Source organism: Cellvibrio sp. OA-2007, from assembly GCF_000953825.1.
GTDB lineage: Bacteria > Pseudomonadota > Gammaproteobacteria > Pseudomonadales > Cellvibrionaceae > Cellvibrio.
On record NZ_BBUL01000085.1, the window covers coordinates 57672 to 115342 of the forward strand.

Annotated in this window: 49 protein-coding genes, 1 tRNA gene and 1 pseudogene (2 of these 51 cut by a window edge); 29 read left to right on the plus strand and 22 right to left on the minus strand. The window is 45.2% G+C overall.

Going from position 1 to position 57671, the window contains the following annotated elements; translation table 11 throughout:
* The 4 genes in view from AWU77_RS07780 to AWU77_RS07795 are tightly spaced (at most 20 nt apart) and all read left to right on the plus strand, a layout consistent with a single transcriptional unit that may run on beyond the window.
* Window positions 1-137, plus strand: partial view of a DUF4129 domain-containing protein gene (locus tag AWU77_RS07780; RefSeq protein ID WP_062061275.1) — the final stretch only. 1483 nt of this gene lie to the left of the window's left edge; the window shows 137 of its 1620 coding nt (coding positions 1484-1620); the start codon falls outside the window, past its left edge; it ends in the stop codon at window positions 135-137.
* Window positions 134-1582: a DUF4350 domain-containing protein gene (locus tag AWU77_RS07785; protein WP_062061277.1), complete on the plus strand. Its 1449-nt coding sequence runs from the start codon at window positions 134-136 to the stop codon at window positions 1580-1582. The genes AWU77_RS07780 and AWU77_RS07785 overlap by 4 nt, the downstream gene beginning before the upstream one ends.
* Window positions 1575-2603 carry a MoxR family ATPase gene (locus AWU77_RS07790; RefSeq protein WP_062061281.1) on the plus strand — a complete coding sequence of 343 codons (1029 nt, stop codon included), beginning with the start codon at window positions 1575-1577 and terminating at the stop codon, window positions 2601-2603. Before AWU77_RS07785 ends, AWU77_RS07790 begins: the two co-directional genes overlap by 8 nt.
* Before the next feature lie 20 nt (window positions 2604-2623).
* Entirely contained in the window at window positions 2624-3970 is a 1347-nt protein-coding gene (locus AWU77_RS07795; RefSeq protein ID WP_062061285.1) for a DUF58 domain-containing protein, read from the plus strand.
* Window positions 3971-4040: 70 nt separating this feature from the next.
* On the opposite strand, the gene AWU77_RS07800 is transcribed toward AWU77_RS07795, so the two are convergent.
* The 9 genes from AWU77_RS07800 to AWU77_RS07840 all read right to left on the minus strand — a co-directional run bounded on the left by AWU77_RS07800 (window position 4041) and on the right by AWU77_RS07840 (window position 13386).
* Window positions 4041-5255, minus strand: coding sequence for a D-alanyl-D-alanine carboxypeptidase family protein (locus tag AWU77_RS07800; RefSeq protein WP_062061288.1), 1215 nt, complete (start codon window positions 5253-5255; stop codon window positions 4041-4043).
* Window positions 5256-5366: 111 nt separating this feature from the next.
* Complete coding sequence (locus AWU77_RS20900; protein WP_062061291.1) at window positions 5367-6272, minus strand: septal ring lytic transglycosylase RlpA family protein; 906 nt, start codon at window positions 6270-6272, stop codon at window positions 5367-5369.
* Window positions 6272-7312, minus strand: a complete 1041-nt coding sequence (gene mltB / locus AWU77_RS07810; protein WP_084618190.1) for a lytic murein transglycosylase B — start codon at window positions 7310-7312, stop codon at window positions 6272-6274. Before mltB ends, AWU77_RS20900 begins: the two co-directional genes overlap by 1 nt.
* A gap of 19 nt (window positions 7313-7331) precedes the next feature.
* A complete protein-coding gene (rodA, locus tag AWU77_RS07815) occupies window positions 7332-8486 on the minus strand; it encodes a rod shape-determining protein RodA (protein WP_062061294.1) in 1155 nt (384 codons plus the stop codon).
* On the minus strand, window positions 8479-10509 hold the full coding sequence (mrdA, locus tag AWU77_RS07820; RefSeq protein ID WP_062061297.1) for a penicillin-binding protein 2: 2031 nt from the start codon (window positions 10507-10509) through the stop codon (window positions 8479-8481). The genes rodA and mrdA overlap by 8 nt, the downstream gene beginning before the upstream one ends.
* Window positions 10510-10579: 70 nt before the next feature.
* Entirely contained in the window at window positions 10580-11056 is a 477-nt protein-coding gene (gene rlmH / locus AWU77_RS07825; RefSeq protein WP_062061300.1) for a 23S rRNA (pseudouridine(1915)-N(3))-methyltransferase RlmH, read from the minus strand.
* Window positions 11057-11083: 27 nt separating this feature from the next.
* On the minus strand, window positions 11084-11416 hold the full coding sequence (gene rsfS, locus AWU77_RS07830) for a ribosome silencing factor (protein WP_062061303.1): 333 nt from the start codon (window positions 11414-11416) through the stop codon (window positions 11084-11086).
* A gap of 74 nt (window positions 11417-11490) precedes the next feature.
* Window positions 11491-12126, minus strand: coding sequence for a nicotinate-nucleotide adenylyltransferase (gene nadD, locus AWU77_RS07835; protein ID WP_062061306.1), 636 nt, complete (start codon window positions 12124-12126; stop codon window positions 11491-11493).
* 6 nt (window positions 12127-12132) lie between these two features.
* Window positions 12133-13386: a glutamate-5-semialdehyde dehydrogenase gene (locus tag AWU77_RS07840; RefSeq protein WP_062061476.1), complete on the minus strand. Its 1254-nt coding sequence runs from the start codon at window positions 13384-13386 to the stop codon at window positions 12133-12135.
* 284 nt (window positions 13387-13670) lie between these two features.
* Here AWU77_RS07840 and AWU77_RS07845 point away from each other — a divergent pair, with 284 nt between their 5' ends.
* The 5 genes from AWU77_RS07845 to AWU77_RS07865 all read left to right on the plus strand — a co-directional run bounded on the left by AWU77_RS07845 (window position 13671) and on the right by AWU77_RS07865 (window position 18068).
* Entirely contained in the window at window positions 13671-14231 is a 561-nt protein-coding gene (locus AWU77_RS07845) for a glycine zipper 2TM domain-containing protein (RefSeq protein WP_062061309.1), read from the plus strand.
* 114 nt (window positions 14232-14345) lie between these two features.
* Window positions 14346-14711 (plus strand): PepSY domain-containing protein, encoded by a 366-nt coding sequence (locus AWU77_RS07850; RefSeq protein ID WP_152625310.1) that lies wholly within the window; start codon window positions 14346-14348, stop codon window positions 14709-14711.
* A gap of 72 nt (window positions 14712-14783) precedes the next feature.
* Complete coding sequence (locus AWU77_RS07855; protein ID WP_062061322.1) at window positions 14784-15461, plus strand: response regulator transcription factor; 678 nt, start codon at window positions 14784-14786, stop codon at window positions 15459-15461.
* Entirely contained in the window at window positions 15448-16854 is a 1407-nt protein-coding gene (locus AWU77_RS07860; RefSeq protein ID WP_238582340.1) for an ATP-binding protein, read from the plus strand. The genes AWU77_RS07855 and AWU77_RS07860 overlap by 14 nt, the downstream gene beginning before the upstream one ends.
* A 116-nt stretch (window positions 16855-16970) precedes the next feature.
* A complete protein-coding gene (locus AWU77_RS07865) occupies window positions 16971-18068 on the plus strand; it encodes a DegV family protein (protein ID WP_238582341.1) in 1098 nt (365 codons plus the stop codon).
* 184 nt (window positions 18069-18252) lie between these two features.
* On the opposite strand, the gene galE is transcribed toward AWU77_RS07865, so the two are convergent.
* The 3 genes from galE to AWU77_RS07880 all read right to left on the minus strand — a co-directional run bounded on the left by galE (window position 18253) and on the right by AWU77_RS07880 (window position 21327).
* Window positions 18253-19281 carry a UDP-glucose 4-epimerase GalE gene (gene galE / locus AWU77_RS07870; RefSeq protein WP_062061325.1) on the minus strand — a complete coding sequence of 343 codons (1029 nt, stop codon included), beginning with the start codon at window positions 19279-19281 and terminating at the stop codon, window positions 18253-18255.
* 182 nt (window positions 19282-19463) lie between these two features.
* Window positions 19464-20102, minus strand: a complete 639-nt coding sequence (locus AWU77_RS07875; RefSeq protein ID WP_062061327.1) for a TorF family putative porin — start codon at window positions 20100-20102, stop codon at window positions 19464-19466.
* 226 nt (window positions 20103-20328) lie between these two features.
* The gene (locus AWU77_RS07880) at window positions 20329-21327 is read right to left on the minus strand and encodes a DMT family transporter (RefSeq protein WP_062061330.1); all 999 of its coding nucleotides are present in this window, start codon (window positions 21325-21327) and stop codon (window positions 20329-20331) included.
* Between the two features lie 431 nt (window positions 21328-21758).
* On the opposite strand from AWU77_RS07880, the gene AWU77_RS07885 reads away from it, so the two are divergent.
* The 3 genes from AWU77_RS07885 to AWU77_RS07895 are packed head-to-tail and all read left to right on the plus strand — an operon-like array spanning window position 21759 to window position 24748.
* Window positions 21759-22985 carry a multifunctional CCA addition/repair protein gene (locus tag AWU77_RS07885; protein ID WP_062061333.1) on the plus strand — a complete coding sequence of 409 codons (1227 nt, stop codon included), beginning with the start codon at window positions 21759-21761 and terminating at the stop codon, window positions 22983-22985.
* Window positions 22986-23000: 15 nt separating this feature from the next.
* Window positions 23001-23762, plus strand: coding sequence for a pteridine reductase (locus AWU77_RS07890; RefSeq protein ID WP_062061336.1), 762 nt, complete (start codon window positions 23001-23003; stop codon window positions 23760-23762).
* Window positions 23763-23782: 20 nt separating this feature from the next.
* A complete protein-coding gene (locus AWU77_RS07895; protein WP_062061338.1) occupies window positions 23783-24748 on the plus strand; it encodes a magnesium transporter CorA family protein in 966 nt (321 codons plus the stop codon).
* Between the two features lie 9 nt (window positions 24749-24757).
* Here the strand turns inward: AWU77_RS07895 and folK are convergent, their stop codons facing one another.
* From folK to tsaD, 3 genes are read right to left on the minus strand one after another with little or no spacing between them, the layout of a single operon-like run.
* Window positions 24758-25270: a 2-amino-4-hydroxy-6-hydroxymethyldihydropteridine diphosphokinase gene (folK, locus tag AWU77_RS07900; protein WP_062061341.1), complete on the minus strand. Its 513-nt coding sequence runs from the start codon at window positions 25268-25270 to the stop codon at window positions 24758-24760.
* Window positions 25267-25638, minus strand: a complete 372-nt coding sequence (gene folB / locus AWU77_RS07905; protein WP_062061344.1) for a dihydroneopterin aldolase — start codon at window positions 25636-25638, stop codon at window positions 25267-25269. Before folB ends, folK begins: the two co-directional genes overlap by 4 nt.
* Before the next feature lie 13 nt (window positions 25639-25651).
* Window positions 25652-26680 (minus strand): tRNA (adenosine(37)-N6)-threonylcarbamoyltransferase complex transferase subunit TsaD, encoded by a 1029-nt coding sequence (gene tsaD, locus AWU77_RS07910; protein WP_062061347.1) that lies wholly within the window; start codon window positions 26678-26680, stop codon window positions 25652-25654.
* Between the two features lie 224 nt (window positions 26681-26904).
* Here tsaD and rpsU point away from each other — a divergent pair, with 224 nt between their 5' ends.
* The 12 genes and pseudogenes from rpsU to AWU77_RS07970 all read left to right on the plus strand — a co-directional run bounded on the left by rpsU (window position 26905) and on the right by AWU77_RS07970 (window position 44924).
* Window positions 26905-27120 carry a 30S ribosomal protein S21 gene (gene rpsU / locus AWU77_RS20095; protein ID WP_084618192.1) on the plus strand — a complete coding sequence of 72 codons (216 nt, stop codon included), beginning with the start codon at window positions 26905-26907 and terminating at the stop codon, window positions 27118-27120.
* A gap of 139 nt (window positions 27121-27259) precedes the next feature.
* Window positions 27260-27715: a GatB/YqeY domain-containing protein gene (locus tag AWU77_RS07920; protein ID WP_062061353.1), complete on the plus strand. Its 456-nt coding sequence runs from the start codon at window positions 27260-27262 to the stop codon at window positions 27713-27715.
* Between the two features lie 45 nt (window positions 27716-27760).
* Entirely contained in the window at window positions 27761-29824 is a 2064-nt protein-coding gene (gene dnaG, locus AWU77_RS07925) for a DNA primase (protein WP_062061355.1), read from the plus strand.
* A 149-nt stretch (window positions 29825-29973) separates the two neighbouring features.
* Complete coding sequence (gene rpoD, locus AWU77_RS07930; RefSeq protein ID WP_062061358.1) at window positions 29974-31833, plus strand: RNA polymerase sigma factor RpoD; 1860 nt, start codon at window positions 29974-29976, stop codon at window positions 31831-31833.
* Between the two features lie 162 nt (window positions 31834-31995).
* Window positions 31996-32072, plus strand: a tRNA-Ile gene (locus tag AWU77_RS07935).
* A gap of 730 nt (window positions 32073-32802) precedes the next feature.
* Window positions 32803-33486, plus strand: a pseudogene (locus tag AWU77_RS07940) (phosphorothioated DNA-binding restriction endonuclease); the annotation flags it as partial.
* A gap of 4 nt (window positions 33487-33490) precedes the next feature.
* The gene (gene dptF, locus AWU77_RS07945) at window positions 33491-35086 is read left to right on the plus strand and encodes a DNA phosphorothioation-dependent restriction protein DptF (protein WP_062061364.1); all 1596 of its coding nucleotides are present in this window, start codon (window positions 33491-33493) and stop codon (window positions 35084-35086) included.
* Between the two features lie 5 nt (window positions 35087-35091).
* On the plus strand, window positions 35092-36471 hold the full coding sequence (gene dptG / locus AWU77_RS07950; protein ID WP_062061367.1) for a DNA phosphorothioation-dependent restriction protein DptG: 1380 nt from the start codon (window positions 35092-35094) through the stop codon (window positions 36469-36471).
* The gene (gene dptH, locus AWU77_RS07955; protein ID WP_062061381.1) at window positions 36452-41569 is read left to right on the plus strand and encodes a DNA phosphorothioation-dependent restriction protein DptH; all 5118 of its coding nucleotides are present in this window, start codon (window positions 36452-36454) and stop codon (window positions 41567-41569) included. The genes dptG and dptH overlap by 20 nt, the downstream gene beginning before the upstream one ends.
* Before the next feature lie 3 nt (window positions 41570-41572).
* Window positions 41573-42841, plus strand: coding sequence for an ATP-binding protein (locus tag AWU77_RS07960; protein WP_062061384.1), 1269 nt, complete (start codon window positions 41573-41575; stop codon window positions 42839-42841).
* Window positions 42838-43842, plus strand: coding sequence for an O-methyltransferase (locus tag AWU77_RS07965; RefSeq protein ID WP_062061387.1), 1005 nt, complete (start codon window positions 42838-42840; stop codon window positions 43840-43842). Before AWU77_RS07960 ends, AWU77_RS07965 begins: the two co-directional genes overlap by 4 nt.
* A 110-nt stretch (window positions 43843-43952) precedes the next feature.
* Window positions 43953-44924, plus strand: a complete 972-nt coding sequence (locus AWU77_RS07970; protein ID WP_062061390.1) for a hypothetical protein — start codon at window positions 43953-43955, stop codon at window positions 44922-44924.
* Window positions 44925-44977: 53 nt separating this feature from the next.
* On the opposite strand, the gene dndE is transcribed toward AWU77_RS07970, so the two are convergent.
* The 4 genes from dndE to dndB are packed head-to-tail and all read right to left on the minus strand — an operon-like array spanning window position 44978 to window position 49941.
* Complete coding sequence (gene dndE / locus AWU77_RS07975; RefSeq protein WP_062061394.1) at window positions 44978-45325, minus strand: DNA sulfur modification protein DndE; 348 nt, start codon at window positions 45323-45325, stop codon at window positions 44978-44980.
* Complete coding sequence (gene dndD, locus AWU77_RS07980; RefSeq protein ID WP_062061397.1) at window positions 45325-47307, minus strand: DNA sulfur modification protein DndD; 1983 nt, start codon at window positions 47305-47307, stop codon at window positions 45325-45327. Before dndD ends, dndE begins: the two co-directional genes overlap by 1 nt.
* Entirely contained in the window at window positions 47304-48848 is a 1545-nt protein-coding gene (gene dndC, locus AWU77_RS07985) for a DNA phosphorothioation system sulfurtransferase DndC (RefSeq protein ID WP_062061400.1), read from the minus strand. Before dndC ends, dndD begins: the two co-directional genes overlap by 4 nt.
* On the minus strand, window positions 48841-49941 hold the full coding sequence (gene dndB / locus AWU77_RS07990) for a DNA sulfur modification protein DndB (protein ID WP_062061403.1): 1101 nt from the start codon (window positions 49939-49941) through the stop codon (window positions 48841-48843). The genes dndC and dndB overlap by 8 nt, the downstream gene beginning before the upstream one ends.
* Window positions 49942-50108: 167 nt before the next feature.
* Here dndB and AWU77_RS20480 point away from each other — a divergent pair, with 167 nt between their 5' ends.
* The 5 genes from AWU77_RS20480 (at window position 50109) to AWU77_RS08010 (ending at window position 54323) form a co-directional block, all read left to right on the plus strand.
* Window positions 50109-50285: a hypothetical protein gene (locus AWU77_RS20480; protein WP_193747514.1), complete on the plus strand. Its 177-nt coding sequence runs from the start codon at window positions 50109-50111 to the stop codon at window positions 50283-50285.
* Window positions 50286-50329: 44 nt separating this feature from the next.
* A complete protein-coding gene (locus AWU77_RS07995) occupies window positions 50330-52210 on the plus strand; it encodes a DNA phosphorothioation-associated putative methyltransferase (protein WP_062061406.1) in 1881 nt (626 codons plus the stop codon).
* Between the two features lie 210 nt (window positions 52211-52420).
* On the plus strand, window positions 52421-53026 hold the full coding sequence (locus AWU77_RS08000; RefSeq protein WP_062061409.1) for an AHH domain-containing protein: 606 nt from the start codon (window positions 52421-52423) through the stop codon (window positions 53024-53026).
* Complete coding sequence (locus AWU77_RS08005; protein ID WP_062061412.1) at window positions 53023-53622, plus strand: imm11 family protein; 600 nt, start codon at window positions 53023-53025, stop codon at window positions 53620-53622. Before AWU77_RS08000 ends, AWU77_RS08005 begins: the two co-directional genes overlap by 4 nt.
* A 65-nt stretch (window positions 53623-53687) precedes the next feature.
* A complete protein-coding gene (locus AWU77_RS08010; RefSeq protein ID WP_152625311.1) occupies window positions 53688-54323 on the plus strand; it encodes a hypothetical protein in 636 nt (211 codons plus the stop codon).
* Window position 54324: 1 nt separating this feature from the next.
* Here the strand turns inward: AWU77_RS08010 and AWU77_RS08015 are convergent, their stop codons facing one another.
* The 3 genes in view from AWU77_RS08015 to AWU77_RS08025 are tightly spaced (each overlapping or abutting the next) and all read right to left on the minus strand, a layout consistent with a single transcriptional unit that may run on beyond the window.
* Window positions 54325-55644, minus strand: a complete 1320-nt coding sequence (locus AWU77_RS08015; RefSeq protein WP_062061418.1) for a TniQ family protein — start codon at window positions 55642-55644, stop codon at window positions 54325-54327.
* Window positions 55645-56706 (minus strand): ATP-binding protein, encoded by a 1062-nt coding sequence (locus AWU77_RS08020; protein ID WP_062061421.1) that lies wholly within the window; start codon window positions 56704-56706, stop codon window positions 55645-55647. It abuts the gene before it with no gap.
* Window positions 56690-57671, minus strand: the 3' end of a protein-coding gene (locus tag AWU77_RS08025; RefSeq protein ID WP_062061424.1) for a TnsA endonuclease N-terminal domain-containing protein. 1436 nt of this gene lie beyond the right edge of the window; 982 of the gene's 2418 nt are visible here — the last part of the coding sequence; its start codon lies off the right edge, out of view — the gene reads right to left on this strand; the stop codon is at window positions 56690-56692. The genes AWU77_RS08020 and AWU77_RS08025 overlap by 17 nt, the downstream gene beginning before the upstream one ends.

Sequence of the window (57671 nt, forward strand, 5' to 3'; positions counted from 1 at the left end):
CACTGACCCGCGAGTGGCAGCGCCTGGCCTATGGCCATTTATTACCCAGCGCAGAAAAAGCGCAGCACCTGTGTGCCAATTGGAATGCTTGCTGGCTGCAACAAGGCCACAGCACAGCACAAGGAGTGACGCAGTGAGCAACAATGTGAGCAGCACTAAACCATCATTGACTCGTGTACAGCGGGGATTAATTCTCGGCGCACTGATCGCACTGGTACTCGGGCTGGGCTACTGGTGGTACACCACATTGGTGTGGGAAGAAAAAGAAATCGATTTGGGCTACTCCAAAGAGGCGCGCCAAAATGATTTTCTCGCCGCCGAAATTTTTCTGCGCAAGCAGGGGGTACAAGCCACTACGGTAAAAAATCTGAGCCTGCTCGACAAACATTCCTGGCGCAACCTTAAGCTCGGCGCGCAGGATACGCTGGTCATTATCAACGGTAACAAAACACTCACTCAGGAGCGTTACGACTCACTGTACGAATGGGTCGAAAATGGCGGCACCCTAATCACCTCAACACAAAACCCGTTTATCGGTACCCACACCAGTGAAGAAGATTTACTGCTTGATGATTTTAATATCGAGTTGCCACCAGCAGAAAAGGACAGCGAGGCAATCAGTTTATTGAAAAAAATAGCCGACGGATTTGACGAAGAAGGCGAGGATAAAAATCAAGAACCGACCGAGAAAACAGGCAGCGATCAAGACCAAACCAACGAACAAAAGAAACCGAAAAAAAAGAAACCAAAGAAAATAGAAAAACCAGAAAATTATTATCGTTGCGCATTAAAAGAAACACCTACGCCAATCACCTTTGCCAGCGAGGAAAAACCACTCCAATTTGATTTTAGTCGGAGCCGTCAATTTATCTATTACGATTACGTTACAGATGAGAATGTATCTGATCAAGAGATAGAAAATAATGATGAATACTCTTCAAATGAAGAAGAATCAGAAGAGGATTATCACTACGACAAAAAATACGAGCACTTGCTCTATTTCGATATAGGCAAAGGCTCGGTCACGATTATGAGTGACAATCATATTTGGTCCAACCAACGTATCGACTGTCACGATCATGCGTATGGACTCTGGCGATTAATTAATCCGGAGGGTCGCGTATGGTTTTTAATCAATCAGGATGCACCATCGCTTGCCAGCATTTTATGGCGCAACGCCAGTTACGGGGTAAGTGCGGGCATCATCGCATTGATTTTATGGCTCTGGGCGAACAGTCTGCGCTTTGGCCCTGTATTAGTAGTTGAACAAACTGGGCGCCGCAGTTTGGCGGAACATATTTATGCCAGTGCCATGCTGCTCTGGCGAAAACAACAGCACCCGCAATTATTAAATTTATTGCGCAAAGAAATTCTTGATCGGCTTGATGAACAGCATCCCAACTTGAATCAACCAGCGGGCGATCAGCGCATGGAATTTTTACATCAATTGACGGGCATCGCCCAAGCCGATATTAAACAAGCACTCTTCGCTGACGCACTGCATCATCCCCAGGAATTTGCCGCAGCGATTGCACATTTGCAAACCATTAGAAAGCAGCTTTCAGGAGTCAAGTATGACTGAGCCAACTAGCACCAACGACAGCATTGAAATTAACAAAACAGCGGATGCCGATGAAAGTTTGCAAAACCGGTTGCAGCAAGCGAGCACCGTTGCCAATAACTTATTAAACGAAATTAAAAAAGTGCTGATCGGGCAAGATGCGGTGATCGAGCAAGTATTAATTGCGCTGATCGCACGCGGCCACATATTAATTGAAGGTGTGCCCGGCTTGGGTAAAACGCTGCTGGTGCGCAGCCTCGCCAAATGTTTTGGCGGACAATTTTCCCGTGTGCAGTTCACTCCCGATTTAATGCCGAGTGATGTCACTGGCCACGCCATGTTTAATATGGCCAAACAAGAATTTGAAATTCGCAAAGGCCCAGCGTTCACCAATTTATTACTCGCCGATGAAATTAACCGCGCGCCCGCCAAAACCCAAGCAGCGTTGTTAGAAGTGATGCAAGAAGGTCAAATCACTATTGAAGGAGAATCCTTCAAAACCGGCGAGCCCTTTATGGTATTGGCGACACAAAACCCCATCGAACAGGAAGGTACTTACCCGCTGCCGGAAGCAGAGCTTGACCGTTTTATGCTGAAGGTGATTATTGATTACCCGAGTGAAAGCGATGAGCAATTAATGTTGCGTCAGGTCTGCTCACAAGCTCAGGGTGGTTTTGGTTTGGAACATATCCGCACGCTATTAAAACCCGCTCATGTATTAAGTCTTCAAAAAATTGCCGAGCAAATCACCGTGGATGAACAAATTTTGCAATACGTGGTGAAACTGGTGCGCGCCACACGCAGCTGGTCGGGCATTTCCCGTGGCGCTGGCCCACGCGCTTGCATAGCGCTGCTCTCCGCCGCACGCGCTTATGCACTGCTCAATAACAATTCGTTTGTCACGCCGGACGATGTGAAAAAAATGTTTATCCCGGCACTGCGCCACCGGATTTTGTTATCACCGGAATTGGCGATTGAAGGTATTGCTGCCGAGCGGATCTTGCACAATATTTTGTTGCAGGTTGAAGCACCGAGACATTAATTTTTATATTGAAAAATATTATGCGCAGAACTTGGATTCCCAGCACCCGTTTGATCATTGCCTTTGCGCTGCTCGCCGCGCTGGTGTTTATCAACGCCTTTAGTGCCCATTATTTTAACTGGAGCGCGGCGGTTTATTTGCCGCAGGTGATATTCATTGCCGTAACGGTTATCGCGCTGCTAGATTGGCTTTTGTCGCGCCGGTTACCGCCAGTAGAAATTACCCGCGAATTACCGGGAAATCTCGCTGTCGATAAATGGACCGAGGTAAAACTGCGCATTCGCCATCAATTTACCGAACCATTTAAGATCAGTATTTTTGATGGTGTACCGAGCGATGCCAATTACGATCAACTGCCGCTGCAAATTGAATTGCAACCCAACCAAATCAGCACCAGCCACTATTCGTTGCGCCCACTGGTGCGCGGCAGTTTGCAACTCAATAAAACCCACATTCAATTTTCCAGCCCGCTGAAATTATGGAATATTCGCTACTGGGCAGGCGACCTAACTGAAGCCAAAGTGTTTCCGGATTTTGTGGCGATTGCCAACTACGCCATTTTGGCAACAGAAAACCATACCAGCCAAATTGGCATCAAGAAAAAACAGCGGCGCGGCGCGGGCATGGAGTTTCATCAATTACGCGAATATCGCCAAGGCGATAGTTTGCGTCAGTTAGATTGGAAAGCGACATCGCGTCGCCAAAAATTAATTGCACGGGATTATCAAGACGAGCGCGACCAACAAATTGTATTGATGATCGACAGCGGCCGCCGCATGCGCACCAAAGACGACGAACTCAGTCACTTTGATCACGCGCTCAATTCCATGTTGTTGGTGAGCTACATCGCCTTGCGTCAGGGCGACAATGTCAGCCTGATGAGCTTTGGAGGTGAGGCAAATAATAAACACCGCTGGATTCCGCCGCAAAAAGGGGTGGAACGAGTTAAAGTATTGCTTAATGGTATTTATGATCTGCACGCAAACCAATCCACTGCCGATTATATTTCTGCCACCGAAAAACTTGCGATCTTACAGCCCAAACGCTCGCTGATCATTTTAGTCACCAATTCACGCGATGAAGACAACAGCGAATTACTGCTAGCCGTCAATCTGTTAAAAAAGCGCCACTTGGTAATGGTCGCCAATATCCGCGAACAAATCCTCGATCAACTCAGCGATACCCCGGTGCGCACCTTTGATGATTCACTCAACTACGCTGGTGTCCGCCGCTTCCTGCATGAGCGCCAAGAATCCCATCGCAAATTAATCGCCTCCGGCGTATATGCCATTGACTGTACCGCGAATGAATTGGCCGTGCGCATTTCCAATGCTTATTTGGAAATTAAAAGTGCAGGCGTGTTGTAATTTAAAATGCACCAAAAAGTAAGGCAGCCGAAGCTGCCTTATAGAGAAATTAGCGAATAGCCACTACCAATTAGCTAAACAAATTGCGAAAGAATAGTTTTAAGTTATCGAGCAAGCGGGCAAAAAAACCAGCCTCTTCTACCGCTTGTAACGCAACAATAGGTGTATTCACCAATAATTGGCCATCCAACTCTACAGTGAGATTACCCAACTCTTGGCCTACGGCAATCGGGGCTTTAATGATTTCATTAACATGCATGTTGGCTTGCAGCGACTGCTCGCGACCTTTAGGTAAGGTAAGCACAATATTATTGGGAATACCCAGCGTAACCTCTTGCGTGGTACCCGCCCATACCCGCGCTGTACTCACTTGTTGCCCGGCTTGATACAGCGGAGTGGTTTGGAAATAGCGGAAACCGTAGGCCAATAGTTTTTGTGTTTCTGCCGCGCGCGCGCTTTCACTGGCAGTGCCCATTACCACCGCAATAAAACGGGTATTTTCACGTTTGGATGACGCCACCAAACAATAGCCAGCTTCTTCTGTGTGACCGGTTTTTAAGCCATCGACGGTCTCGTCGCGGTTCAACAATAAATTGCGATTAGGCTGGCGAATATTGTTATAGAAAAAATATTTTTCAGCGTACAGAGGATAGTGTGAAGGATGGTCATTGATAATCGCCCGCGCGAGCACCGCCAAATCTTTTGCCGTGGTTAAATGGCCATCTGCAGGCCAGCCGGTTGAGTTTTCAAAATGGGTATTGGTCATGCCCAACTGCGCGGCTTTTTGATTCATCAAATCGACAAATGCGTCTTCATTGCCGGAGACATATTCTGCGAGAGCAACCGAAGCATCATTACCTGATTGAATGATCACACCGCGCAACAAATCAATAACGGAAACTTGGGTACCCTCTCTGATATACATGCGCGAACCGCCCATCTTCCAGGCTTTTACGCTGATATTCACCATGGCGTCTTCCGTGATACGCCCTTTCTCAATTTCGTCGACCACCAAATAACTGGTCATCATTTTAGTCAAACTGGCCGGAGGCAAACGCTCTTCGGAATTGCTTTCGGCCACAATATTGCCGGTGGTCGCATCAACCAAAATAAAACCGGTAGCAGCTAACTGAGGCGCAGCAGGAATGACCGTAGGCTTTTGTTCGACTACTTGGCCCGGTGTAGGGGTGGGCAACACTGCAGAGGGGATGGGGGCACCAGATTGCTGGGCAAAGGTTAAACCGGAACTGGCCAGCAACATGCAGGCAAATAAATTTTTAATCATGGCGATTAACACTCTGTAAAACGAAATAAGAAAGGAAGGTTGATAGGTGAATTGTAACAATAAAGTAGCGGCGTGAATCAAACCTGAACCTCAACTGCTACCAGTATTAAGTTACTGATACACCACATGCGCTTGAAAAATTTTAATGCGCGTTAATTGATCCCGTGCATTTTGCAAACTCTTTGCATCTTTAAACGGACCAACACGAACCCGATGCACTTGTTTGGGTTGCGCAACCGAATGAATAGTAACCGGATAAGTTAAATTACTACCCAGACTCGCAGCAAATTGTTGCGCAGAAGTTTTTTGACTAAAGGCGCCAACTTGTAAATAGGTACCCTCAGGTAATGCCGGTTCAATATGTGCGGGGGTTTTGTTATCGGCGCGACGCGGAATAGGCGCCGCATCACCAGGCAGTGCAATTTCTACCTCAACTCGCCCTGTTCCGGTTTTGTGAATACCAATACGCTGGGCTGCGGCATAACTCAGATCGATAATGCGCCCTTGATGAAACGGGCCACGATCATTAATGCGCACTACTACACTTTTACCATTATCCAAATTGGTCACTCGCACATAGGATGGAATAGGCAAGGTTTTATGCGCGCCGGTCATAGCATACATATCGTAACGCTCACCATTGGAGGTGTTGTAGCCATTAAATTTATTGCCGTACCAGGATGCATAACCGCGTTCGCGATAAGCACTTTCATCCTCAATCAAGTGATAGGTTTTGCCCAGCACAGTGTAGGGATTTTTATTACCGGCACGTGTGCGCGTTTCATAGCGCGGTACGGCATCGGGCACGTGGGATAAATCTATATCTTCATCGGGCCCAAAATCTTTATCGTGTGAATAGCGACCATCATTGGGATTATAGGGCGCATTGGGTTTAGTTGATGTTGCTGGCTTTTGTTTAGTGCCCGAACAAGCCGCTAAAAAAACACAACAGATAAACACCAACAGGATATTTATTGTTTGCACTCTGGGCGCAGCGGCTCGGGCGATGAATAGCATTAGTGCGAAGCTCCCGCTATTTTTTTAGTGGTTTTTTGCATTGCCTGTTTGATTTCCAGGCTCAGATCGTACACCGCCATGGCGTACATAGGGCTGCGATTGTAACGGGTGATGGTATAAAAATTTTGCAGGCCTAACCAATATTCCAAGCCCTTCGCACCATCAAATTCAATGGCAATAGCCGGAGTGCGGCTAGCAATATTTTGGGTGGGAGCAACACCGGCTTTTTTCCAATCACCCACATTCATAGTGGGTTGCACTACTGTATTGAATGACTCATTAGCCAGTAGTGCTGCGCGCGGTTTGGTTAACTTTGCTGGCACCACAACCGCCTTGCCAGTTTGCCAGCCGTGCTGTTTAAAATAATTGGCCACACTGCCAATCGCATCAGTTGGGTTGTTCCAGATGTCGGTAAAACCATCACCACTAAAATCTACCGCGTAATTGCGATAGCTGGACGGCATAAATTGACCGTAACCCATTGCGCCAGCGTAAGAACCTTTGAATTCCAGCGGGTTGTGTTTTTGCTCGCGGGTGAGAATAAAGTAATTCACCAATTCCGAGCGGAAAAACGGCGCGCGCGGTGGGTAATCAAACGCCAGCGTAGTAAGTGCGTCGATCACATACCAGCTGCCGGTATTTTTACCGTAGTTAGTTTCCACACCGATAATCGCCACAATAATTTCTGCCGGTACACCGTACTGTTTTTCTGCGCGCGCCAGTGCAGCGCGATGCTCACTCCAAAATGCGACACCATTTGTAATGCGCATGGGTACGATAAAAATGGGGCGATACTCTTTCCAGGTTTTGGATTTTTCTGCGGGGCGCGCGATTGCATCCAGAATCGGTTGGCGTTTTTGCGCTTTGCTTAATATCTGATTCACATACCCGGCGCTAAAGCCGTGCTGCTGCACCATTTCATCGACAAATGCACCCGCTAATGGATGCTGGCTGTAATCAGCTGCCGCGACAAAACTGAAACCCAAACCTGCAATAACACCCAAGCAGTGTTTGGAAAAACTGTGACAAAAAGACAGCATAAAACCTCATTGTTAAACGTTAAGCTTGGGGGGTCATTACCCGCTTTTTCTCGGTGGAGATGGCCATCAATAAACCAAATCCCGCAAAAAGCGCAACAATTGCCGTACCGCCCTGACTAATTAATGGCAAGGGTACACCTACCACTGGCAGCATGCCGGATACCATACCCATATTAACGAAGACATAAACAAAAAAAGTGGAACTCACTGCTGCCGCCAGCAATCGCCCAAAACTATTTTGCGAATTCACCGCAATCATCAAGCCGCGAACAATCACCATGGTGTAGATGGTCAGCAGCAAAATGACACCGAGCAAGCCAAACTCTTCCGACATCACCGCAATAATAAAATCTGTATGCCCCTCGGGCAGAAAATCCAAACGCGATTGAGTGCCCTCCATCCACCCCTTACCCGACAGGCCGCCCGAGCCTATTGCCGTCTTGGACTGGATAATGTTCCAACCGGTTCCCAGTGGATCTTGCGTGGGGTCAAGCATGGTCAACACGCGCTGGCGCTGATAATCGTGCAGCATAAAATGCCAAATCGGCCAGAGACTAGCGCTAAACAATACTACTGCGACCATGATGTAACGCCAGAGCAGACCGGAAAAAAACAACACCATAAGACCTGAGGTTGCCACCAAAATAGAAGTACCCAAATCAGGCTGTTCGATGATTAGTGCAGTGGGCAAGCCAATCAACCCCAGCACCACCATCACCTGCATAAAACGCGGCGGCATAAAACCGCGACTGAGATAAGCAGCAATAGTAATCGGCATCGCCAGTTTCATCACTTCCGATGGCTGAAAGCGGAAACTGCCAATCTGCAGCCAACGCTGTGCCCCCATAGATATTTCACCAAAAACGGTTACCGCCACTAACAGTAATACACCACCGGTATAGGCAAACGGAGCCATACGCCGCATAAACTCGACCGGAATTTGCGCAACGATAAACATGGTGATGTAGGCAACCATAAAAAAGCCGGCTTGCTTCTCCACGCTTGGCAAATGGTGGCCGCTAGCGCTGTAGAGCACCGTCAGGCCAATCACGGTGAGTAACATCAACAATAGCAACAAGAAAAAATCGATATGCAATCGCTCGGCGAGACGCGCGCGACGACTAAACGCACTCGCCGCTTCCGGCATCCGCCGCAGAAAGTCCTGCTTACTCATTACCAGCTCCTGACCCAGTGGTGGCAGCTGCCGACGAAGACGCCGCCGCTTTTGCCGCGTCGCCTGCCTCTTTGGCTAAGCGCACGGCTTTGCGTTCGGCGATATAGTTATTGGCACGTTTGATAATTGCGGCGTGATGGAAACCCACCGGTGGGACAAATTCATCAGCAGCGAGGTAATAACCCAGAATATGTGCATCCATCATTGCCCGCGCAACGGGTGCTGCCTGGCTCGACCCCCCCTCGGCATTTTCCAACATAACGGCGACTGCAATTTGCGGCGCCTCAACTGGCGCAAAAGCGACAAACAGGGCGTGATCGCGATGGCGCTCCTTTAGCATCGCCGAGTTGTATTTGGCGTTTTGTGCAATCGCGACTACCTGCGCAGTACCCGATTTGCCCGCCATGCGGTACTCGGCGCGATCCGATGCTTTGCGTGCAGTTCCGCGCGCACCGTGCATTACCTCTTCCATACCGCCGATAACCGCATCCCAATACTCAGGCTTGGTATCAAACACTTCCTCGATGATGGGTTCTTGTACTTTATCGCCGATCCTCTGGATAAATTGTGGCCGAAAGCGGGTGCCGCGGTTGGCAATAGTGCTGGTCATCACCGCCAGCTGCATAGGGGTTGCCAGCATATTGCCCTGACCAATGGAAATATTGACCGTATCGCCCGGGTACCAGGCCTCGCGCCTGGCGGCACGCTTCCATTCGCGCGATGGCCAAATACCTTTGCGCTCATGGGGGATATCAATGCCGGTGAGTATGCCCATGCCAAAGTAATGACCATATTCGCTGATTTTATCGATCCCCATACGATTGCCTAGATCCCAGAAATAGGTATCGCAGGATTGGGAAATAGCCACCTTCAGGTCGACACGGCCATGGCCGCCACCGGTTTTGGCCAGACTCCAGTCGCGCCACAAACGCGAGCTGCCGGGAAGGGTAAACACCCCGCGGTCAGAAATTGCGCGGTGCACATCGGTAAAGCCAGAGTCCAGTCCCGCCATGCCCAGAGCCGGTTTTACCGTCGACCCGGGCGGATATTGCGCCTGCAAAAAACGGTTAAACAGCGGTGTGTCTATATCTTCATTAAGGTTTTTGTAATCGCGATAACTAATGCCCGTCACAAAAAGATTCGGGTCAAACCCGGGGTAGCTCACCGCCGCCAATACCCCACCGGTCTTAACATCAATCGCCACCACCGCACCACGGCGACCGCGCATGGCGGCCACGGCAGTCTCTTGCAGACGTGAATCCAAATGCAGGCGTAAATCGCTGCCCTGACGGGAGTCAATTCGATCTAAAATACGCATCACTCGACCGCGCGCATTGGTTTCCACGTTCTGGCTGCCCACCTCACCCAACAACACATCTTCGTAGCTCGCCTCTATGCCACTTTTACCAATGGCATGGGTTCCGGCATAACGCTGTATTTGCTCGGCAGTAAAGGCATTTACATCCCGCTCACTGATGCGCCCGGTATAACCAATTACATGGGCGAACATATCAGCGTAGGGATAATTGCGCACCAGCTCAGCGTTCACCTCTACGCCTTCAAGCAAATGCTGATTGACCGCCAACTTGGCTATTTCATCTTCGGTGAGACGATAGCGCAAAGGCACAGGGTCGAGTTTATGGCGGCGCTGTTTTTGGGCTTTATAAAACTTGCCCAAGTCCGAAGGGCTAATTTCAATCAGCGTTTTGAGCAGTTCAATCGTATTGTTTAATTCAGTGGTGTCAGCACTGACCACCGAGAGCGTGAAACTCGCTTTGTTGTCAGCCAGCAGCTCGCCATTGCGATCAAAAATAAGCCCGCGGGTTGGTGGCACCGGCTGTACATGTACGCGGTTGCGATCAGATTGAGTGGCGTATTCTTCGTAGTTAACGATTTGTAAATCGTAATAGCGATAAAGCAAGGTGGAGGCAAGCAGGAGCATAAACCCGGCCATCACCAGGATGCGGCTGCGAAATATTTTTGCCTCGCGCTGGTGATCTTTAAACTGATGGGAATCTTGCATGCTCAGGCCAGAAACTCGTGTAGATCAAGGTTGATGTGATTGTCGTCTGTTTTGGTTATTGGCCAAACGCTTATTTGTGGTACGGATGGTTTTGCAAAATTGTACAGGCGCGATAGAGTTGCTCGATGACTAAAATACGCACCAGTGGATGGGGCAAGGTCAAAGGCGATAGCGACCATTTAATCTTTGCCAGCGCCGAACATCCAGGCGCGAGCCCATCGGGGCCGCCAATTAATAGCGAATAATTGGCGCCGCTCATTTTCCAGCCCGCCAGATTTTCAGCCAGCTGCTCGGTACTCCAAGGCTTGCCTTTGACCTCAAGGGCGATGACTTGTTCGTCTTTGCCGCCCTTTTCAATCATGGCCAGCATTGCCTCGCCTTCTTTTTCCATCGCTTTGGCGATATCGCTATTTTTGCTGCGCTGGGCGAGCGGCAATTCCACCATTTCCACAGTGACATCACGCGGCATACGCTTGGCATACTCCGCATAACCCGCTTCCACCCAGTCGGGCATTTTGGTGCCGACAGCAATAATACGAATGCGCATAACCGCTATTTACTCACCGCAAACCAATTAAACGCGGCTAGCCGGTTTCATTGACCAGAGTTTTTCTAACTCGTAATAATCGCGCGCTTCCTGCTGCATCACATGTACTACGGTATCGCCGTAATCCACCAAGACCCAATCGCCGGTTTCCAAACCTTCAACACCCAGCGCGCGGAAGCCGGCTTTTTTGGTTTCTTCCACCAGATTTTCCGCGAGTGAACGCGAGTGACGGCTAGAGGTACCGCTGGCGATAATTAATGTATCCATTACATCGGAGAGTTCATGTACATCGAGCGTCACTATGTCTTTGCCTTTGAGGTTTTCAAGGGCGTTAATGATCGCTTTGTTTAAATCAGACATTCAGTTACCTATTAATAAAAATGCAAACAATAAAAATAATAAAAAATTCAAAAATAACGATAAAAATGTGCCGCCTATTGATAGAGCTTATGGGCACTAATGTAATTCCACACCCCGTCGGGCAGTAAAAACTGCGGCGAACTGCCCGCGTGAATCTGTGCGCGAATATCCGTGGCAGAGATAGGTAGCAACCGCTGCTCCAACAACACAATTGCACCAGCCGCTTGCTGGGCAATGGCATCAATGGGGCGGCGATGCACATTTAACAACTCCGCCACCGCACCGGACTCAGGTAAAAACCAACCCGGCCGCGCCACCACAACGATATGTGCCAACTGCAGCAGTTGCCCCCAGTTGTGCCAAGTGTCGAGCGTGGCAAAACTGTCCATGCCCATACACAAACACAGGCTAACCTCAGCGCCGACTTCCGCGCGCAACTCACGCAGCGTGTCGTAAGTGTAAGAAGGTTTATCGCGCTGCAATTCGCGCTCATCTATTACCAGCTCCGCACAATCCTGCAGCGCCAGTTTGAGCATTGCCACGCGCTCGTTTGCCGTCGCACCCGGTGTAGGGCGATGGGGTGGCAAATAGCAGGGCAACAAACGCATCTCATCTAACTGCAACTGCTGTTTAAGCTCCAGCGCCATGCGCAAGTGGCCGATATGAATCGGGTCAAAGGTGCCGCCGAATATACCTATGCAGTTGCGCATGAGGGATTAGGTGCGAACGTGTCCATCGCCAAACACCACCCATTTTTGCGAAGTCAGCCCTTCAAGGCCAACCGGGCCACGCGCATGGATTTTGTCGGTGGAGATGCCAATCTCGGCGCCCAAGCCGTATTCAAAACCATCGGCAAAACGGGTGGATGCATTGACCATCACAGAGGCGGAATCCACTTCGGTGATAAAGCGGCGCGCGCGAGTGTAATCTTCGGTCACAATCGCATCGGTATGTTGCGAGCTGTATTGGTTGATGTGAGTTATGGCTTCATTCAAACCAGCGACAATTTTGATCGACAAAATCGGCGCGAGATATTCCGTCGCCCAATCTTCATCGGTTGCAACATTCGCCGCAATCAAAGCGCGGGTCTTGTCATCGCCGCGCAGCTCCACCCCTTTTTCCGCGTAGGCGGCAGCGAGGCGCGGCAGAATGTGCGCGGCAACTTGTTCATTCACCAACAGAGTTTCCATCGCGTTACACACACCGTAGCGATGGGTTTTGGCGTTCATGGCAACCGCAAAGGCTTTGTCCAAATCCGCTTTATCGTCGATATACACGTGGCAGATACCATCGAGGTGTTTGATCACGGGTACTTTGGCATCATTGCTAATGCGCTCGATTAAACCTTTGCCGCCGCGCGGTACAATCACATCTACAAATTGCGGCATAGTGATCAGTTCACCCACTGCTGCGCGGTCAGTTGTACCTACGACTTGCACTACATCGGCAGGTAAACCAGCGGCTTTTAAACCTGCTTGCAAACAATTAGCGATGGCGCGGTTGGAGTGAATCGCCTCACTGCCGCCGCGTAAAATCGCCGCATTGCCCGACTTGAGGCACAAGCTGGCCGCATCGATTGTCACATTGGGGCGCGATTCGTAAATAATGCCCACAACGCCGAGCGGTACGCGCATTTTGCCCACTTGAATACCACTGGGGCGATAGCTCATATCGGTAATTTCACCGCAGGGGTCGGCCAATCCGGCCACTTGGCGCAGACCTTCAATCATGCCGTCGATAGTCGCGGGCTTAACTGCCAAACGGTCGAGCATGGCGGCATCCAACCCATTGGCTTTACCGGCAGCCACATCTTTTTGGTTTTCAGACACCAGCGTAATACGGGATTTATCCAGCTCGTCGGCAATCGCGAGCAGCGCTTTATTTTTCAACGCGGTAGGTGCAGCGGCGATTACGCGAGAGGCAAGGCGCGCTTTGCGGCCAAGTTCGGCCATATATTCTTTGACGTTCAATTCAGACATGAAACAACCTGTTGCGGGTAATTCGGAAAAAATGGCCGCGATTATAACCTGAGTTGTGCTCACTTTTGATGCCATTACTGGCTTTATTTCCGCGTTACTCATGCTTTGCATGGGTTATCGGTAGTGCATTTACGCTCAAGACCGGAATTTGAGCGTTGCGATGAAGAGCACAATTTTGCCTTGGCGGATTTCAGTTTTCATTCAGGCTGACAGGCATAGTCTGGTTTCACCCCCCGGAAAACGGGAGCCATTATTTACCAAAGGGGAAGACCATCATGAAAAGCCTGTTACTCATCAGCACTTTGGCCAGCAGCCTGCTGCTGGCTAACAATGCCCTGGCTGATCGCGATTATCGCCACAAACACAAACATCACAAGCATCACCATCACACTTATCAGGTGGTTGAGTACACCGACTATGCGCGTGTTGTCTCCAGCAAACCCATTTATCGCACAGTGGCGGTAGAGGTTCCGGTGGACTCCTGCCGCGTAGAAACCCTGGCTTACAGCGAACGCCAGCGCGGTGGTGACTCCTTTAAGGGCACAGTTGTAGGCGGCTTGATTGGCGCCGCGATTGGCCATGAAGTGGGGCGCAACGGCCATGCGACCGCCGCGGGCGGTTTAATCGGCGCCGCCATTGGCAATGATGTCGCCGGCGGCAGCCGCCGTGTCACCCGCTATGAAGACCGCGAAGTGTGCACCACTCGCTACCGCACCGAATACGAGCGGCAGCTGGTCGGTTACGATGTAGCCTATCGCTATGATGGTCGCATCTATCACACCGAAACCCGCCATCACCCCGGCGACCGCATTGTACATAGCCGCGGCCGCCACTGAGTTAATGCACCCCCACTGCAAACGAATGAGCAAAGGTCAAATTGACCTTTGCCTCAACACGGGCGATAGTGAAGGTGAAACCGCTAACTAAACGCCTTCTTGTTGGGATTTGCCATGCTGTACTCAAGAACCTGCTGCTTGCGCTTCACTCAAGTGCCACTCATGCTTCTGGCGGCGCTGTGCCTAAGCTGCCAACTCTGTCTTGCCGAACCGGATTTACTCGGCGGCGACATGGGATTAGCCTCCAGCGCGGCCAATAACAGCCTGATCGATAGCGATACCATAGCGCCGCCAGCAGCTCCCAGCATTTCACCCGCCGATGCTGCCGATCTGGTGCGCAACAAAGTTGGCGGGCAAGTGATGAGCGTCAAAACCCAACAAGGTGATACAGGGGTGATCTACGCGGTAAAAGTGCTCAATGCTGGCCGCATGCGCGTGATCCGGGTTGATGGCCAAAGCGGGCGCTTATTGAATCGCTGATGTGCTCAAGCCAAAACTGACAAAACCATAAACAATCACCTACTCCAATCTCAGCTACTTCAGGAATGATCCATGCGTATTTTGATCGTTGAAGACGAAAAACCCCTGCGCGAACAAATCCTCAGCCTGATGGCGACCGAAAAGTATGCCTGCGACACCGCCGCCGATGGCCGCGAAGGCCTGTTCCTTGGCAGCGAATACGACTATGACCTTGCTATTATCGATTTAGGTTTACCGCTATTAGACGGCACCCAATTAATTCGTGAATTGCGCAGCAAAGAGCGCAATTTCCCGATTCTGATTTTGACCGCGCGGGGCAATTGGCAAGATAAAGTTAGCGGCCTGGAAGCAGGTGCCGACGACTACCTGACCAAACCTTTTCACCCGGAAGAATTGCGCGCGCGCATTCACGCTCTGCTGCGCCGCGCCAGCGGCCATGCCTCGTCCGTATTGCGCTACGGCCCGATCGCGATAGATACCAGCGCCAAGCGGGTGTTCCGCGATGATGCGGAAGTAGAGCTGACCAGTTTTGAATACAACACCCTCACCTATCTGGCGATGCATGCGGGTAAAAACATCTCCAAGAGCGAACTTACCGAACATCTCTATGCGCAGGATTACGACCGCGATAGCAACGTGATCGAAGTATTTGTTGGACGTTTGCGCAAAAAACTCGATGCAGACGGCAGCCTGAATTTGATTAGCACCCAGCGCGGCCTGGGTTACAGGTTCAATCTTGATAAGCAGTAAATCTGGTCGTCGCCTCGACTCGATTGCCGCCCGCCTGCTATTGGCGTCGGCACTGTTACTGCCGTTGTTTTTGGGTTTAACCGGCTTCTTTCTCGACCGCGCCTTTGAACAGAGTTTGGAGGTGGCTGAGCGCGCGCGTTTGCGCGGCCATATCAACCTGCTAATGAGTGTTGCCGAACCTATCACCCAAAATACCCAAATCCACAGCCTGCGTATGCCGGTCACCCTCAGCGATGCCGACTTTGAGCACCCCAACTCTGGGCTTTATAGCTATATCTTTGATCAGCAAGCCAAGCTGGTATGGCGCTCCAACTCTGCCGCCCTGAGCGACCCACCGGACTACCATCGCATAGCCAAGAGCAACACCCCCGGCAAAATGCTGTTCAGCACCAAACTGCTGGGCGATAAGCTGCACTTTTTTGCGCGCTACACCGTCAAATGGGAAGACGCGCGCGGCAACCCCACACCATTCCACTTTTTAGTAGCACACAGCACCGATGATTACACCGCCGAACTCAAGGCCTATCGCAACGAACTCTGGCGCTGGCTGGGCGCAGCGGGGATTTTTTTATTAATTGCTCAAACACTCATCCTGCGCTGGGGCCTTCGTCCACTGGGGCGTTTGGCACAAGCGCTCAAAGCGATGCAAAGCGGTGATACCAGCAACATCGCCGGCCAACATCCGAAAGAATTACAAAAGATCGTCGATAACCTCAATCAGGTATTGGCGCGTGAGCAAGCATTACGCCAGCGCTATCGCAACAGCTTGGCCGACCTCGCCCACAGCCTGAAAACCCCACTCGCGGTGCTGCAAAGCAAACTGGTTGAAGGTGCAGAATCCGACGGCGACCTGCAGCAAATCGCCAGCGAACAGGTCGCGCGTATGAATCAGGTAGTGACCTATCAATTGCAGCGCGCGGTTTCCAGCCAACAAAAAGGCACCTTCCGCCGCACCCGGGTAGAACCCATCGCCCAGCGTTTATTTACCGCACTGCAAAAAGTCTATGCGCACAAAAAAATGGAGCAGGAACTGGATTTAGCACCCAACTCCACAGTCGCAGGCGATGAACAGGATGTAATGGAATTGCTGGGCAATCTGCTGGAAAACGCCTTTAAATACGGCGACAAACAGGTGCGTATGCGCTCCTTTATCGATGAGAGCCATTTGCGTATTGATATTGAAGACGATGGCCCCGGCGTCCCTGCGGATCAAACCGAGCGCATTTTAGAGCGCGGCCAGCGCTTGGACACCTCCATTCCCGGCCAAGGTATTGGCTTGGCTGTCGCCGCTGAAATTGTGCAAAGCTACGATGGCACCATCCGCATTTATCGCTCAGAATTAGGCGGTGCGCGCTTCAGCTTAACCCTCCCCCTACTCCCCGCCGACGACTAACCCCTTCTTATAACCATTTTGCAGATTTTCGCCCGCCACTTGTGAGCTATGGCTTACACGCTTGTCATCTTCGCCGCACAACACTTTCCGCTATACCGCACAAATCATGGTGATTTATGCGACTACTGCTTTATTCAACCAAAGACGATACTGGCACCATCTGCTCAATGCTGCTCTCCGAACCAACAGCTGAGCGACAGGAACTCACAGCCACGGATGGCACCAACAACTCTTACAACAATGCTGTAATCCAGTGGAGAAAGAAAATGTCATCCAGGACGTGTATTGCCGTAGATTCAACTTGCGACTTGCCTGCAAAATTTATACAACAACACAACATTGAAGTGCTGCCCATTTATATCAATCACTCCAAAGGGCAGGAGATGGATTATCGCGACCCGCAGACCATGCTGAACTTTTACAAAAACCATTCGCGCGACGTGTATGGTTTGGCGCAATCCGACCCACTCTCGGTCAACGATATGACCAGCATTCTCAAAGAGCGTTTGCTGCCGAAATACGATTTAGTACAAGTCGTGACAATCAACAGCAAAAAGAGCGATGTGTTTAAACGCGTTTCTGAAGCGGCATTGGTAAACGAACCCAAATTCCGCGAACTGGAAAGAAGCGAAGGACGCGCGCCGTTCCGCATTCGCCTGTACGACTCCATGTCCATGTTTACCGGCCACGCATTGCTGGTGTATGAATTGGTGAAACGTATTCACGTTGATCAACTACCGCTGAATAAATCGATTCGCGAAATCGACAATATGCGCGATCAGGTTTATGGCTATTTAATTCCCAACGATTTGTCGTATATGCGTGAACGCCGTCACCTGCGCAAAGGCGACAACAATATTTCCTGGATTAATTTTAAATTGGCCAGCGCATTAAACCTGCGCCCGATAGTGCAATTGCATCGCGGTGCGACCGATAAAATCGATACCGGTAAAGGCTTTTTGGGCGCGCTGGAAAAATTGTTTGTGCACGTTAAAAAACAAATCCAACAGGGTTTAACCAGCGAAGTGATTGCGATGAGTTACGGCGGCTTGCTGGAAGACATTAAAGACGAACCAATACTGGTCGAATTCCGCGAATTCTGTAAGCAATACAATGTAAAAACCATGCTGTCGATGATGAGCATGACCGGCGCAATTAATGTGGGGCCAAAATCATTTGCGCTGTCGTTTGCTACAGATAAAGACTTGGTGTGATGCGCGAGGGCACCTTCAAAAAAGTAGTAGCAATCCAGCCGCGATCATAAAGCGATTTGCAATAAGGGGAGTCGTCATCCCCGCACGCGGGGATCCATAGGTTTTAAAATCAAAAACTGGATTCCCGCAAGCGGGAATGACGACGGAGCACAGGCTGGACTCGCAAACGTGAATGACGAAGAAATCAGTCACCATAACCATTCGGATTTTGCGACTGCCAGCGCCAGGCATCCTGCATCATCCGCGCAAGGTCATATTTGGCTGTCCAACCCAACTCTGCTTTCGCCTTCACCGGATCGGCATAACAGCTGGCGATATCCCCCGCGCGGCGCGGCACGATTTTGTAGGGCACCGGGCGGCCACTCGCCTGTTCAAACGCCTTGACCATCTGCAGCACAGAATAACCACAACCTGTACCCAGATTGTAAGCACGACAGCCTTTACCGGTTTTCTCCGATGCCTGCAACGCCGCTACATGACCGAGCGCCAAATCCACCACATGAATGTAATCGCGCACGCCGGTGCCATCGACAGTGTCGTAATCATCGCCAAACACACTTAATTCTTTGAGTTTGCCAATCGCCACTTGCGCCACATAGGGCAACAAATTATTGGGGATTCCAGCGGGATCTTCGCCGATCAAGCCGCTTTCGTGCGCGCCAACCGGATTGAAGTAGCGCAGCAGCGAAATATTCCACTGGCTGTTGGGCGCCTTGGCGATATCGGTCAAAATCTCTTCAACGATAAGTTTGCTGCGGCCATAGGGATTGGTGGCAGAAGTGGCAAAACTTTCATCGATAGGCACTGAAACCGGGTCGCCATACACCGTGGCTGACGAGCTGAAGATCAGCTTCCAGACGCTGAACTCTTCCATCACTTCAGTAAGCGACAAGGTACCCGCCACGTTGTAACGATAGTATTTCATCGGGATCTGGTTGGATTCGCCCACTGCTTTCAAACCGGCAAAATGCATCACCGCAGCAAATGAATGCGCAGCAAACACGGTGCGCATGGCGTCTTTATCGTTGATATCCACTTCATAAAACACCGGCTCAACACCGGTAATTTGCGCTACACGCTTGAGCGATTCAGCGCTGCTATTGCACAGATTGTCGACCACTACCGGCAAAAAACCGCTATTGATCAATTCAACACAGACATGGCTACCGATAAAACCGGCGCCGCCAGTAACAAGAATGGGGGAACGTGACATGCAAGATTCCTTATAGAGATGTAAGCCGTTGCGCGCGCATTGAACCAGAGTTCAGGCGGCAGTATAAGGGCTGAGAAAGAATCTTTTATTAAATCATATAATTATTATTTAAATAAGATACGAATAGCAAAAAGGCAAGCCGAAGCTTGCCTTTTGGATGAACGGTTTTAGTTAACTAAAACTTATTCGATTGGCAGAGCGAAGCCCACTACAAATTTGGCTTCGTCGTTGTAAGAACCATCGACATCATCTACCACTTTACCAACAGTAAAGCTCAACTTGTCGTTATAGGCATAGGTCAAGTCAACGTGTGCCAAATCATCTTCATGAACGCCGTATTTAATGGTGAAGTCACCGAAGGTACCAGCTAATGTCATGTAGTTGTAATCGTCAGCGCCTTCAAGGTTTTCGTAGTAGGTGAAAGCAATTGGGCCGTAACCAATCATCGCAACAGCTTCTACCAAATCACCTGGGCTCACAGGTTCGCCGCCTTCAGAAGGTTTTGGATAAGAATAAGACCACACGCTGAGATCAAATGTGAAATCACCAACCGAGTTGCCATAACCTACATAAAGGTCATATTCCTGACCTCCTACAGAGTCGCCTGAACCAGCCCACACACCACCATAAAAGCCAGAACCGCTAACTTTCAAATCGCCCCAAATTTGAGGATCACCATTACCCAAATCCAAACCACGCCAGTAGTACATGTTGGCGGCGCCAACAGCGGCAGAAACTTCAGCGTGTGCCGCTGGAACAGCAAAACCAGCCATAGCAGACAGAGCGATAGCACCAGCGATTAATTTTTGTTTCATCTTCATGAGTTCTTCCTCTTAATGGTCTTTACTAGTTAGTTTTGAGGCAGCTATTGATTTATCACACTAGCTTGACCAGGTTATTGCAGATACCACGCCAATTTTATTTTTTACTTTAAAATCATAATGTTACAAATTGAATACAAGATTGCATACTCAAAACAAAATAACCACAAGCACAATCATGGTGCATAAAAACCCAGCGCGCCACCCCGGCGCGCACCAAAACAACTCATTTAAAACGAATTACATACTCTTTAATTTTTTGCAGCTCCTCCCGCGCACTGGCTCCCCCCTCTACGAGCGGAGGCTCAGCCAATTTACGCAGTAACCAAGCATTTAACGATGCTATAGCTGCACGAACCGACCATGGCAGATAAAGCAACAAAGCAAACAGCACAGTCACCACACCAACCAAGGTATGTGACGACAAATCCTCATCTGCTAATGCCTTGCCAATCACAATCGCCAATACCGGTGTCATCAAGGTTATAAGCGATACAACACTCGCCGATAAACGCTGCAGAATATAAAAAAACAACACAGCACCCACCAGTGAACCCACAATCGATAAATACAGAATCGATGCGCCTGACTTCACCGAAACCTGCTGCGGTAAAGTCCCATCCATTAACCACCAGCTCAATAACAATCCCGGCAATGAAAAGAGCAATGCACCACTGGCCTGCTGAAATGCATCAACACTTACCGCTTCTTGTTGGGTTAATTTTTTTACCCAAACACTGCTGAAACTAAACAAAACGCACGAAAGTAAAACACTGGCGATGCCATACACCGAACGGGTATCAAATTGTAATTGGTGATAAAAAATAACTACCAATCCAACCAAGGCCAATACCAAGGCCAGCACCTTTTTAAGCGTGAATGGATTTTGTTTTAACAGCAACAAGGTCATCAAACCAGTCGCAAAAGGGGTCAGCGCAAATATCACCGCCACCAAACCCGAGGGAATAAATTGCACGCCCCAATACACCACCGGCATGTTGGGAAAAATGCCGATAGAAGCGGCAAAATAAATGTGCCGATGCTGCCAATATGTGGCGAGGGATTTTCGCAACAGTCCGTGAATCAATAGTGCAATCGACAAGGCAATTGCCATACGCGCCACAGCGGCCGCAATAAAACTCAGACTATCGCTACTCCATTGAATAGCGAGCGGGGTAGTAGCCCAAATCAGCACTACTGAAAAATACGCAAATAACACAGCCACGGCATAACTCCTTATTGCCCATTGAGCAACTGACGAGAGAATGACCGCAGCGATACATTGGCAAAACTGCCAATGAAAACTCAGCAAGCTGCCAATTTCAACCTAGCAAGCTTGGAGTAAAAACTGAAACCAGAAAACAAAAAGGCCGCAGTTTTTATGCTGCGGCCTTTGTTTATAACGATTAACCAACTAATCAACAAATTCCGCCCAACAACGCGCGCACGCCACAAACCAAATCATTGGTCGTAGTGCGCGTGCGGTATGCTTGGCGGTATAAATTGGATACATAATTAATTGATCTAAGGTTATGAAGATTTGTAAAACTGGAGCGAGATTAATTTAATTTCTGTTCAGCCACAAGACATATTTGCATTTTTTTTATGCAACTGATTCACCTATACTCTCAATCTTATTTTTAATGACTAAACGAAATGAAAACATACCTGGTTGGCGGTGCAGTCCGCGATAAATTATTAGGCCGCAATGTCACCGAAAAAGATTGGGTGGTAGTAGGCAGCAGCCCCGAGCAAATGCTCACCCAAGGCTTCACTCCAGTCGGTAAAGATTTTCCGGTATTCCTGCATCCGCAGACCAAAGAGGAATACGCCCTCGCCCGTACCGAGCGCAAAACAGGTAAAGGTTACGGCGGATTCAGTTTTTATTGTGGCGAAGAGGTGACACTGGAGGAAGACCTTATCCGCCGCGACCTCACCATCAATGCCATGGCGGAAGATGCAAACGGCAATATCATCGACCCGTACAACGGCCAACAAGATCTAGCCGATAGACAGTTGCGCCATGTATCCCCCGCCTTTGCCGAAGACCCGGTGCGCATTTTGCGCATTGCGCGTTTTGCCGCACGCTATCACACCCTGGGTTTTCGCGTTGCCGATGAAACTATCACACTCATGCAAACCATGGTCGCCAACGGCGAAGTGGATCATCTGGTCGCCGAACGTATCTGGAAAGAAACCGAGCGGGCACTGGGCGAGCCTCATCCGGAAATTTTTATTGAGGTGCTGCGCGCAAGCCATGCATTGACGCGTTTATTTCCCGAAATCGATGCGCTATTTGGTGTGCCGCAAACCGCCACTCATCACCCTGAAATTGATACCGGCATTCATACACTGATGAGCCTGCAACAAGCAGTTAAACTATCGCCGAGCACTTGCGTGCGTTTTGCTACACTTTTACATGACTTGGGCAAAGCAACCACACCACAAGATGAGTGGCCGCGGCATATCGCCCATGAGGATCGCAGCTTGCCGCTGGTGAAAAAACTGTGCGAGCGCATCGCAGCACCAAAAGACTATAAAGACCTCGCCTTGATGGTCGCGCAATGGCACACCCATTGCCATCGCGCACTGGAATTGAAACCGGCGACCTTATTAAAAGTATTGCAAGCCAATGATGCGTTTCGCCGGCCAGAACGCTTTGAACAATTTTTGCTGTGCTGTGAAGCAGATGCACGTGGCCGCACAGGCTTTGAACAGCGGGAATATCCGCAGGCAGATTTTTTTCGTGCCGCATTAAGAGCAGCACAGGCAGTTGATATACCTGCTATTCAGCAAAGTGGTTTTAGCGGTAAAGAATTTGGCGATGAAGTAAACCGCCAGCGCCTGCAAAACCTGCTTCAATTAAAAAATAATGCGCAGTAATACAGAGGTAAACCCATGCCAACAACAACCAAAGTAGCGCTGGTAACTGGGGCAGCCAAACGTATAGGCGCCGAGATTGCACGCCAATTACACCAAGAAAATTTTAATGTGGTGATTCATTACCACCATTCAGCAAAAGCGGCGCAAGCACTGGTCGATGAGCTGAATGACCTGCGGGAAAAATCTGCCATTTGTATTGCTGCGGACCTCAATAATTTGGCGCAGATAAATAATCTTGCGGCACAGGCAGAGCAGTATTGGCAACGATTTGATTTATTGGTTAACAACGCCTCCAGTTTTTACCCCACGCCGATTGGCGAAACCAGTGACGACGATTGGAATCAGCTCATCAATTCCAATCTAAAAGCGCCATTTTTTCTCGCGCAGGCCCTGGCACCCGCGTTAAAAAAATATCGCGGCTGCATCATCAACATCGCCGACATTTATGCAGACAAGCCACTCAAAAAACACAGTGTTTACTCTATCGCCAAAGCGGGCAACGTCATGCTCACCAAAACACTCGCGCAGGAATTGGCACCAGATGTACGTGTTAACGGCATCGCACCTGGCGCTATTCTCTGGCCAGACGATGATCATAAAAAACCGGTAGATCGCTTATCCGACGAAAACAAAGAGAAAATGCTCGCCAAAATCCCACTGCAACAACGCGGGCATGAACTGGATATTACACACACAATTTTATTTTTGGCGAAAAATGCACCTTACATCACCGGCCAAGTACTCACGGTCGATGGCGGCCGCACACTTACTATTTAGCCTACAGGGCAGCTTAATACATGATAAGAACACAACTACTGACAGCAGCGGGTGAGCTAATCACTGGCGGAGAAGAATTAGTATCGCGCTGGCGCGAGGATCAAAGCGGATTTATCTGGGTTGATTTAGTCGGTGAAGACGCACCAAAAGAAAAAGCGTTTCTATTATCGATGAATTGCCACTCTCTCGCCGTGGAAGATGTACAGCGTTTTCGGCACCCACCCAAAACCGAAACGTTTAATGATTACACGCTCATCCTCTACCGTGGCATTACTGAATTTAATAAAGACCTCACCATCCAACAAATGACCATCGCATTGTTTGCCGGCGAGCGCTGCCTGATCAGTTGTCACCCACGCCACTCGATGGGAGTAAATCATTATTGGGAAAATGCCCACGCAGAAAACTTATTGGTTAGCCCTGGTTTGCTCGCCTCTCGCATTATGAAATTCTCAGTGGGTCGCTATTTGGAAGCAATCCTCGCGTTTGAACCATCGCTTAATGAGCTAGAAGATGCGATGCAAGACAAACCGAATGATGAGGTTATGCGCGAACTCATCAGCTACCAATCGCGCCTACGCAAACTCAAGCGCATTTTTAGCTATCACGAAAAACTGGTGACCAATTTATTAAAAGACGTGCCGCAGCGCTTAATCGATGAAGACGGCGATATAGAGCACGCATTGCAAGATTTATTTGAACGCTGCGAACGCCTGCATGGCTTGTGCACTATGTACTATGAAATTTGCGGCGATTTAATTAACGGCTACCTATCGATTAGCTCACACCAGCTGAACAATACCATGCGGGTGCTCACGGTAATTACAGCGATTTTTGTACCTTTAACATTTATCGCCGGCATTTACGGCATGAACTTCGACAACATGCCCGAACTGCATGCCCCCTACGGTTATTTTTATACGCTGGGTGCGATGCTGGTGATTGCCGCAGGGTTTGGGGTATTTGCTTACAAGAAGTGGCTTTGAAGATTTTTGTTAAGCGCGCGAAATTTGTTTACCCTGCCATGTAAAATCAATCGCCCACAAGGATTGTGAAGCCTGATCATAGCTTGCCCATAACTCTTGATAAGTCACTTGTAACTGAGGGTGTTTAATCTGCGCTGCGATTTCTGCCAAAGGTAAAAGTACAAAAGCATTCTGGGTGATTTCTGCGCGCGGCAACTCCACTCCTGCGTCAACACCCACAAAATCACCGTAAGTTAAAATATCTATATCCAAGGTGCGCGGGCTGAATTTGGGGCCGCTTCGTTTGCGGCCATTATCATCTTCAATACGCTTTAAAGTTTCCGATAATTCAGCAATGGATAAATCTGTATTCGCACCAACCACCAGATTAAAAAAATGACTGCCCGCAAAACCGACGGATTCACTTTCATAAACTGACGATACCTGCAGCTCACCAAACAAATCAGCAAGCGCATCTAACGCCGCCGTAATATTTTTGTGGCGCTCCACATTGCTACCAAGGCTTAAATAGATTGCCGTCATTCAGGCAGCGCTCCCGGTTTTTGGCCGCGCTCAATTAACAAACCCACATCGCGCGCGCCGCGAATTGCACCGGGCTTGCTTAAACGCAAACGCAACCAAGGCACATTAAATTCAGTGCGAATCACTTGCGCAATTTCTTCGGCCAGCGCCTCCACTAACAACGCATTGCGGTTTTCAACATAGGCAATCAAGCGCTTGGAAACCGCTTTGTAATTCAACGCGTATTGGATATCGTCGGTTTCGGCCGCCTTGCGAATATCGCTCGCCATTTCCAAATCGATACTCACGGTTTGGCGCACTTCGCGCTCCCAGTCGTAAATGCCGATAATCGTATCGATACGCAAATCGCGAATGTAAACAATATCCATAGAAAGCTTCTTGTTAAAGTGAAGAGAGTGTATTGAGCGGCCAGCGCGCTTTTACATTAATTGCCAAACCTTCGTGCTGGCCAGCAAGCAAGCGCTGACAACCGGCGTAGGCGATCATGGCGCCGTTGTCGGTACAAAATTCATGGCGGGCATAAAATACTTTTGCGCCGATTTTAGCGAGGCTCACATCCAAATCTGCGCGCAATTTTTTATTGGCAGAAACACCGCCCGCAATCACCAGGGTTTTCATGCCGGTTTGTTCGAGCGCGCGTTTGCATTTGATCACCAACGTATCGACCACTGCTGCTTGAAATGCATTGGCGATATCAGCGCAGGTTTGATCGTCGGGCAAACCATTGGCTTGTTTGTTGGCATTAACGGTGGTGAGTGTGGCGGTTTTTAATCCACTAAAGCTGAAATCCAAACCGGGGCGATCTACCATCGGGCGCGGAAATTTAAAGCGCCCTTCATTACCTTGCTCGGCAAGTTTGGCGATCTGCGGGCCGCCGGGATAATCCAGATCGAGCATTTTAGCGGCCTTATCAAACGCCTCGCCCGCTGCATCATCAATCGATTCACCCAGCAATTCGTATTCGCCAATCGCATCGACTTTGACTAATTGAGTATGTCCACCAGAGACCAACAGGGCGACAAACGGAAACTCGGGAGGATTATCTTCTAACATTGGCGCCAGCAAATGGCCTTCCATATGATGTACGCCGATGGCGGGAACACCCCAGGAATAGGCCAGCGCACGCCCCATCGAAGCACCCACCATCAGCGCGCCTATAAGACCGGGGCCAGAGGTGTAGGCAATACCGTCTATATCTTCAGCGGTAGAATCACTCGCCGCCATCACTTCATTAATTAGCGGCAACAGTTTGCGCACATGATCGCGCGAGGCCAGCTCCGGCACCACACCGCCATATTCTGCATGCAGCGCGATTTGGGTATAGAGCACATGCGCCAACAGGCCGCGTTCGCTGTCGTAAACCGCCACACCGGTTTCATCGCACGATGTTTCCAACCCCAAAATTCGCATAACCCAACCTCTTACCGCCCATTATGGAAAGGACGATTGACTAACATAAGGGCGGCTATGATAAAGGCTGATCAGACGAAAACCCAGCACTCTCGTCTGCTCAAGGTTGCGACTGCCATAATAAGTGTATAGAATCCGCACCCCTCGGATACTTCACTGTGTTTACACACTGGCGTCTATCCACAAGACATCATTTATTAGCTCTCTTTATTACAGGTAACAGCATGCCTTCAGTAAAACTTAAAGAAAACGAACCCTTTGACGTAGCTTTGCGTCGTTTCAAGCGCGCTTGTGAAAAAGCGGGCATTTTGGCTGATGTTCGCGCTCGCGAATGCTACGAGAAGCCAACTACCGTTCGTAAGCGTGATGCCGCTGCCGCTGTTAAGCGTCATGCTAAAAAGGTACAACGCGAATCTAAAAAGTTTACTCGTCTGTACTAAGTTACCCGCTGCCGCGTTTAACTCGGCAGCTTGTACGTAGTTTGACCGGTTCCGCTCGTTAGCCTGTTTGCATCTGTCATCTAACGAGTTGTGCGTTCCACTCCTGTACCCTAATTGATTACTCAATAACCGGTGAATCATGAGTCAACCAACGCTAAAAGACCGCATAAATGATGCCTTAAAGACCGCGATGCGCGCTAAAGAAAAAGAGCGCGTCGCGGTTTTGCGTCTTGTGATGTCTGAATTCAAAAAAATCGAAGTGGATGAGCGCATCGAAGTTGATGACGCGCGCGCTTTGGTCGTGCTCGATAAAATGGTCAAACAGCGTCGCGACTCTGAAACCCAGTATCGCAATGCCAATCGCCCGGAACTCGCCGAGCAAGAAGCTTACGAAATCAGCGAAATACAAGCTTATCTCCCCGCTCAGCTCACCGCTGCCGAATTGGATACGCTAGTCACCAAAGCCTTGGCCGATGCAGGCGTAACTGAAGCGCGCGACATGGGCAAAGCCATGGCGTTACTCAAGCCGCAAGTACAAGGCCGCGCGGACATGGGCGATGTAAGTAAGCTTCTCAAGGCCAAACTGAGCAACTAAATCGTCAACTGCTAGTCTCTAGCTATCCCCTCAGGCGACGATCACATGGCCGGCCTTATCCCGCAAAGTTTTATCGATGACATGCTCGACCGCCTCGACATTGTCGATGTGGTCGATAGTCGCGTTAAATTGCGCAAAACCGGCAAAAACTACAGCGCTTGCTGCCCGTTTCACGACGAAAAAACCCCCTCCTTTACCGTAAGCCCTGAAAAACAGTTTTATTACTGCTTTGGTTGTGGCGCGAGCGGCAATGCACTGGGTTTTGTCATGGATTACGAGCGCCTCAGCTTTCCCGAGGCCGTTGAATCACTCGCTCGACTGACCGGTTTGGAAGTCCCGCGCGAAGTGCAGACCGAAGCACAAGAAAAACGCGAGCAGGAAAAACGCAGCATTTATACCCTGCTGGAAAAAGCCGATGAGTTTTACCAACAGCAATTGCGCCACCACCCCAGCAAGCATCTCGCGGTCAATTATTTAAAAAATCGCGGTCTGGATGGCAAAACCGCCAAAACCTATGGTGTCGGCTTTGCACCGCCCGGCTGGGATAACCTGCTCAAAGCCCTCGCCACCAACGATGAAGACAAGCACCTGCTGATCGAAGGCGGCATGTTGATTCATCAAGAGCAGGAAAAGAAACTCTACGACCGCTTTCGCCACCGCATTATGTTTCCTATCCGCGATACGCGGGGGCGGGTAATCGGTTTTGGCGGACGAGTATTGGGCGACGACAAACCCAAATACCTCAACTCACCCGAGACACCGGTATTCCACAAAGGCCAGGAACTCTACGGCCTTTATGAGGCACGCCTCGCCTATCGCGAATTGCCGCGCCTACTGGTAGTTGAAGGCTATATGGATGTGGTCAGTCTGGCGCAATTTGGTATCGGCTACGGTGTTGCCACACTCGGCACCGCCTGTGGCCCCGACCATCTCGACCGCGCCTTCAAATACACTAGCGAAGTGGTGTTTTGTTTTGACGGCGACAAAGCCGGGCGCAGCGCCGCCCACCGCGCACTGGAAGCATCGCTCGACACAATGAGCGATGGCCGCACAGTGAAATTCCTGTTCCTGCCCGAAGGTGAAGACCCAGACACCTTGGTGCGCCAGATAGGCCCGGACAAATTCGAGCGCATGATTGAACTCGCCGTACCCTTTGAAGATTATTTGTTTGATGCGGTCGCCGAAGGTTTAAATATCCGCACCATGGAAGGCCGCGCCACCTTTAGTAAACGCGCCGCGCCACTGTTAGATCGCCTGCCCAAAGGCGTATTTCGTGAATTGATGTTTGAAAGTCTGGCCACTCGCACCGGATTAAATCGCAATATCCTGCAGGAATTAATTCAAGAGCAGCAAAGCAAAGGCGAAATACAGCCGCTTTTTGTGGCGCCGCCAACACCCATCAAAACCGAGGAAACCGCCCCCAGGGCTGCGCCACCTAAAGCAACTCCAACGACAAAAAACGAGCCAGAATGGGATCACCCACCGCTCGCAATCTACGCAGAATACGGCGATTTTCCGCAAGAATTACCACCTGCGGACTATCATGAGTTTTACGAGGAGCCGCGCGCACAACGCCAAGCCCTCAAGCAGCCCTATCAAGCGGGATTACAAGCGCGCGCCGCAAGTAAATATTTGATGCCGCCCGTGCGCAAAGCGCTAGCACTGCTACTCACTTATCCCGCACTGGCGAGCCTTGAAACCAATCACGACGAGTGGCTAGCAGATGAAACCGATGCAGATTGCCTAATGCTCGGGCGCCTACTCAAAGTGCTACATGAGCGGCCACATTACAATTTGTCACATTTAATTGGTTACTGGCGCGGAGTTTACGGCGCGGATAATACTGAGCGATTAGCAGCTGTTGCCGGGCATGATTTACTACAAGCGGCCAACGCCTTAAGCCAAAGCCGACAAGACAAACCCGCCAAAGCCGACTACGACACCCAAGCCGCATTTAGCGATGCCATGAGCAAATTGCGCCAGCAACAAAAGCAGAAAAAAATAGCTGAATCCTTGGCAAAATTAAAAAATGCCGACTTAACTCAACTCACCAAAGAAGAGCGCGATCAACTGGTGCGTGCAGCATTAGCAACAAAAGCAGAACCATAAACAGCAAAGCCGATCAGAATCTGTACGATTAGCACAAAACAGCTTGAAGATTTTTGCGTCACCCCCCATCCGCCTAGAATCCACCCTAGCAAGTGGAGTATAATTGCGGGCTTTGCATTTCACTCATCAGGTTTTAAATAGGGTTTCGAATGTCTGAAGACGTCCAACAGCAACAGTCCCGTATTAAAGAACTGATCGCCCGCGGTAAAGAACAGGGTTACTTAACCTATGCCGAGGTAAACGATCACCTGCCGGAGGACATCTCTGATCCGGATCAGGTCGAAGACATCATTCAGATGATCAACGACATGGGTATTCGCGTCTATGAAACAGCTCCCGACGCCGACACCCTGTTAATGACTGACGGCGACTCTGCCGCTGATGAAATCGCCGCCGCTGAAGCTGCCGCCGCTCTGGTTGCCGTGGAAACGGAAACTGGTCGCACCACCGACCCAGTGCGTATGTACATGCGCGAAATGGGCACGGTTGAGCTGCTAACACGCGAAGGCGAAATTGTTATCGCCAAGCGCATCGAAGAAGGCGTGCGCGAACTGATGCACGCCGTTGCTTACTGGCCAGGTGCGGTACAGCAAATACTCGATGAATATTCACTGGTCGCCAAAGAAGAGCGCCGTCTTGCCGACGTCATTATCGGCTGGCTTGATCCAGTGGAAGATATCCCCGCCTCTCTCGCCGAAGTGGAAGAAATTCCCGTCGCTACCGCCGCTGGTGCAAAACCTGCCAGCGATGACGACGAGGAAGAAGCGAGTACAGACGATGAAGAAGAAGCTGTATCGGGAGTAGACCCGGAAGAAGCGCGCGTTCGTTTTGAAGAGCTGCAAAAACAGCAAGACAAGGTGAACAAGACCCTCGCTAAATACGGTTACGGTAGCAAACAAGCTGAGAAAGAATTGTCAGCTCTGGGCGACCTGTTCAAATTCTTCAAATTGCCAGCCAAGCAATTCGACCCAATCTACAGCAAAGCGCGTGAGATGCTCGACAATGTGCGCAAGCAAGAGCGCTACATTATGGAGCTGTGTACCCGCAGAGCCCAGATGCAACGCAAAACCTTTATCAAAGAATTCCCCGGCAATGAAACCAACGATGCTTGGCTGCCTGAGTTTTTGAAAGGAAAAGTTGATCACGCCGAAAAACTCGAACGCGTAATGCCTGATGTGCAAACTGCGCAACAACAGCTTGCACAAATCGAAGCAGAAAGCGGCTTGAGCCTCGCCAGCATTAAAGACATTAATCGCCGTATGTCGATTGGTGAAGCGCGCGCTCGTCGCGCGAAAAAAGAAATGGTTGAAGCCAACTTGCGTTTGGTAATTTCCATCGCAAAAAAATACACCAACCGCGGTTTGCAATTCCTCGATCTGATCCAGGAAGGCAACATCGGCCTGATGAAAGCCGTAGATAAATTTGAATACCGTCGCGGCTATAAGTTTTCTACTTACGCCACTTGGTGGATTCGTCAGGCAATTACTCGCTCGATTGCAGACCAAGCACGTACCATTCGTATTCCAGTGCATATGATTGAGACAATTAACAAACTCAATCGTGTATCGCGCCAAATGCTGCAAGAAATGGGGCGCGAGCCAACGCCGGAAGAATTAGGCGAGCGCATGGAAATGCCGGAAGATAAAGTTCGCAAGGTATTAAAAATTGCCAAAGAACCCATCTCCATGGAAACTCCCATCGGCGACGATGAAGATTCACATCTGGGCGACTTTATCGAAGACACCACCATTATTTCACCGGTGGAGTCAGCGACAATGGAAGGCCTGATGGAAGCGACACGCGAAGTACTGGCTGGTCTCACTGCACGTGAAGCCAAAGTATTGCGCATGCGTTTTGGTATCGACATGCACACCGACCACACTTTGGAAGAAGTAGGCAAACAGTTTGACGTAACGCGTGAGCGCATCCGTCAAATCGAAGCCAAAGCCTTGCGCAAATTGCGCCACCCATCGCGCTCCGATCACTTGCGCAGCTTCTTGGATGAATAAAGCACAGCTTAATAATTAGCCATGCGTCAAATAAAATAAAACCCGCCTTGCGCGGGTTTTATTTTTTAACCGATACAATAAGTTGCCAACTATAGCCACATGCAAAACTTGTCTCTATAATGCGACCCCGCTGCCGCAAGGCAGATCAAACAGTTCCTCTTGGGGCCTATAGCTCAGTTGGTTAGAGCATCCGACTCATAATCGGCAGGTCACTGGTTCAAGTCCAGTTGGGCCCACCATTCATTTCCCGCACTTTTTTTGTGTTCTTGACACCATAATTTGGCCGTATTGGCCAATGTATCGTGTATTAGTACACCAAAAGTGGCCATAATTAAAAGCATCAACTGCCAAGAAGAGAAATTCTTACAGTATGTGGCATTGTTAATTGGCAAACAGATTTCGACACTAATTAATCCAACTAACTAGCAAAATTTGTGGAGCAAATTATCAAGCTCCAGCAGTATGCGGATTCAATTGAGCTTTTATCCACTTTTTAAAGTTATCAGTTAGACTTTCAATTTTTCTCTCAAACTCCCCCCGGTCTACGTTTCACCCTACAAAACTTCTTGGTTGAAACATCGAATTAACCCTTTACTATTCCATGTTATGAGTAACCAGTTTTATGTTATTCGATGTAATTGGCGCCAGACTTCCACAATAATGAAATACTCAATAGTCGTATTAGACTTCTGGGTCAAGGGCGATTTTTTGAGCTTAAGGTAACGGAATGGATAAACACAGAAAATATCGGAAAGCTCAGATGACAGCTCATATCTTTCAGGAGTTCGTTCAGGTTTTGTCTTGGCGGAGGGGGACGAGCGTGCACCCCACAAGCCTTTGTTGATACTCTATGCTCTTGGTGCCCTATCAAGAGGCCAGGAACTATTGCTCTATTCCACGCTTGAACTACCACTTACTGAACTGCTACGAGATTTTGGCCCCTCCAGGACAAGATGACATCCAGAGTATCCTTTTGTAAGGCTCACAAATGATGGAATATGGGAAATCCACGGTTTGAATCAATCTGGAATTGAAAGCTCAGAACTTGAGCGCAATTTGACTATCCTCAGGAAAGAGGAAGTTCGAGGTGGCTTTCGATCAGACATAAAGAATCTGATCAAAAACTCACCACATTTTTTATCGAAGCTGGTACGGCACATTCTAGACGAAAACTTTCCTGATACACTTCACCAGGAGCTAATTGAGCGCTGTGGAATAGAACTGAGGGAAAAATACTACCGACATCGTAGAAACCTAGATTTTAGGCTGACTGTATTAGAGGCTTATGATTACAAATGTGCCGTCTGTGGATTTTCCGCGCAGTCAAATGGAAGATATTTAGCCTTAGAGGCAGCTCATATTAAGTGGCACGCTTTTGGTGGAGCCGACAGCATAGATAATGGGATAGCTTTGTGCTCATTGCATCATAAACTTTTTGATTTTGGAGCATTTGGTATCCACGAGGGGATGATTGTTTATTCGGAAAAAATAGTAGGCAACCAAGCATTTGATATCCATTGTAAAAGCTTTCATGGAAAAAGTATCGGTGTACCGAATAATTATATTCATCAACCTCTAAAAGAAAATATTGAGTGGCATTCCACGGAAGTATTTAAATATCCAGCGCGAAAAATAAAAGCATCAGAAGGATGAGTCCATGGACTTCAGAGAAATTTTGGGTGTACTTTCAAAGTCATCACCCTATGCCGTTACAACCGCCGGAGAAATTATTGACCCCGAGCTCAGAGCTATTAAAGACAATCTATACATCGAAACAGATGTAGAATTGGCTTTTAAAAATAAGATCGAAAATATTTCCACAAATAATATTATATTCCTGTGTGGAAGTAGCGGCGACGGAAAATCTGAAATTCTGAGCAGATATAGTAAGCTGCATGAAGGCAAAATTGACTTTCATTTTGATGCTACCCACAGTTTTAACCCAGAAGCAACCGCCATTGAAACACTTGATGAAGTGATATCGACCTGGAAACAGCGAAAAAAGGCGTTGGTGGTAGGCATCAATATTGGCATGCTCGCCAACTACGAACGGGATGGAGCTAACGAGCATACTGATGTCAGAACGGCAATCGGCAGGTTTTTGTCTGATAGAACATCAGAACAAAATTTCATTTTTATTGACTTCGAAAGCTATCCAAAATTTAAATTTGAATCGGGACGAATTTCTTCTCCGTTCTTCAGCAGTCTCATTAATAAAGTGGTCGTTGATGACCAGAAAAATGGTTTCAAAAAGTATTTCGAAGAAGAGTATGGAAAAACCAGAACTGCCGATTACAAGTTAGTTGCAAATTACCTTCTTCTACGCAACATAAGTGTGCAGAAAGTAATTATTGAATTATTACTAAACGCGAGAATAAGAGAGGATCAGTTTGTAACAGCACGGATGTTGTTAGATTTTATCTATTGCATCCTAACAGGATCAGATTATCTATTTGATAATTTATTCAATGGTGGTGACAACGAATTGCTCGAAGCAATTTCAAAATTTGATCCTTCAATAAAACGTGATAGTGATATAGACAAATTCATATTGAATAGAGCATTAGATATCACCGACGAGGATTTTATCGAATTCCGAAATGAGTTAAAAGATAAATTCAAAATTACAGGGCCATTAAATCCTGCATCAGAAGTCCGATTAATGTATGTGCTGAGATATACAGCATTAAATAATAATTACCCTGCAAGATTTATAAACTCGTTTAAAGACTATCCAGAATTACTTTACAGGGAACTGTGGGAGCTACATCGTATATACCAGGGCAACTCAGATCATCGTAAGAAAATAAAAGCATTTTATGACGATATCGTATTTTCAGCTATTGATGGCTTTGCGAATCGCAATGCACCTTATTTATCAAAAGATCAATTTTATCTATCCTCGCATGGCGAATATGATATTGCCTCCGAAATAGAACTTGAAGTTTGTTACGAGTCCTTGACCGAGCACGACAGCAATAACATCCACTCCTTTAATCTTCATATTAAAGCCAACGACGAACGCCTAGATCCTATCCCACTGAATATTAATCTACTGGCTTTGATGCTTGATGTTGTCTCGGGATATCGCCCAAACGTACATGACAAAAGTAGTGTCGTCATTTTAGGCGATTTGGTGACCAAAATTACTAGCAGAGCCAGTGAAGCAGATCAGCTATTTCTTTTTAAAAATGGCAATCGTTTAGCCAGAGTAAAGAAGAATTCAACGGGAAATATTAAGGTAAGCGGTTAAAAGCTATGTCAATAATAAAATCAGATCTTAAACCGTCAAGCAACGTATTGAATAGTTACTTTCCAGCGAGGACAAATGTCAAAGAAGGAGATTTTGATTGGGGTGTGGCTAAAGCCATTGTGATTAGGAACCTATATAGAAAAGATATTAACTCGAAGCTTAAAAAGATTCAGGCAGAATCATCACAGAAAGAAAAGGTAATATTGGATGTATTTTTAAAGCAGTGCAAAGAAGATTTTCTGCTGAAACTCGACGACGAAGCGCTATGGGATTACATAAAGGATATGTATTTCGAAAACAATGCAATTTATGAAATATCCCCAGAATTCTTACTCTTCAAACTCGCACCCTTAACAGCTAGTTCGTCACAGCACAACCTTGCAAATATGTTCTCAAGTATGATGCGCGGGTATGGGCTCAAAGAATCCATTACCACTGTTAATAATTTCCTCGAATCTCACATTTTATCGAGTTTGAGATCGGAGAACATTTTAGAGGATTTCGAAGCCGGTACACGGCTCCTGTCCAAGGGTATTAATGAAGATGCCTATCTTCCATTCCTAAGTGACTGCTTTAATCAAGATTTAGACTTCTTAGCACACAGGCCCAAGTACATGTTGCAGCAATTGGAAAACTTGCTTCGTCTGTATGGTTACTTATATACAGCACAGTTGGCGCTCAACATTAAAAACTTAGAACAGGAGCCATCGCCAAAGCCTCTTTATTTCATCATGGAAAATGAAGCAGCAAGCAGAGAAAGGCCAGATCTTGTTCGTCATGGACATCAAAGTGTGCAACGCTTCATCCCTTACATCTTTCCTTATCTATCGATGTCTGAAAGCTTGCAGGATACAGATAAAGAAAACAATCAACACAGACTCCCACTTTGGAAATTAATAACAAAACTCAAACCTGAAGATACTCCAAAACTAAAAAAATATGCCGAAGATTTTTCAAAAAATAGACATGACGACGATGATTTCAAATTTCCATATGAGTATGAAAATGATGATCCGAAATATTGGTTGAATTGCCTTCTAATTGAAGCCGTTAAGCAATTTGACAAGAAAAAAAGCCGTGCAGCAGCTAATGAAAAATTTATAAAAACAACGGAAATTGAGCTGTGCTCAGAATTTGTAAAAGCCAGAGGTCAAGTGGGGAAAGTATTGGTCATGAATCAGGATTACATATCACTGATAACTAACTTGGCTATCGGGGGTTCAGATAAGCTCCGCTTTCACGAGCTTTTAGAGTCGTTCAAGCTTCGAGGAATTTGTTTCGATAGACAAAGCCAAAAAGCACTAATTCAATTCTATGAACGAGTGGGAAACGTGGAGCGCATGAGTGACAGTGGAGATGCAGTTTATGTCCGTAAAACCGTTTGAAGATTTTGTCGTATCCCACTTTTTATCCTTCGCCAAGGATCGTATTAAGCCGGGTTTTAAATATCAATTCAAATCCCCAGACGTGGAAAATAGTAGAAAAATCTATAAGTCATTTCACGCCCAGAGAGAGAAGCTAGGATTTTTAACTTTAAATAATACAACATTGGTTTGGGTAGAATGTCACGGAGTTAAACTCATTCCAGTAATTCACAAAGAAAATGATGGAATTGGGTATACCGAGAACTTTATTACTTACTTAAGAGATGAAGTTTCCTCACAAAAAGGTATCTTCAAGGATACTGCTTTGCTAATCCTACATAATAGTATGTTGGATACTATTATCAATAGTTCGGAAGATATTGCATCCACAGGGGGTATTTTTGACCCAAAACAAATTAAAGAATCGCTTTCTTTGCTCATCAATAATAACGATGCAATAGACGGCCAAGCAGTATCAAAAATCTTATTAGATTACCAGTACGACCTTATTCTTGAAGAAAAGGGGAGCTTGTTTGGTTTTGAACCATTGCATAATGCAATGTTAGATGGCGATATTAGATTCCATGAAATACAGCTGTTAAATGATCCAGCAATTCTGAAAATGGATTCGCACGTAGATCAGATTCGCAAAAGATTAGACCAAAATAAAATCATATATGACGACATTAGCAATGTTGTTCAGCATTATCCCGATCAATTAGTTGATTGGTTGCCTCAGTTTAGTGAGCAATTTATCCGCAAACATTTCAACGTCAACGACGATATAAACTCATGGAAGACATCGCTATCTCTGGATGAGGTATTGAAGGAGATTGAAAAAAATAGCATACAAAATCTTGAGCTTCGAGATGAAACGTCCGCAAGTGGAGATATTTTAGTTCGCACAAAAAGCGAAAGTAAGTCAGCTCAAAAAGAACGCCATATCATTATAGTTGCGGACATAGACAGAGCCGACTTCGATTTGAAGTTAGATTTTGTGGGGGCAAAGGTAAGCAGCGATGAAATTAAAGTTAGTGATAAGGAAAAATCTATCAGCCGCTCCAACTTGAGTGTCACGGGTACGGCTAAAGGTTCTTCAATCTGTGTAACGGGAGAACTATCTAACACTCCTGTGTATTTTACGGTGTCACTTGATCGACCAAAGCCTTCTGAAAAATTTAAATTTAAATGTCTCGTTGTAAGGCGAGAATGGTTCAACATTGATGCCATAGCAAACTCATATCTCGTTAACCCAAACAAAAAATTAGTAATATTACAAACGCAAGATTGTGAATTACAGATCGGACTTGGCACCAACGAAAAAGCAGTAACGGAAGTTTCTTCAACGGATATTTCTTTTGACGTAAATCAGCATTCAATTCTGAATTTTGAGAATTTGGCAAACGAAGTTGAGACTATTAGCTTTAGCATATCAAATGGCCCTGCATCTCTGAAGTTTGAGATTGAAGGGGCCGCGGCATCCGAAAATCTTATACTGCCACTAATATTCGATCTAGAAAGAGGGAGCAAGCTTTTCACAGATACTTTAAATGGCACATTTAATCGAACTAAGCAAAAGATTTATATTGAAAATAAAGAACTAGAAACAATCAAGTCCAGACTCGATTTTTTGAATTACGAAGCTCTTTGGATTGATGAAGGCATCCTTGCTGTCAATGGTACAGAACGTTTAAAAATACAAGATATCGAAAGTATTGCTCCTGAAATTGCAGAATCCTACAGTGCCCTATACGAGCACCTTAGAGAGGTTAATACACTACCCTCTTTAAGTGGGTGGGGCAGCGAGTACAGAAGCTTAGTTAGACGATTAGTCGATGCTTATTACCAATACCTAAGCAGCATTCACATTAATCAATTCTTGGATCAGTCTCATAAGAAGCTGTTAGAAATCGGCTTCCACAAAGATATTTATGGCGAATGGATTAGTTCTGTACACCCTCTAGTACTATCGTATTATCTAGATCTGTGTGAAAGGGCAAGCGAGGAAGATCCTGTTAGTTACCTCAATTTGCCGAGCGTCACACTGGAAAGACTAAATCCACAGGGCTTGTTACCTTATTTATTTGATGAAAAAAATGAATTTTGTTACGTCAAGGCGGAGCCAGATAACAGTTTCTGGCTTCGCTGCGTTCCCCAACAGGATACCAACTACAGTTATGTAACTAAGGTAGTTAGAGAAAAGGTGCGTGAATTTACAGAAATTTTTTCTCACCTATTCAAGTTTAAAAACCAAAATGTAAAACCCACGCTAATCATTAACTCCGTAAACAACAATGATAATAAAGAATTGTTTGTGGGTTTAGTCGAATATCTGATTAGAAATAGGCAACAAAGTGTCAACATCCACGTAAATCTCTATGATGATAGTTTTTCCTTCACGGAATTTGACCGCTTTTCAGAAATGTCGAGTTACGAATTAATCAAAAAAACTTACAACCTTAATTTAAGCAGAACAAAAGACTTCGCTGACACCGTTGTCGACTTGATGCGTACGCACATTACATATAGTAAATTCATACATACCAAAGTCGAATCACAAAAGTATGCTCATCTTACGTTTTTCAGAAACAACCAGAAGGTCGAAGTAATAGATGTGAATCCAGAGGAGAAGCTCTCTGGTATCTGCGCTCACGGGCTTATAACGGGCGAGGCATCATCCAATGAAAAAGGGAATTACATCACTGGTTTTGGTACCGCAAGATTTGATCACAACTCGTCAGTCTGCACCAAACTTGCCTTACTTTATGGCAGACTGATTAAACCCTCGAGAAAAAGCACGTTTGAATACCGAGATAACAGCGCAATTGCGCTTGCTGTTAATGATCGATTCAAAACTCAGTTAGAACGCTCGTACGCAAGCTCCATCTGGACAACAGTAATTGATCCAAAAGTGACTCTCGATTTTTTTGAAAGCACAAAAGACATGTTGCTTATTCATTATTCAGATCAATACACCAGCTCCGCTGGCTACGATGCCATAACCGTGACGCGTCAGACACAACTATACGACAAGGTGTTAGAAAAAGATGAAGGCGGTCTAATTACCGAATTTAATGCCTTTAATGGCGAGTGGTTATTAAAGCTCATTACCGACTCTTCTAAAGGACACAAGGAAAAAAAAGGAACATTATCTGCCTACAAGTTAGTGAGCATACTTCTTTCAAAGTCAGATATAGTCTGGGTTCCGATTTCGGCCGCGGAGCTAGTTAGGGTCTCTGGAAACATAGGGTTGAACATATCAGAATCCGAATTTTCTCGGTTTGTACATGGATTCAAATCTGGACCAATTTCGGACGATGTCTTGTTCGTTGGTTTTAAAGGGGAAAGCTTATTTTTGCTACCACTCGAAGTAAAAACAGGATTTGGCTATGATGCAATAAAAGCCATACGACAGGCTAAGGAGCTTGGCCGATATTTGGCACACATTCTTAACAGCAAAAATTTAGCCTCTGTCTTATACCGTAGCTTGTTCGTACGTCAGGCGATTCTGCAGATAGAAAAGTACCAGCTATATAAAGTTTATCCCGATGGTTATTTCACACCTTTTCTTGACCGAAAAGAGTGGTGGCTACAGGGAGACTACACATTGGCAAAAATTGATAACTATCCGGAGGGCTTTGTCGTCGCCAACTTAGAGAGCGACAAGTGTCTCTCCACTTCTGTGGAGCTAGCTGAGGGAATTTTAAAGATTGAGGTACCGTCTAGCTTTCTGAAGGCAACAATTTCTACCCCGTTGCAATCTCTTTGGAATGACCACAAATTCACAGCCATTGCTAGCATTCCTGATTTTTACTTCTTGGACGGCAAAACCCAATTTCATGAAATCGAGCAATCTCCCGCCTTGGCATCCCCTCAAGAAGCTCCTTTTTCAACTAATTTTGGTTCAACTACACCAGATAAACAGGACGAGTTACCACCAGCACCAGAAGTAGTCTCTTCAGAAGATAGCGCTTTAACCGGTGCGCAAAACTTGGAAAACAATTTGAAAGTCCTGGTTGGACATGATGTTAATCATCATGATCCTGTTTACTGGGAGCCTACCAATACGGCCAAGTTTATGAATACAAACTCAGGAATAATCGGGACGATGGGAACAGGAAAGACCCAATGTACAAAATCCATCGTAACTCAGTTGTATAGATACCAGAATTTAAATGTCGATGCTAAGCCAATTGGTATGCTGATTTTTGATTACAAGTCAGATTACGTAGATGACAAATTTCTTCAAGCTACTAATGCAAAAAAGTTCAATTTACACCGCCTGCCTTACAATCCACTAAGTCTATTTGGCGATACGCCAATGCTTCCCGTTCACACAGCGCGTGGATTTTCCGAGACGATGGCGAAGGCCTTTGCGTTGGGTCAAAAACAGCAGCTGAGGTTACGCAAGCTCATTGCCGAAGCCTATGAACTTGCCGGAATAAGCAAAACAGATTCCAACACCTGGTCAAAACCAGCACCAACAATCGCAGATATTTGGGCGCTGTTTATTGATCAAGAAAAGGTAGAAGAGGATTCACTGTATGCTGCACTGGAATCACTCTATGAATTGGAAGTATTCGAAACCGACACAAATAAGTGCACCAGCCTATATAAACTGATTGATGGAATTCGTGTGGTCGAATTAGCAGGATATCCACCACAAGTTCAGAATTTAGTGGTGGCTCTTACGTTAGACTTATTTTATTCCCAAATGCAAAAACAAGGTAAACCGGAAGTTAGAGGTGACTTTAGACAAATCACTAAGCTTATTTTAGTTGATGAAGCTGACAATTTTATGTCGCAGGACTTTCCCAGTCTACGAAAAGTGCTTAAAGAAGGTCGCGAGTATGGTGTGGGAGTGATTCTTTCTACCCAAGATATAACGCATTTCAAAACAAAAGAGAACGACTATTCAGCATACATTCTCAGCTGGGTTGTTCATCGTGTATCTCAAATAAGCAATCAAGATATTAAATCTTTATTTAACAAAGATGATAAGAGTGATCAGGAATACCTGATGAAATCTATTCGTGAGCTTGAAAAGCATCATAGCCTATATGTAAATGGCGACAAAAAAATTGTAAAAATCAAAGACACAGCGTTTTGGGAGCTATAAATTATGTCGACAATTATTGAAGCTGATCCATCAAAAGATTTTTTTATTAGCATGTTAACTAGAGATATATCCCTTATCTCATCAATTGTCGATTTAATTGATAATAGCGTAGATGCTGCGATTAGCTTAGGAGACATTGAAAATAAATTTGTCAAACTTAATCTAACAAGAAATAATTTTGAATTAGAAGATAATTGTGGAGGTATATCTATAGAAGCAGCCACCACGTATGCCTTTAAATTTGGCAGGCCATCTAATGCACCAAGTACAGCACTTTCAATTGGACGATTTGGTGTTGGCATGAAGCGGGCGCTATTTAAAATGGGCAAAGCATTTTCGATTATTTCCATGCACAGAGACGGCTCTTTTAATGTATCTGTAGATGTTGATAGGTGGCTCGAACAACCAAAGAATTGGTCTTTTGAGATGGATACAATCGCAACCCTAGAGCCTTATGGAACCAGAATTGACGTTAATGTGTTACATCAATCCGTTGCAGAAAGCTTCGGTGAAGATACTTTTTTGAGGCGACTTGAAGATGCAATTGAAAAGGCTCACTTTATTATTCTTGGAAAGGGATTCAATATATTTCTGAATAACGTAAAGATTGGATTGAAAAATATTTTGGTTCGCGCTTCCGATGAACTGAGTATTGCAAGCAAGAACTTTCAACTGGGCGAAGTCATTGTTTCAGTTAAAGCTGGTATCGGTGAAAGAGATCTTCATGCAGGCGGATGGAATGTAATTTGTAATGGACGCCTTATTGAGGTTTCAAATAAAACTCAATTGACAGGTTGGGGGGACGGCGTTCAAGCTTATCATCCAGACTACGCTTTTTTCCGTGGAATAGTTGAGTTTACCTCTACAAACGGCGACTTACTTCCATGGAATACAACCAAAACCGGTATCGACTCAGATAATTCAATCTACAAATCTACCTTGATCGAAATGAAAAATGTAATGAGGCCTGTTTTAGCATTGTTGCGAGATCTAGTTAAAGAAAAAGAAAATCACGAGAGCGGTTTGATTGACGAGACACCTATCCAAGATACCATCAATAATTCTTCACTCAAAAGCATTTTCGACTTAAACGACTATAGACCGTTCGTTCGTCCGGACTTTATCGAAGTTAAAAGACAAATTGTACACGGGAGGATTTCCTACCAAAAACCAATACAAGATTTGGAAAGAGTTAGGGAGGCATTGGGGGCAAGAAGCAACAAAGAAGTTGGCGAGCTAACATTCGATTACTATGTGGACAATGAACTATGACATACATAGCAAGTGGAGATCGCATAAACTACTCTTTGCGTCCGGCAAAGTCTGTAGAGAGAAAGATGCTAAAAGATTTATTTTCTCAGCTTTATCCTTTCGGACCTGTTTCAGGATATAAATATATTGGATTCGGATCAAAGTATTTTTCTGACTTCAAGTTGTTTCACCGTGCTTTGCATATAAATGATATGACTAGCATCGAGTCTGATGTTGAACGTCGTGAGAAATATGAGTTTAATAAGCCGTTTGATTGTGTATCATTATTGCCTGGTCGGTCTACTGACGTTCTCCAACGAATGACCTACGCGAGAAAATTTATTGCTTGGTTAGATTATGATGCAGCTCTTGAACAATCTGCGCTTGATGATCTGGATTTGCTAATCGGAAACGTGTTTTCTGGATCTGTGCTGCTGGTCACTTTAAATGTTATTCCACCCAAAATTGGTCAGTTGCGAGAAGAATTTAGATCTCCTAATGGGCCACATCCTGATTTGCTCAAATTAAAATTAGAAAGTCTTGTATCTGAGGAATTCATTCCAATGGATTTTCCAAAGGCTCGGTTAAATAAAGTGGAAGTATACTCTCAATTAATTCGCTCAATAATTCTAAACAGAATAACCAAAACATTGTCAGAAAAAAATGCAGCATTGAGCGACGACGAAAAATGGGAATTTGAGCAACTGGTTTATTTCAACTACAAGGATGGCGCGGACATGAGCACTATAGGATGGATTTTTTTTCAAAGAAAAGATAGAGAAAAATATAATGCATGCAATCTAACATCATTAAATTTCTTCAATCAAACTGAGAATGCTTGGAATATAGATATTCCAAACCTTACCACTAAGGAAATTCGGCACTTGCAGGAAGTGATGCCACTCATGGGTGAAATTGACAGAGAAAAGTTAAGTGATGTGATCTTTGCTGAATCAGATATTGTTTCGTTCTCCAAAATCTATAGATACTTCCCAAATTTTTTCGACATCGAGATGGCTTGAAAACTGTAGTCATTACTGTGATTTAGGCTAGACATCTGAATGCAACCAGTTGTAACGGTAATTAGCTCTGATGAATTCACATCCACATTTCACTTTTAACGAAGAATCACATGAACCCCTTAGACAGCAAAGATAACTGCACCAAGTGCAAAAGCTTCAGGGATTTATGCCTCCACCTGCATGAATTATTTTTGTTTTGCGAGCTGTTAAACAATGATCATCCAGTTTTTAAAATGGATAGAAAAGCAAAAGTTGAATCTGGAAGAGCTAAAACTGCCAATATAGCAAAATGGTTAAGGTTGGCCAGCCAAATTAGTTCAGTTGAAATGAATATGTTTAGATATGAAGAAGCTCATCAATACTGTGAACCTGTCGCAGACGCACTTCAATCAAACGCAGATCATTTTTCATCTATTATCACTCCACTAACAAGATTTATTTTTGTTGCTAATGCACTTGAGGAAGCTTATCGATTCGCGAGCCCCGTATACGAAGATAGATTAGAAACTTATAAAAATCTGAATAAGAAGATAGAGAGAAAACGAGATTATTCTATGCAGGCATCTTGGGTATTAGAGGAAAATCTGTCTAGCACCAATGTACCGAAATATTATGAACATAAAGTTGAAATACTTCAGTGCCTTTCAAAAAAATATCAATCAAACTTCAATGTTAAATTTGACACCAATCTCGAGAGTAAAGAAGGAATATCTTACGGTTTATCTTTAGTAAGAGATATTCGAAATCAAGTTGCTCACGCAGAGTTTCCAATAATTGATGATCCTGAATACGCGCTTGAGTTTTCCAATCCGAATAATAAACATCTGATATTACGATTGCTTCAGCATGCAACCAGGATCGCCGCAATGAATATTCAGATGTTGTTGCTGACCACAAATGATGGATTTAACTCGGACGAATATCGTTATCTTTGTGATGACCCAGATTTTGGAGATAGATTACAAGCTCTATGTACAATCATGTATTTAAAAAACTTACATTTGAATCAAGAATTTGGGTTAAACGAAAGCACCCAATGGCGGTTACATCAGGTGTGGAGGGAGCAAAGCGCGAAAAATTGAATGTGCGCAACGTCACTTTCACACCTGAGTTTCATGGCTATCCAACCCGCTACCTATCCTGCAACTAGGGCCGATAGATTCTTTGTGTTTTCGATTAAGGATGATCCATCCTCAACATGTTTATTCCAGGCGTTGTAGAGTTCTCTATTACTCAACGATGGATACGCTTGTTTCAAAAGCATCTCAATGATTTCAGGATAATCTCCAAGCCAGGAATGTTTGTCCAACTCCCGTCCCTTGGTATCAATTGTGTGACGATTAGGATTGTATCGAAAACTGCCTTCAATCGACTTAAAGAACGCAACCCGCGCTCCTATGTTTGGAGTCAATCCAGTATTCCCTTGTAATCTCATCAATGATTTGAGAGCCTTCTCGGATATTTTCATTTTATTAGGCAGCATCAGTTTTGCCTCCAGAAATAACCTTCGCTATAACATGAATTACCTTCGCGCGAATTGTAGTCTACTGAGAATGCATGTGATATTTCCGGCGAAAGCTCATTATAAAATTCTTCATCAATCTCCGTGTCTGTCGAGAGAATCAAAACCTGGTGACTAGCAATCGGAAAGTAATTTTTAATTAAATTACTTCTATGCTTGGAATCTAAGCGCCCTAACGGAGTATCGATAATAACCGGAAGATTACGACCAGAAGTCCGACCCAACGCCTCTAGCATCGCTATCGCATAAATTTGGCGCTCACCAGCCGACAAAGACTGCTTGTTTATAGATTTTCCATGAGCGTCTGTTAATGTGACAGAAAATGTTTGTGGATGAATGTGAGCCTGAATTTCCATATCATCCTTTCTGGCTAATTTGCTAAACGACTTAATGAATTCTTTCTCTAAAATCTCTAACTTTCTATTCTTCGTTTTTTCCGCAAACTCTTCTAGCATCAACCGAGTGTTTGCAGCCAACTCGATGCCTTGCCCATGAGACATAGATTTCCGATACATCTCATTTAAATCACGAAGTTTTCGTAGGCTATCCATCGCATCACGCAGATACTTTTTTGAAACCTCTACATTTTCAGTTAATTGTTTTTCTAGTGACACTCTTCTCGTTTGTAGGTTATTTAGCTCCCCGAGAACATCGTTAATCCGAGACTGATCGGGAGCGCGAGCGATATTCTTTGCTGCCACATCAAGTTCCCTTTGAATAGCCTCAATGCTCTTGCTCAATTTTTTTGCTTGCGCTACCTGCTGTGGAACATACGTGCAGATGACTCCCTGAATACGTTGAAAATCTCTTTCAGAAATATCATGTACTATATTTGCGTCTTTCTTTGAGTCCATTATTCCGGAGAATGATTTTTCTATAGCAGACTCAAGTGTTCGTTTATCAATGTTTCGATTTAATTCTCTTCGCAAAGAATTCAGATGCTTAGAAATTTCTCTGCGGGCATTAATATTAACTTTAGTATTTTGTTCGGACTCCAATTGTTTTAAAAGCTTTGCTAAAGACTTCTGAGCGAATGCAAATGGAATGGAGTCGGCCAAAAGCTCCCTTATTTCATTCGTTGCGCTATTTTTCTGTTTAATCAGCTGCTCACTACGCGCCTCTTCCGCTTGACGTGATTTTGCCCAAGCTCCACCCAAATCATTAAGACGTTGAGTTACCGAAGCAATTTCTTTGTTTAATGCCGTAAGCTGAGTTTTTAAGGCGTTACCATTTTCTAAGCTGGCCTGGTACTGTTCGTAAAGTAACGTATAGCTAGCTTCATATGCTTTCAATTCTTTTCCAATTTCTTTGGGGAGCTTTACTTGAGTATTCTCTTTCAAATAAATACCCAAATCTGCTCTCAGGCGCTCGATGATATCTAGTCCTAAAAGCCTTTTAATAGCATAGGCAAGCGACTCGTTATTAGTGTCTTCAGCGAGATCGGCTATCTTTTCTCCATCGAAGAAAAATAAATCTGCAACCCCAATAGGTATAAGCTCATTCAAAAAGCTTTGTAATTGTTCATAGTTGAGCCCTTCTAATGGTTGCTCATCCTGTTGAACTTCTAATAATTCAATGAGCTTTCCTTTCTGATTTTCCCAATTTCGAACAACTCTATATTCATGGAAACTCCCTTGTTTTCCGTAACTAAAACTGAGTTCTATAGCTGCTGAGTGCGGCGCAACGACACTTTTTTTCGGTCTGTGAATATAATCGCTTAGTTGATTGTGGTAGGCCTGAAAAGATACATTTCGACCAAGACTTGCACGGCCGTAAAGTGCTAATCGAATCGCCGTCAAAGTGGTAGTTTTTCCGGCACCGTTCAATCCGCCAAAAAGAATAATAGGACGCCGTCTTCCATATTTTATTCTTGGCGTGAGATCAATAGAATGCTCGCCACTAAATACACCAAAATCGCGGATTTTTAATTCGTTTAATATCAATTTGTTAACTTCTCGTATTCTTTAGCGAGTTCTTTTAGCTTATCGTCATAGCCCACATCCAGTCCCTTCAATTTGGACTTGTGAGTGCTCGCCTCCATTTTCGCTTTAATAGACTCTAAAGACCCCCAATCCTGGTTGAGTAATGAATCTACTTTACTCATCATTCCAACTCGTCTTCCAAGCCCATCCATTGATAATTCAAGCTCTATAAGCTTCATTGCTAGCTCTGCTGGAACTCCGTGTTCCGCTCCTAATTCCTTGAGCAAATCAGCATCTGCTTGAGTGAAAGCACCTGCATCTTGATCTGCCCAATTTAAATCAACCCCATAAATCTCACGATATATTTGAGGTAACGAATCTGCCCAATCTGGTTCATTTGGGTCAAACATCCACTCCCTACGAATTGCATATAGCTCTTCGGGTTGAATCAATCGAATATCTCTTCCTTCATCCCTTAATTTCTTTTCAATCGTCAATAGTTTCCTCAACCAATCCTGCCGTGTTTTCATCCAGTAGGGACCAGGAATAGTCTTTAGTTCGGTGCTGCTATCGTCATTTATTGCCTTGTTGGCGTAATGAACCTTGCCGGTTCTTCGTTTGAAATTTCTGTATCTATCCTTATTGGCGGGTATGGTGCTTTCATAAAGTTCGTTTCTAAAATCCTTTAGGTGCTGTAACCATGTCTCCCCAGATTCGATAAGCCCCTCCATTGCACGATCTTTTGTAACTACGGTACATGTCCAGCATCCAAATCGTGAGTTTCCACAAGAGGGTGTGTTGGTATCAATTACCAATGGGCACTCACCGGCATTTGAATCTTTATACAAATCAAATAATTCAAAATGGTCACCGCCCCAAGGAGCCGGAGCACCCAGTAGATACATCCAAACATCATCAAACGTCCAATCCTGTATTGGAAGATAAGTAAATGCGCCAGGTAATGATGCATGGCGGGAAAGGCTTGAACCGTCAATTCTATGTTTCGCAATTACTTGCGCTCTTGAGGCGCTTTCTTCAGAGCGAGCACCCAATACAACGATTACCTCTCCAAAGCGAGTTACCTTATCTAAAATAAACTCGCTTACTGGATTAATTTTCATTCGCTCTGTGCACCAACGAAAACTTTGTGTTGGCGCTGGATAGCCCTTACCCAATAAATTTGACCAAAACGTTTGATCCATCTGGGGGGTAACTTTATGGGCTGAAAAAGGAAGTTTTGATTGCTTTGCGTGTAAATTGACTTGATTCACTACCCCATCAATCATACCGACAACCATTGGAGTTTCGACCAAGGTGTCTGATGAAATAACATATATATGCTTACGGCGCTCAGCAGGCTTTAACTTTTGAATTGCAACATAAACCAGAGAAAGGGTTGCCGTACTATCTTTACCGCCACTGAAGCCAATCACCCAAGGCTTTTCATCTTCTAAATAAAGCGTTTGTATTTCCTGAATGAGATCAAGCAATGGGCGCCCGGCCATACTGGTTTCAACCAGCATTTCATCCATAGATTTATAAAGTGTTTTCGATTTAGCCATTTGTGAATTGCTTTTCCAGGATTAAGCATTCTGCACTTAACGGTATGCCGATATGCTTTCTTATTAAATTTGCGGTTAAACCTACATTTGTCCGTGCTTTGCTCAGCCTACCCAACATTAATGCCCTACCTTCCCAAACGGCGGAACTAGATCGAGCCCAATCTATCTCTTCTAGCTTCGCTAAAGACTTTTTCCAATTCTTTGGTTTTAGGCTCAATAAGTCAGCGCCTGCCAACCCTAAGGCATGTAATGCGACGCCATGAGCGTGTACATAATTTTGACGTAAGTCAGCGGTACTCACTTCTTTTCGTTCCGCAGCTTTCCAATCAGGCATATGTGCGCACACCTCATTCCAATAAGATGCGGCAATTTGCTTTTCTTCAAGCGAGGCTGAATCTTTCGCAGATTTTTTTAGAAGACTACGACTCGCCAACTTAATACTACTCAGGGTAAATAACTTACTGCTACGATTAGAAAGGCTGGATTTTTCCATATCGGTCAGCCTTCGGAAGCATTCGACATTCTCTACCACGTATCTCGCGAGCTCCGCACACGGATCTCGATGGTCATAAAGGGTACTAAGGGAATCGTTAGGGCGAACTGCATATTTATTCAAATCGGCGAACATTTGTTGGCTTCGCTTTAAATCCTCATCAACGAAGAAAAGCACTGGAATATGGTCATGGCCCAACTCGTGCGAAGCTTTAATGGCTTCTTCTATTGCAGCTCTGCGATGCTGCCCATCGTTGATCAGTATTTGAGCATCCATGGATAATGTGAGCATGCCCAAATTTACTGCGGGGCCAGTATCAGCTAAAGGCTCGAAATGCACCTGTTCACTCACTGATGCGGTGATTGCGGACAAGGTATAGTCTTGAGGATTTGAAATCAGATATTCACTGATCTCAGGAATACGGCTTTTATTCAAAATTCGCTGAGCCCTAAGCTCGGCAGGCACCTCTTCTTCATCAAAGATGAAGATTTTTGGAATTATACGCATAGGGCACATTGCGATATAGCATGGCCTACCAGCCTGAATACCTCTCACCGCAGGAAATGTATGACTGTATTCCCTAATCAACGTCTTGGCCATGGTTATACTCGAGAGTCTGGAATTTTTTACCTTAGTGATGATATATTCACTCATGGCTGGAAGTCAATTTTTAACATACATAACTACTATACTTGTCATAATTTGTACATATTTTGCACTTAGCTTGTCAAAAATTAACGTCCAAATCGTTACAGCGGGACAGACTTATGAAAAGAGATGAAAATCAAAAAACTGATGTGGACGTTAAATTTCGATGGCTTTCTAGCAAGGAGACGATGCGAGCATTAAAGTTATCCGGCTGCGACTTAATGCATAAACGAGAACGAGGCGAACTTAAATATCGCAAACAAGGAAATGCTTATTACTACCTAATAGAAGAATGAACTTTTATTTTCATACCCCGTGAATTTTTGGAGGTTTTGCTAAGGTGGATTACAAAGAATTTTCGACTCTTGTAAAAGCTGTCACTTTCGGCAAGCAACTTCCAGATGCTGTGTACATTCATGAAAGCGCTCTTCATACAATTCCTGAAAACCTTTTTCATTTAGTTTCAAAAGTTGCAATCGCGCTAAAAATTCAAAGAAACGAATGGAATTTATTAAAGTTATATAAACGAGATTTTAAAATATCGCTATTGTTCTACCCGAATTTTGATACCGAAAGCTATCCAGTTTTACATACGAGCTTTACCATCGACCTTCAGAGACTGTCGATGCGAAGAGCTGAGTATGGCCAAACGGATAACCCACCAATCCTTCATAGAAAAGAAACCTTCGTCACTTCAGATTATCCACAGGCTGAGCTTTTTAAAAAAATCACTAAAGAAGCCGAGGATATCGGACTATTTGAGAATGTTCGAACTATTGGCTTTAAGAAAAACTGGGAAAGATTAATAGCCTCAAAAGGCTATTACCTTGACGAAGAGGGTCGATTGTTACGACGACCTCAAGAGACGAAAATATCTACCAATGGAACAACATTTTCCGAAAAAATCCAACGACATCTCACAGCGATAGATCGCAATAAGCTTTCAAGTCCAATGCAAATTATAGCAAGACATAATTATCTTAATGGTGAAATGTCTGTTTTAGATTACGGCTGCGGAAAGGGAGATGACGTGAGAGAGCTGGAATCTCATGGTATTGATGTGTCTGGATGGGATCCGGTGCACAATCCAGAGGGAATGTTAATAGAAAGTGATATTGTAAATTTAGGTTTTGTATTGAATGTTATTGAAGATAAAGAAGAGCGAAATGAAGTGCTTCGCCGAGCATGGACTTATACCAACAAATTTCTCATTGCTTCTGTAATGATTGCGGGAGAATCTCATATAAAACAATTTAAGCCTTACCGCGATGGGGTCGTGACAAGTAGGAATACTTTTCAAAAATATTACACTCAATCAGAATTTCGTGGGTACTTGGAATTAGTTCTTAATGAAAGTGCAATAGCCGTTGGGCAAGGAGTATTCATTATTTTTAAGGATAAGATTGAGGAGCAAAAATTTTTACTTGAGAGGCAATACGTAAAACGTGATTGGCAGCAGCAAACCCAGAAAATACCTAAACTTAAGGTTCGTCAAAATGAAGAACTTAAGCTTGATATGCATTCAGATCTATTAAATGATTTTTGGGCAAGGATTCTTGATCTTGGGCGAATTCCTACTAATGACGAGTATGAACACTCATATCAATTAAGAAAAATATTTGGATCACATAAAAAGGCTTTCGAAATACTCATCTACTTCTATGACGAAACTATTTTTGAGTCTGCTAAAAAAGCGCGAACTAATGATTTGTTAGTATATTTTGCTCTCGGGCTTTTTGACAAACGAAAGACTTATAGCCATATGCCGGAAAGCTTGAAGCGCGATATCAAAGCTTTTTTTACCACGACTAAACTCGCCATTGAGGCAGCAACAGAAATACTTTTTAGCGTGGGCAGTTCAACGTTAATTGAAAAGAAAGCGAAAGACTCATATTTGGAAATGAAAACCGGCGAATTTACTGACGGTCATAGCTGGATACTTAGTAAAGATTTGATACCTAAGCTCCCTCCCGAGCTGAGAATTTACATCGGGTGCGCCACACAACTGTATGGTGATCTTTCAGCCATTCAGTTAGTTAAAATTCATTTTACTTCAGGCAAGGTTAGTTTAATGTCGTATCGGGATTGGGACAAAGAGATACCTTACTTGATAGAAAGAATAAAAATAAAATTGCGCGAACAAGATGTAGACTTTTTTGACTATGTTGATAGATATGAGCCACCTCCACTGCTGAATAAACATTTATTTATCTCTCCCTAAATCAGATACAAAAAAGGAAAACGAGTTACTCTAATTCATCACAGCGCTTCGTGATAGTGGAAATCAATCAGGAGGGAGAGATTGAAATATCTTCACCATTCGATGATTTCCACGCCGAAACAGCTAACATTTTTTGACATATTTACCTCGTTCAACGATAGAATATCGAGTTTTTTGTAATCAATAACAGCATGAAAGGACATCCGAAAAATGGCAATACCTCACGTTTCAAAGCCGTATGCGCTAAAAGATAAAACTGAACGCATTGTTGATAATTTTGCAATGCTTGAAAGCCCGACGCAGGCAGATTTAAATCGTGTAAAAGTAGAAGCACAGGTTCAGTTTGGTATTGAGCAATACCGGGCAGGGGCGCGCGATATAGACGAGATTGAGCTGGAAGCCGAAAAACACGACTCGGCACGTCTCGCTCGTCATTTGGAAGAGGCCTGTGATCCTCGACCTAATAAATACTGTCACGCTCATGCGATTGTTGCAGGCAAACATCCAGAAGCCGTAAAACTTCGCGCTGTATTAGCTTGGCGAAAAATGCGCATTGATGATCCGCATAACGGGTGTTGGTTACCACAGAATACAGCAGCAAAAGTCCATATGCCTAAGCGTTTGAGTAACGCGGTTCCACACAGCCGAATTCATCGTTTTAATTACTATTTTTGGTTAAATACGCGCATTACCTTGGCGAGTGCCCCGACCTTTGAAGCTCTTGCGCATATTTTAGGTTTAGTGGAAAGTGCATTGCAAAACAGCGCCTTTCCTGATTACGTTATGAAGCGTAAGGGTGTAGGTTTACCAGTATGACCATTTACCGTATTCATCCGGATCGTATGCATTATCAGTTACTAACAATTTCCTCTGATGAGGTGATTCGTAAGCTTGGTAAGCAAAACCCATTTCATATTGACCCCACACCCAAACCGTACGCTGCGATTTGGAAGTCATTAGAAGTTTCGTTTTATGACAGTACATCGAACAAAAACAAAACCAAACAACCTGATATCAGCGTTGACCATGGACGTTTATTCTTAAATAAATCGGCTTGTGATGCGTTATCAACACTTATCAGCGCAGATGGAGAAATTTTACCCGTATTATATGATGGGCAAAACGGTGCCATTTTTAATACGTTGAAATGTGCAGAAGATTTTAATGCTCTTGATACAAAACGCAGCACGAAAAATGATTGGGGCGATTTGCAATCATTGGCATTTGTTGAAGAAAAAATTGATACGACAGTTTTGTTCAAGTGTCAGTTTGAAGGTTTTACAGGCTTGTTTTGCACAGATGTGTTCAAAGCTGCAGTTGAGCAGGCGCACTTAAACGGCATAACATTTAGCCTTGATTTGGCAAATATTTTTCCGCCAGACCCATCTGCCCAAAAACCTGTTAAGCAGTAAATAACTGAACTTTTGGAACTTACATTAAGTTTAAACAAGGCCGCATGGGGCACGCAGAATTATTTATGAATTGGGCATTCAGAAGTGCAGTCAATATACTTCCTTTAAGTAAAGATCAGAAAAGTCTGTCTTTAGCTCTTACAGAGTGGGTTTACACGGGAGAAATGTACGATCTCGAAGCCCCTAATGAAACTTGCCAATTATGCGATCATCCGAATATTCGGTATCAATTCAATATTCGTAATGCACATAACCACAATGAGTTATTAGTTGGCTCTGAGTGTATTAATAAATTTGAAATTAGGGCAGTTGATGAATCTGGTGCTCTGCTGAATGTGATTGAATCACGTCGGAAGGTCAATCGAGACAAGCGGCACTTAGTAAGTGAGGCGAGCAAGAAACGGCTTATTAATGCGCTTGTCGAACTTCTGAAAAAAGATGAAGAGTTCGAGATTGAAAACTTCATCAACTACGTTCAGGACCGGGGCGCATTTACCCCCCTTCAATTATCAATATTGGTTTGGCGATTGAATGAAAAAGGAATTCGACATAACCCCGCCGATTTCACACTTATCATGCGCCGTAACCGGGAGAAAGACCAACTGCGTGCAATGCCGGACTGGAAGATACGAAAAATATGGGATTACCTATCCAGCCCTCAAAAAGAGTGGGTTATTGGGAATACGCGTTTCAAGCTTTGAATTATGAGATCATGAGCTTCCCCATGTCGGAGGCAGTAATTGCTTGATAGGCAGTTTGAATTGCTTTTTTTAAAACCCACTTGGGCAGCCCAGTTTCCTCTCTTAGTTGCTTATATGCATGCTTTCTAGACTTGGGCACTCGATTTTCAGAGACATCGAGAAAATACTGCAGCGCTTGTGTTTGCGCCAAATAGACTTTTCTCAAATGATCCTGATCCAAATATGATTGATGCCGATCAACAATCAGTCTGACCTGAGCAGGAAACCTATACTCAAGATATCCAATAGATACTCCAAGCGCTTTTGCAGTAGCTTTTAACGATATAGGAGTATCGTCAGATTCGTTCAGCTCCTTCAATCTTTTTAGAAAAAATTTGTGATCTTTTACTACTCTGACAGATGCGTGCAAAAAGTTTTTTGGAAAAAAGCGCGAATCTTCAAATCCCAAGGATTGCGAGACTTTTGTAGCATTGCCACACATAAGATCAAACAAGGAAATTCCTAATTGAAAACATAATTTCCGTGCATCATTCAGGCTTAAAGTTTTCTTTTCATTCACAACTGTCAGGAGTTTATCTCTACTGAGAAGGTTATAAAAAAAATCTTCTCTATGCTGCTGCCAATACTGATCAAACAACTCATTTACAGAAATAATTACTCCGTCAGTTGGAAGCTGACGTTCGCCAAATTTCTGTATATCCGCAATCAGTTTTATTATGTCCCACGCAACCTCAGAGCCACAATCCAGATGATAGAGTCCTTTAAGCCTACAACTGAGTGGATTCAAACATTGTTGACATATTCCTAAATGGTTAAGCCGCTTATAACTAGTCTGAGTGCAACCACATTCAACGCATTTAGCCAGTAAACTAGTTCGATGTATCGGGCACTTTTGAACAGCTCTAAATTGCCATATCAATTTAAAGTAAGGCTCTTCCTCTAACTCCTCCATTTCCGCCATACATTCTGGGCACCATCTAAACCCGCCTAACAACTCGCACTTTGACATATTTAATTGGTTATTAATGAATGATGCACATGTCCCCATAAGCGATTGACCGGTCAAATACTCAAGCCCACTAATTAAATAGCCAGCCAGCACATTGTTTCTTAAAATGTCCTCGTTTTTTATATAACTTGGCAAACACTGTATCTCCCCGGTGAAATTGACGTCATTCTTTACTTGCTGATCCACATATTTCAATAATTCACCAACATAAACACCGTGCCTATGAGCCAATCGATGAAGATAGGAAGGCAGAGACTCTATCTCTGCCGTTCCAATCCCTCTTACAGGAATAGGAAATAGTTTTTGGCCCATCTACTCGCCTCCAAGTCTATTTCCAGCAACCTCCCTCTTTGGTTTTTTATGAAATGGCTTTCCCTTCTTGATTGTTGGTCTACTATCAGATCTTGAATCTTCGCTTTCTCCCACTCCAGATAAATCACTTTTTTTAGTTTGTAACATTTTCTCTCCAGTTAGAATCTCCTTTCGAATCACTGAAAGATCTAGATCTGATAATCTTGTTCTATATAAAAGCTTTTCATTGAATGGGGTATCACAGTGTAATGAAATTGCATCAGCACGATTGAGCCAACCCTTCAAAAGCCCAATACATCCAAAGCTGCCTTCATATAAAAGCTCTGCGACATCAGTTAGAGATTGTAGCGATGAATTAAACGTAATCAACTCAGAATATTTCTGAAGAATCTGGCCGAATGCAACAATATCCTCCGCATTGACATGGTAGCGGGGAAAATGAATTTGATGCTTTCTTCCTAAAAGATGTGCTGCGTTTGATAATATGTCTAAAATTGGATACGCTCCGATAAAAACAATAATCGTATTAGTATTTTCTGCCAAACATTTCCACGACTCCATTACCGCCAATGGAGCTTGAGCATCTTTACTCACATACTTTATATGCTGCGCCTCATCAATAAAGATAATCTTTACTCCACGTGCGATTATTGCCTGCTCCAAAGCTTCACGAAGAGTGGACTCGGTTGTTCTGTCGAACTTCTGAATTGCTAAATAATTCTGTAAATCAAGACCATTAACAGAATACAAAGGGTGTTTAACGCTTTTAAGCATCCTTTGAATCATAGCTTTTGTTGAAAAAGCACCATGATTACCTGAGTTTGAAGCCGTAACCCTAATAGAATTCAACTTCCCTGTTCTCTCAAAATCATCTTCACCAAAGAGCATGCTGTTTACACGATTAATCAATGTTGACTTTCCAACCCTTGAGGGACCAGTCAAACAAACAACTTCACCCGGTGATGCGCACGATATAATTGCAAATATTTCAGAGATAGCTCTCTGCCAATTTCTGTGGACTATAGGCATGTTAAATTTTGATCCATTAATTATTCCAGACATTTTTTATCTCCCAACTCTCGGTATTCAATGGAGTAATTTCCGCGTTTTTTAGCATTGAAAATATGCACTGTTCATCTTCATTTTCTTGCTCATCAAGCAACTCAAATTCCATAATTTGACTAACACCGGTCGCACTTGAGTCGTCATACAATTTTTTAATTATCCTAACCGCGTCTTCATCTGCGGCTTGCTTTATTTTCTGGCGCTCACTAAATGCATCAATGACAATCAATCCTTCAACCAATTGTGAGATTCCATCTAAGGCAGAATATCTATTAATTTTTGAGCTGTAACAGGGGATCCATTTACCATCTATCAAAGCGTATACGACATGAGGGTTCTCAGGATCCGTTCTAACTTCTACCGAACTTTTCTTTCCTCGCACTTCTTTTATATCAGGACTCCAATACCATATTGGGCCGATATGTATTCCTCTTTGAAAATCAATCTTATAAGTATTTGTGTCTACGGCTGTAGCTAACAGGTATTCATTGTTCAGTTTCTGTGTAACTGCCACGAATGGATACTCCCTCATATTTTTTTCCAGCCTAAATTTAGGGGATAGAATCTCAATCCCCCTTGGATTAGCATCCCTCCAGGCAATAAACGCTTCGAATTCTCGATAGAAATCATAAACTGTAAGAACAGCTCGTTTTTTTGGCGAACTCTTCCCATCTACGCTTCGGGACTCTTTGAAATCAGCCAGATTACCGGGACGCTGACTAAGCCACTGTTTCTTAAACTCACCAAACAAACTCTCCACCTCAGCACCATAACGAGAGTGTGCAGTTGGGCGGAGCACCAGTTCTATCTTGGAATGCGCCAAAAGAGCTGAAAAATATACTGAGCGAAATTCGGCTCCCCTATCTATAATAATTTCTTTAGGTAAAAGCCCATGTCGCCGAGCACAATCACGCATTACTTTTGCGCAAGAGACTCTTGATGGCGATAGAAATGAAATACTA

What these genes read in the sequence shown, in the direction of transcription:
- AWU77_RS08000 (WP_062061409.1), top strand. Translation starts at nt 52,421, where the DNA reads ATGGCAATACCTCACGTTTCAAAGCCGTATGCGCTAAAAGATAAAACT.
- dnaG (WP_062061355.1), top strand. Translation starts at nt 27,761, where the DNA reads ATGGCCGGCCTTATCCCGCAAAGTTTTATCGATGACATGCTCGACCGC.
- folK (WP_062061341.1), bottom strand. Translation starts at nt 25,270, where the DNA reads ATGACGGCAATCTATTTAAGCCTTGGTAGCAATGTGGAGCGCCACAAA.
- AWU77_RS07970 (WP_062061390.1), top strand. Translation starts at nt 43,953, where the DNA reads ATGAACCCCTTAGACAGCAAAGATAACTGCACCAAGTGCAAAAGCTTC.
- AWU77_RS07960 (WP_062061384.1), top strand. Translation starts at nt 41,573, where the DNA reads ATGTCGACAATTATTGAAGCTGATCCATCAAAAGATTTTTTTATTAGC.
- dptH (WP_062061381.1), top strand. Translation starts at nt 36,452, where the DNA reads ATGTCCGTAAAACCGTTTGAAGATTTTGTCGTATCCCACTTTTTATCC.
- AWU77_RS07895 (WP_062061338.1), top strand. Translation starts at nt 23,783, where the DNA reads ATGATAAGAACACAACTACTGACAGCAGCGGGTGAGCTAATCACTGGC.
- AWU77_RS07855 (WP_062061322.1), top strand. Translation starts at nt 14,784, where the DNA reads ATGCGTATTTTGATCGTTGAAGACGAAAAACCCCTGCGCGAACAAATC.
- AWU77_RS20480 (WP_193747514.1), top strand. Translation starts at nt 50,109, where the DNA reads ATGAAAAGAGATGAAAATCAAAAAACTGATGTGGACGTTAAATTTCGA.
- dndE (WP_062061394.1), bottom strand. Translation starts at nt 45,325, where the DNA reads ATGCTGCCTAATAAAATGAAAATATCCGAGAAGGCTCTCAAATCATTG.
- galE (WP_062061325.1), bottom strand. Translation starts at nt 19,281, where the DNA reads ATGTCACGTTCCCCCATTCTTGTTACTGGCGGCGCCGGTTTTATCGGT.
- mltB (WP_084618190.1), bottom strand. Translation starts at nt 7,312, where the DNA reads ATGCTGTCTTTTTGTCACAGTTTTTCCAAACACTGCTTGGGTGTTATT.
- AWU77_RS07790 (WP_062061281.1), top strand. Translation starts at nt 1,575, where the DNA reads ATGACTGAGCCAACTAGCACCAACGACAGCATTGAAATTAACAAAACA.
- folB (WP_062061344.1), bottom strand. Translation starts at nt 25,638, where the DNA reads ATGGATATTGTTTACATTCGCGATTTGCGTATCGATACGATTATCGGC.
- AWU77_RS08020 (WP_062061421.1), bottom strand. Translation starts at nt 56,706, where the DNA reads ATGTCTGGAATAATTAATGGATCAAAATTTAACATGCCTATAGTCCAC.
- AWU77_RS07865 (WP_238582341.1), top strand. Translation starts at nt 16,971, where the DNA reads ATGCGACTACTGCTTTATTCAACCAAAGACGATACTGGCACCATCTGC.
- AWU77_RS07885 (WP_062061333.1), top strand. Translation starts at nt 21,759, where the DNA reads ATGAAAACATACCTGGTTGGCGGTGCAGTCCGCGATAAATTATTAGGC.
- AWU77_RS07845 (WP_062061309.1), top strand. Translation starts at nt 13,671, where the DNA reads ATGAAAAGCCTGTTACTCATCAGCACTTTGGCCAGCAGCCTGCTGCTG.
- rlmH (WP_062061300.1), bottom strand. Translation starts at nt 11,056, where the DNA reads ATGCGCATTCGTATTATTGCTGTCGGCACCAAAATGCCCGACTGGGTG.
- rpoD (WP_062061358.1), top strand. Translation starts at nt 29,974, where the DNA reads ATGTCTGAAGACGTCCAACAGCAACAGTCCCGTATTAAAGAACTGATC.
- tsaD (WP_062061347.1), bottom strand. Translation starts at nt 26,680, where the DNA reads ATGCGAATTTTGGGGTTGGAAACATCGTGCGATGAAACCGGTGTGGCG.
- nadD (WP_062061306.1), bottom strand. Translation starts at nt 12,126, where the DNA reads ATGCGCAACTGCATAGGTATATTCGGCGGCACCTTTGACCCGATTCAT.
- rpsU (WP_084618192.1), top strand. Translation starts at nt 26,905, where the DNA reads ATGCCTTCAGTAAAACTTAAAGAAAACGAACCCTTTGACGTAGCTTTG.
- rsfS (WP_062061303.1), bottom strand. Translation starts at nt 11,416, where the DNA reads ATGTCTGATTTAAACAAAGCGATCATTAACGCCCTTGAAAACCTCAAA.
- AWU77_RS07875 (WP_062061327.1), bottom strand. Translation starts at nt 20,102, where the DNA reads ATGAAGATGAAACAAAAATTAATCGCTGGTGCTATCGCTCTGTCTGCT.
- AWU77_RS08015 (WP_062061418.1), bottom strand. Translation starts at nt 55,644, where the DNA reads ATGGGCCAAAAACTATTTCCTATTCCTGTAAGAGGGATTGGAACGGCA.
- AWU77_RS20900 (WP_062061291.1), bottom strand. Translation starts at nt 6,272, where the DNA reads ATGCTATTCATCGCCCGAGCCGCTGCGCCCAGAGTGCAAACAATAAAT.
- dndB (WP_062061403.1), bottom strand. Translation starts at nt 49,941, where the DNA reads ATGGCCAAGACGTTGATTAGGGAATACAGTCATACATTTCCTGCGGTG.
- dndC (WP_062061400.1), bottom strand. Translation starts at nt 48,848, where the DNA reads ATGGCTAAATCGAAAACACTTTATAAATCTATGGATGAAATGCTGGTT.
- dptG (WP_062061367.1), top strand. Translation starts at nt 35,092, where the DNA reads ATGTCAATAATAAAATCAGATCTTAAACCGTCAAGCAACGTATTGAAT.
- AWU77_RS07800 (WP_062061288.1), bottom strand. Translation starts at nt 5,255, where the DNA reads ATGATTAAAAATTTATTTGCCTGCATGTTGCTGGCCAGTTCCGGTTTA.
- AWU77_RS08005 (WP_062061412.1), top strand. Translation starts at nt 53,023, where the DNA reads ATGACCATTTACCGTATTCATCCGGATCGTATGCATTATCAGTTACTA.
- AWU77_RS07795 (WP_062061285.1), top strand. Translation starts at nt 2,624, where the DNA reads ATGCGCAGAACTTGGATTCCCAGCACCCGTTTGATCATTGCCTTTGCG.
- AWU77_RS07920 (WP_062061353.1), top strand. Translation starts at nt 27,260, where the DNA reads ATGAGTCAACCAACGCTAAAAGACCGCATAAATGATGCCTTAAAGACC.
- AWU77_RS07890 (WP_062061336.1), top strand. Translation starts at nt 23,001, where the DNA reads ATGCCAACAACAACCAAAGTAGCGCTGGTAACTGGGGCAGCCAAACGT.
- AWU77_RS07850 (WP_152625310.1), top strand. Translation starts at nt 14,346, where the DNA reads ATGCTGTACTCAAGAACCTGCTGCTTGCGCTTCACTCAAGTGCCACTC.
- AWU77_RS07965 (WP_062061387.1), top strand. Translation starts at nt 42,838, where the DNA reads ATGACATACATAGCAAGTGGAGATCGCATAAACTACTCTTTGCGTCCG.
- dptF (WP_062061364.1), top strand. Translation starts at nt 33,491, where the DNA reads ATGGACTTCAGAGAAATTTTGGGTGTACTTTCAAAGTCATCACCCTAT.
- AWU77_RS08010 (WP_152625311.1), top strand. Translation starts at nt 53,688, where the DNA reads ATGAATTGGGCATTCAGAAGTGCAGTCAATATACTTCCTTTAAGTAAA.
- rodA (WP_062061294.1), bottom strand. Translation starts at nt 8,486, where the DNA reads ATGAGTAAGCAGGACTTTCTGCGGCGGATGCCGGAAGCGGCGAGTGCG.
- mrdA (WP_062061297.1), bottom strand. Translation starts at nt 10,509, where the DNA reads ATGCAAGATTCCCATCAGTTTAAAGATCACCAGCGCGAGGCAAAAATA.